Raw genomic sequence first — 55,023 nt, 5'->3', positions numbered from 1 at the left:
GGTGCGGATGGTGGGGCTGGCGGGCGCGCACCTGGTCGACCTGGACGTGATGTCCCCGGACGAGGCGCTGGCCCTGTTCACCCGGATCGTCGGCGCGGAGCGGGTGACGCCGGAGCGGGACGCCGCGCTCGACGTCGTCGCCGCCTGCGGCTTCCTGCCCCTCGCCATCCGCATCGCCGCGTCCCGCCTCGCGGCGCGACGCACCTGGACGGTCTCGGTCCTCGCCGCGAAGCTCGCCGACGAACGCCGCCGGCTGGACGAGCTCCAGGCCGGCGACCTGGCGGTCAAGGCCACCTTCGAACTCGGCTACGGCCAGCTCGACCCCACCCAGGCCCGCGCCTTCCGCCTCCTCGGCCTCGCCGACGGCCCGGACATCTCCCTGGCCGCCGCGGCCGCGGTCCTGGACCTGCCGCCGGAGTCCACGGAGGACCTCCTGGAGTCCCTGGTCGACACCTCCCTGCTGGAATCCGCCGCCCCCGGCCGCTACCGCTTCCACGACCTGGTCCGCCTCTACGCCCGCGCGTGCGCGGAACGGGACGAACAGCCGCCGAGCGAGAGGGGGGCGGCGATGTCGCGGTTGCTGGACTTCTATCTGGCGACGGCGGCACAGGTGTACGCGATGGAGCGGCCCGGGGACCGGGTGGTGGACCATCTGCGGCCGACCGTGTACCCCGGACTGCGCTTCCAGGACCGGCATCAGGCACAGGACTGGCTGTACGCCGAGGCGGTGTCACTGCTGGCGTGCGTGCGCCAGTTCGCGGGGGCGGGCACGCTGCCACGCGCCATCGACCTGCTGTGGGCCGCCGTCGACCTGACCGAGTCCGGCGCCAACTCCCGGGAGTACGACGCCGCCGCGCTTGCCCTGCGCGACGCGGCCCGGTCCAGCGGGGACGGCCCCGCGCAGGTGCGGGCGTCGGTCGTTCTGGCCAACGCTCACCAGTTGTCCGGCCGGTTCGCCGAGGCCGACGAGTCGGCTCAGGAGTCGCTGCGCCTCGGCGCCTCCTGCAGCGACCCGCTGGCGCGCTGCTGGGCGGCCAACATCCGTGGCGCGATGGCCTTTTACCAGCGCCGGTACGACGACGCCGAGGAGCATCTCAAGCAGGCGCTCACGGACTTCCGGGACTGCGGGGACCGCGCCGGCGAGGCAAGTGTCCTGTGCAACCTCTCCCGCATCCACGTGGTGACCGGCCGACCGCAGAGCGCGGTGAAACTGGCCCAACAGGGCGTCGACATGTACGAGACCCTGGGGCATGCCGTGAAGAGCGCCAACGGCCGCTACGCGCTGGGTATGGCGCTCACCCAGAACGGCCGCCATCTGGAGGCTGCCGAGCGGCTGCGGGAGGCGCTGCGGGTCTTCCGGGAGAGCCGCCAGCGGCTGTGGGAGGGCATGACGCTGTTCCGGCTGGCCGAGGTCGACCTCACGGCCGAGCGGCCCGCCCAGGCGTCGGCGAACGCGGAGGCCGCGCTGACCGTGCTGCGGGGGATCGGCGGGGAGTGGCGGCGCGGCAACGTGCTCACCGTGCTCGGCCGGGCACTTGACGGCATAGGGCAGTCGGGGCGTGCGCAGGTGTGCTGGCAGGAGGCCCTGTCCATCTACGAGTCGCTCGGTTCGCCGGAGGCCGACTCGGTGCGGACGCTGCTGGAGGGGACGAGGGTGGCCTGAGGGCAAGTCCTGCCCGTCGCCGCGCGGTTCGGGGCGTTCATCGTTCGTTTATCGCGACACGGCAGTCTTTTGTTTGTCGATCCGTCGCGTCGGGGGGCAGACGGACCGCCGGTGAGGTCGCCCGAACCACCGATCTAAGGTGGGGCGATCAGTGAGCTCGTCCGGCCGTTCATCGGGGGAACGGCCGGACGGGCCACGCAAGTCGAGTCCAGCACCACTGGGGAGGAAGCACCATGAGCGACGCCAAGAAGAACGAGAAGACGGTCGCCCCGGCCAACGTCCACATCACGGACACCACGGACACCGCGACCATGTCGCCGGCCGGCAACGTGCACATCACCGACGCCAAGGACACCGCCACCATGTCGCCGGCCGGCAACGTGCACATCACCGACGCCGAGGACAACGGCACCTTCAGCCCGGACAACGTGCACATCACCTCCGAGCCCGCCTGACCGCCCACGACGGGGATCGGCCAGGAGGGGGACACAGGGGGATCGGCCGCGGCGGCGCGGAGGGGGAGCCGTCGCGGCCGAGGTGTGTCTGGAGAAGATCCAGGTCAATCCGTGGCGGGAATCTTACGACTGCTCGAACATTCGCCCGAGGTGAAGATGGCGTCGCCCGCGTTCGGAGATCATCCTCCCCTGGCAGGAGTCGAAGTGAGCCGCACCAAGCAGATCCTCGTCACGATCAAGGTCGGCTGAGTCAGTCAGCAGGATGAGGGCCGGGCGGGTGCCCGGCCCTTGGCGTATTACCGGGGACCGGCACGCACCTCAGCCACGCCACCGCGTCCAGCACGGCCGCGCCGTTATTCCACGGCCGTGGCCTCCGGAGCGATCTTGCAGTGGTCGGGCAGGTCGGGGGAGTAGCCCGAGTCGTATTCCACCTTGGCCTTCACCGTGCCCTTGGCCGGGACGGTGACGTTCTCGTAGTTGAAGTCGATCTCCGTGTCGTCGCGGTCACGGAAGGAGACGTCGACGGTGAAGGTGACCTTGCGGTTGTTCGGGTTCGTCAACTCGACTGTCGCGTAGGGCTTCTTCGCGCTCGCGCAGCTGATCAGCCTCAGCTTGCCGTCCTTGAGCGCGCTGCCGCCGCCGGAGGACGCGGAGGGCGTGGTGCCGTGCGTGGGCCGGCGGTACGTGCCGCCCGTGGTGCTCGTGCCGCCCGTGGTGCCCGTGCCGCCGCTGCCGTAGTAGTCGCCGTCGGTTTCGTCGGTGTCGTCGTACGACCCGCCGCCCGACGACGAGGACGACGAGGACGACGAGGACGAGGTGTCGTGGTCCTGGCGGGAGTTGCTGCACCCGCCTCCCCCACCGCCTCCGTGGCTGTGGCCGTAGCTGTGGCCGTGGCTGCTGTGCCCCCCTCGGGAGAAGCCGGTGAGGCTGAGGACCACGAAGGAAAGTACGGCCGTGAACCTGAGCGCGCGCGTCCGTGTAGGCATGGGCATGCCGATAACCCTATCCAGCGGCGCTCACCGCGTGGCGGGCTTCCGGTACACCGGGTAGCGTCCGTCGGCCCTGGGACGGCCGCCGTCCGGAGCCCTCTCCGTGAACCGGTACGACGGCCGTCACGCCCACGCGCGTCAGGCCGTTCGGGCCGTCCCCGTGCCCTTCTCCGCGTCCAGCGCGTACACGCAGCGGTCCTTGCTGCACGCGTACACCACCCCGTCCCTGACCACCGGGGAGCCGGTGATCTCGCCGCCGGTGGCCAACTTCCAGCGCAGCCGGCCGTCGTCGGCCTTGAGCGTGTAGAGCAGGTGGTCGGTGGAGCCGAAGTGGATACGGCCCTCCGCGACCGCCGGGGCGCCGACCACGTCTCCGCCCGCCTGGAAGCGCCACTTGGGGGTGCCGGTGACCGCGTCCAGGGTGTACAGGCCCTTGCCGCTGCCGACATGGACGTGTCCGGCGGCCACCAGCACCGGCTCGGTGGAGGAACGGGCCTCCGTGGCGATGCGCCAGCGGTCGCGGCCGTCGGTGGCGTCGAGGGCGTAGACCGTGCCGAGGTAGTCGGCGAGGTAGACGCCGCCGCCGGTGACGGCGGGGCCCGGCGCGAAGGCGGGCGGGCCGAGGAAGACCGCCGGGGCCTCGAAGTGCCAGCGCACCATGCCGCTGACCGCTTCGACGGCGAGGACTCGGCTGCCGGCGCAGACGTACACGTAGCCGTCGGAGGCCGGGGCGAGGCGCACCGGGACGCCGCCGCAGGAGGCCGCGTCGCCGATGGGGTACGCCCAGCGTTCCTCGCCGGTACGGGCGTCCAGGGCGCGCAGCCGTGCGTCCTGCCAGACGTAGACCGTGCCGTCGTGGACGAGCGGGCCCGCCTCCGGGGTCTCGAAGTCGGTCTGGCAGCCGGTGATCTCCCAGAGCCGCTGCCCGTTCGACGCCTCCCAGGCCTGGACGCCGCCGCCGCGGGTACCGGTGACGACGGTGCCGCGGTCGGCCTTGAGCGAGTACACCCAGGCGTCCGTGGACAGCCGCCACAGATCGGTGCCCTCGCGGGCGTCCAGGGCGAACAGGGTCGGGCCGTCGGAGGCGTGCACGCGGCCGTCCGCGACCGCCATGGACCAGGCCACGTCGCGCGTCTTGAAGCGGCGGCGGCCGGTGCCCACGTCCAGGGCGTGCACCTCGAAGGAGGTGACGTAGACGAGGTCGCCGTCGACGGAGGGGGTGCCCCAGACGTCGTTCGACATGCGGAAGCGCCAGGGCCGCCAGCCGCTCGCCTGCTCCGGGGGGCCGGGCGGAGGGGTGGGTACGGCGGGGTCGGCACCGGCCACACCGGGGCGCGGGCGGGACCAGTTGGCGACCAGTCCGGCCTCCGGCGGGGGCGCCTTCACCGCGGCGGCGCGGGCGTCGGCGACGCGGGGGCCGGGGCCGATCGGGACCGGGGCGCCGGCGAGCCGGACGGGGCCGGTGTCCGGGGCGGAGGCGGGGGCCGCGAAGGAGGCCGACGGCACCGGCGGGTCGTACGCCGGGGGCGGCGGGACGGCCGGGCCGGCGGTGGGACGGGGGCCGGGGCCGGTCGCCACCGGGGCGGGCCTGGCGGCGGTGCGGCCGCCGCGGCGGGCCTCGATCAGGGCGACGGCCTTCTCGGGCAGCCAGGCGGAGGCGGTGCCGCTGTCGTCCGAGCCGGAGCCGAAGAGATGGGGCGCGAGCTGGGCCTGGAGGTCGGCGGGGCTGGGTCGGCCGGGCGCCTCCATCTGCATGCAGACCTCGATCAGCGGGCGCAGCTCGTCCGGCAGGCCGGAGAGGTCGGGGCCCTCGCGCAGCAGCATGAAGACGGTCTCGACCGGGTTGGCGCCGTGGAAGGGCGGGTGTCCGGTGGCCGCGAAGACCAGCATGGAGCCGAGCGAGAAGATGTCGCTGGCGCCGGTGACGCTGCGGGAGTCCTTGGCCTGTTCGGGCGACATGTAGGCGGGGGTGCCGACGGCGACGTTCGTCATCGTCAGACGGGTGTTCGAGACGCCGGAGGCGATGCCGAAGTCGATCACCCGGGGGCCGTCCTCGACCACGAGCACGTTCGACGGCTTGAGGTCGCGGTGCACCAGGCCGGCGCCGTGGATGGACTGGAGGGCCTCGGCGACGCCCGCGGCGAGCCAGCGCACGGCCTGCGCCGGCAGCGGCCCGCACTCGTTCACTATCTCCTCAAGGGAGGGCGCGGGGACGTAGGCGGTGGCGAGCCAGGGCACGGCGGCGCGGGGGTCGGCGTCGACCACGGCGGCCGTGTAGAAGCCGGAGACCGCGCGGGCCGCCTCCACCTCACGGGTGAAGCGGACGCGGAAGAGCTGATCCTCGGCCAGCTCGGTGCGCACCGTCTTGATCGCGACGCGCCGGCCGGACGCCGAGCGCGCGAGATAGACCAGCCCCATGCCGCCGGCGCCCAGCCGGCCCAGCACCTCGAACGGCCCGATCCGCCGCGGATCGTGCTGCGTCAGCTGATCCACTTGCCTGCCACCTCCCCGTACTGGCCGCCACCCCATTTGTACGCGGCCGAAGTGCAGCGTCTCACCACCGCACCGCCGCGGCGGCACGCACCCCGATTCTTCCTGGCCGGGCGGCCGGTGGCGAACCCGGGGACAAATCAGGATGTCCTACCGTTGCAGTAGTGCGAACGACGCCCCCTGATTGTCGGTGACGACGGCCACCCGCCCGTACGTCGCCTCGAAGGGCGGCGCCTGCACGCGTCCGCCGAGCCGTTGGACGGCGCCGAGCGCCTCGTCGAGGCCGGTGACGCGGAAGTGGGCGAGGATGTGCGGGGGCATCTCGGCGGGGAAGACGTCGGTGACGGCGGCGCGGCCGAAGTCGGGTTCGGCGCCGGGGGCGAACAGCGCGTGGTGGAACAGGCCGCCGTAGAAGGTGTTCGCGCCGGTGGTGTCGCGGGTGTACAGCTGGGCCCAGACGAACGTGCCGGGCTCGTGCCTGCGCCCGAATCCGGGGTGCCGCCTCGCCTGCCACAGCCCGAACACCGCGCCCTCGGGGTCGGCGGCGAGCGCCGCCCGGCCGAGTTCCGCCACGGGATACGGCCCGACGACGATCTGGCCGCCGGCCGCGACGATCCTCCGGCTCAGCGTCTGCACGTCCGGCGTCGCGAAATACACGGTCCAGACGGTGGGCATCCGCCCGTCCGCCTTCCGCTCCAGCTGGGCCACCGGCTGCCCGCCGAGCGTGGCCCACACGGACCCCGCCTCCCCCTCCCGGAAACTCCACCCGAAGAGCTCCCCGTAGAACCGCTTGCCCCCTTCGAGATCGGGGAGCTGCGCGTCGAGCCAGCAGGGGGTGCCCTCGGGGTAGGCGGGCGGGGCGGGGGGAGATTTCTCCGTGGGGGCCGGGTTCGCGGCGGAAACCGGCGCTGCCGTGGCCGGCTCCCCGGGGCCTGCGCCCGGCCGACCGGTGGCCGACGAGGGGGAGGCGGGCACGCCGGGTCGCGCTCCCGCGCCGGGTGCTCCACGCGAGCCCGCGTCCGGCCCGGACCCCGGCCGCGCGCCGGGCTCCCCTTGCGCCCCGCGGCCCGCGCCCGGCTCCTCGGCGGGGCCTGCGCCCGGCCGGCCGGAGCCGCCCCGCGCGTCACCGACCGACCCGGCATCCGATTCCTCCGATTTACCCGCTTCACCCCCACCCGGCCCCGCGTTCGCCGCGATGCGCCCGTCGCCGCCGGGCCCTCCGGCCGCCGGCCGCCCGTCAGGGAGTGTGCGCGCCCCTCCCCCGGCACCTCCCCGCACCCCGGAGCCCGCCCCTCCACTCACTCCGAAGCGGCCCGCACCGCGCCCCACGACGCCCCACTCGCCCCCGGCCGCCCCACCCGGCCCGCCCCCCGGCCCGCCGCTCTGACCCCCGTGTGGCTCTTCGTTCGTGGATGCCCTGTTTTCGGCCATGTCGTCAAAGTAACCGGGTGACGCGCAGCCCGCAGACCAGGCACACCAGGCTCGATAGGCCCGCGCACCCCATTTGCAGTCGGCCGAATCGCGCTCCCATCACCCCTCGGTAAGCTGACGGCATGACAGGACAAGTGCGTACCGTCGACGGCCGCGTGGCCGGCCGACGTGGGCAGGCGACCCGGCAGAAGCTGCTCGACTGCCTCAGCGAGATGCTCAGCTCCTCCCCGTACCGGGACGTCAAGGTCATCGATGTCGCCCGGAAGGCGGGCACTTCGCCCGCGACCTTCTACCAGTACTTCCCGGACGTCGAGGGTGCCGTCCTGGAGATCGCCGACCAAATGGCGGCCGACGGCGCCGGATTGACCCAGTTGCTCGAAGGACGCTCCTGGGCCGGCAAGTCCGGCTGGCAGACCTCGCAGGAACTCGTGGACGGCTTCCTGGACTTCTGGAAGAAGCACGACGCGATCCTGCGCGTGGTCGACCTCGGCGCCGCCGAAGGGGACAAACGGTTCTACAAGATCCGCATGAAGATCCTGAACTCGGTCAACAGCTCCCTCGCCGACTCGATCGCGGAACTCCAGTCCAAGGGCCGCGTCGACAAGGACGTGAACCCCTCCGCGGTGGCCGGCTCCCTCGTCGCCATGCTCGCGGCGGTCGCCTCCCACCAGAAGGGCTTCTCCTCCTGGGGCGTCAAGCAGGCCGAACTCAAGCCCAACCTGGCCCTGTTGGTGCACCTGGGCGTCACGGGGCGCAAGCCGTCGAAATAGCACCCGTACGTCTCGGTACGTCCCCTTCACGGCCAAGTCCTGTCTGCAGGCGGCGGTTCACCGACGTGAGCCGCCGCCCGCCGTGCTCTCGGGGGCGACGGCTCACGCCGGCAGCGGCCGGTCCCGTACGACGTGCTTCATCACCAGTGTCGATGTCAGCCGCTGCACCCCCGGCAGCGTCGCGAGCCGCTCGTCGTACAGCCGCTGGAACGCCGCGAGGTCGGCCGTGGCCACCCGCAGGAGATAGTCCGGCTCCCCGAACAGCCGTTGCGCGTCCAGCACATGGTCCAGCTCGCTGACCGCCCGCTCGAACTCGGCCACCGTGTCCCGGTCCTCCTGCCGCATGGACACGAAGACCAACGCCTCGAAGTTCAGCCCGAGCGCCGTCGCGTCCACCACCGCCCGGTAGCCCCGGATCGCCCCGGACCGCTCCAGCTCGCGCAGTCGCCGGTGGCACGGCGAGACGCTGAGCCGCACCCGCGCGGCCAGCTCGGTCACGGTCAGCCGCCCGTCCTGCTGGAGTTCGGCAAGGATTTTCCGGTCCACGTCGTCCATGGAGTAGATATTTGCCCAGAAGGGCCGATCGTGGGCAAACTTCGGAAACACCTTTGGGTCGAACGCGCCTAATGTCCCCTTCATGGACTCGGGACTGCTCTTCTCCTTCCTCGTCGTGGACCTGCTGCTGGTGTGCGTGCCGGGCGCCGACTGGGCGTACGTCATCGCGACCGCCCTGCGCGGCGCCCGGGTCCCACGCGCGGTGGCGGGCCTGGTCTGCGGATACGCCCTGCACACGGCGCTGGCGACGGCCGGTCTCGCGGTCCTGGTCGCGGGCTCGCCACGGCTGCTGACGGTGCTGACCGTGCTGGGCGCCGGGTATCTGCTCCGGCTGGGCTGGAGCGTCCTGCGCCGCCCGGCGACCCCGGAGGCGGGCGAGGCCGCCCCGGCGGAGGGGCGCCCCTTCCTGCGCGGGGCGACGATCAGCGGCCTGAACCCGAAGGGCCTGCTGCTCTACCTCTCCGTCCTCCCCCAGTTCCTCACCCTGCGCGGCGCCCACCTGCCCGTCCCCGCGCAGACCGCGGCCCTCGGCCTGCTCCACATGGCGTGCTGCGCGGCCGTCTACCTCACCGTGGGCGTCCTCGCCCGCGCCCTGCTCGGCGCCCGCCCCGCCGCGGCCCGCGCGGTGACCCGCACCTCGGGCGCCGCCATGCTCGGCATCGGCGCGTTCCTGCTGGTGGAGCGGCTCGCGACCCTCTAGCCGCAGGAGCCGTGGACGCGGCGGAGGGTGCGCACCCCGCGGGGACCCGGCGGCGGGCGTCACCCGACCCGCGCGGGGACCTCCTTCATGCCGTCGACGACAGCTCGCCGGAGGACGGCGTTGGTGAACAGGACGGTCCCGGGCTTGATGAGCGCATCCAGGCCGCCGGCCCTGCGCACCTGGACGGACCGCTCGCCCAGGAAGACGTGGGTGTTCTTGTCGAAGATCCATTCCTCTCGCTCGCCGCTCTGCTCGTCCAGCCGGGCGACCGCGACGCCGTGCCGGCCGACCGCGTCGACGGCGTCGTCCACAGTGACGACACCGGGGATCCTGGCCGCGGCCTTGAAGAGCGCCTTGGAGAGGGCCGGCGGGGGGTAGCTCTCAATGAGCAGGTCGCCGATCGTGGTGAACGCCTCCTGGTCCGGCGAGTTCCCGTGTCCCCTGGTCTCCTTGTAGATCCTCGTGAGGAGGGTGTCGGGGTCGGTGGGCAGCTTGGCGAGGTAGTCGTAGGAGGGGTGGTTCAGGTCGGCGACGGGGGTGTTGCCCTGTTCGTCGGGCAGGCTCAGGGTCTCCCCCTCGGGGCTGACGTTGACGGAGGGGTCGATCAGCCACCCCTTGGTTCCGTCGGGGGAGTACCACACCTGGCGCTTGTGCAGCGGGTGGCTGGCGAGGCTGCTCCTGCCGTCGACGGTCTTCAGGAACGTGTCGGCCGCCTTGGACTCGATGTACACGTACTGGCCCGCCTTGAGGACGGGATGGTCGTCGCCCTTCGCCGCCACGAGGGAGACCTGGTCGAGCAGACGGCTCACCCCGTCGGGGCTGGCGGCGCCGACCTGGGTGGTCAGGGCCGGCCCGGTGGCGAGTCGGTGGGGTCCGTCCCCGTTCCCGCCGGTCAGCGCCGTCCCGGCGATGACGGCCGCGGCCACGGCCGCGGCGAGGGCGGGCAGGGCGATCGCCGGGCTGGACAGCCGCAGCCTGCGCGGCTTCGCGGTGCCGGGGGAAGTCTCCTGTGTGCGCTGTGCCTGCTCGATTCGGGCCATCAGACGCTCCCTGTGATAGTCGTGGCGGCCCGTCGGCAGGTCGCGCGCGGTCCGGGACAGCAGCCGTGCGGCTTCCTCCCACTCACCCGGGCCTGGCCGGGACGTGTTCGCGCTCATCGGTTTCCCTCCTGTGCGGGCCGGACGGTGTCGATGCGATCACCAGGTATCTGTCGGCCGGTCACCCCGGCTTCCCGTCTGCCGCGGTTTTTTTCGGATCGTCCCGCCGGTCCGGTGCGGGCCGGGCGGGGAGCGGGGCTCTCCCGGTCGCCGGTGACGGCCACCGCCGGACCGGCGGATCGCGCCAGTTCGGCGTCTGCGAGGGAGCGCAGTCTCCGGCGGGCCCGGGACAGCCGGGAGGCGACCGTGCCCACGGGAATGCCGAGCGCTTTCGCCGCGGCCTCGTAGTCGAGCCCTTCTCCCGCGCACAGCGCGATGACCTCGCGCTCGGGTCTGCGCAAGGAGGCGAGCACCCGGAGGGTCACGGCCAGTTCGCGCCGGCCGTCGATCTGCTCGGTCACCTCGTCCGCGTGGTCGGGCACATGCAGTTCGGCGGCCGCGGCGGCGAGGGCCGCTCGCCGGTAACGCCGGTTGCCGCGGTACTGGCTGCGGGCCGTGTTGGTGGCGATGCCCAGCAACCAGGGCCTCAGCGAGCCGCCTTCGGAGTCGATCCTGTGGCGAAGCCGCCACGCCTCCATGAAGGTGGTGGCCATGATGTCCTCGGCCGTCGACCAGTCGGCGGTCAGCCGGAAGGCGTGGTTGTACACGCCGCGGGCGTAACTGTCGAACAACTCGGCGAACGCGGCCGGTTCCCCCGCCCGTAGCCGGGTACGCATGTCAATGCTCACCTCTGGGACCTGTCGGATTCCCGGCTCCACTTCCCGTGACGTGCGTCACAGTCAGGGCGAGCCCGCGCCGTACGCGTCCGAGGGCGAGGAAGACTCCGCTCGGACGGTGCCGTCCCCCGCCCACCGGCGGAAACGGGTGCGCGGATGCGCCCGCGGCCCGCATCGCTCGGGCACGTTCCGCCAGGCCGTTCCCCGTACGGAACCACTTCCGCGCGATCCCGTCGAGGACCCTGCGGTTGTGAAGACACCGCCTAGCGGCGTTCGGTCAGCCGGAAGAGCCTGATCTCCCGGCTGATCCGCTTCTGGTGGGCGGCGTACGGCGGCCAGAACGCCAGGGCCGCCTCCCACACCGCCGTCGGCTGCGGGTGCGCGGCGGCGCGCTGCCGGTGAACACGGACGGCGGCGGGCTGTCCGCCCAGCACCCGGGTATGCGCGGCCTGTTCCTGCTCGTGGAGGCCGTACGGCAGCCGCGCGGCGAGGCCGGGCAACGCCAAGTGCCCTGTCCGAACGGACAGTTGCCCCGTCTCGCGGTCGCGTCCGGCACCGGGGGCTGGTTCTGCTCGTCGGGCACGGTGGTGCTGGGCCGCTAGGCGGTCGGGAAGGACGGCGGGTGCTCCCGTGCGCCACCGGGCGGCCCGAACGGGTGAGACGGGGCGGCGGGCGGGTGCGGGTGGACTCGTCCGGGCTTGGATACTCGGGCCCATGGCACAGAACGATCTCCACGCCCTGCTCCTGACCCAGCGCGTCTGGTCGCCCGAGATCACGCGGCTGCCGCCGTTCGACCCGGAGACGGCACCGCCGACCCCGCTGCCGCTGTTCACGAGCTGGTTCGCGGAGGCCGTGGCGGCCGGGCAGCCGGAGCCCCACACCATGACGCTGGCCACGGTGGACGAGGAGGGGCGACCGGACGCCCGGATCGTGCTGCTGCACGGCGCCGACCCCGACGGCTGGTCCTTCGGCACGCACGCCACCAGCCGCAAGGGCCGGGCCCTCGGCGCCCACCCGTACGCCGCGCTGACCTTCTACTGGCCGGTGCTCGGCCGCCAGGTGCGGCTGCGCGGAGCGGTCGCGGCGGGGACGCCCGAGGAGAGCCAGGCCGATCTGCACGCCCGCTCGACCCGCGCGCTCGCGGCGGCGCTGACCGGCCGGCAGAGCGAGGAGCTGGCCTCCGCGGACGAGCTGCGCCGCGCCTCGGCGGCGGCGTGGGCCAGGGCCCGCGAGAACCCTGCCCTGCCCGCCCCCACCTGGACCCTCTACCGCCTGCGCCCCGACTCGGTCGAGTTCTTCCAGGGCGACGCCGATCGCGCGCATGTCCGGCTGGAGTACCGCAGCACGGAGTTCGGATGGAGCAGGGGGCTGCTGTGGCCGTGAACGGACGGCGCGGGGGCGCTTCGGTTCGTGCCGCGGCTCAACCCGCGAACGCCCACACCGTGAAGTCCGCGACGCCCCGGTAGCCGAGCCGCTGGTAGAGACCGTTGCTCGTGGGGTTGGCCAGGTCGGTGAAGAGGAGGACCTCGGCGGCGCCCGCGTCCCGCGCGGCCCGGCTCACCTCGGCGGTGACCGCGCCCGCGTATCCGCGCCGACGCAGGCCGGCCGGGGTGTAGACGGGGGCGACGCGCACCTGCCCGGCGATCTCCCGGGTCGCCCCGGCCATGGCGAGGGGCGTGCCGTCGGCGGCCTCCCACAGGGTGACGCCGCCGTAGGAGAGACGGGCGTCGGCCCATGCTCCCCCGTCCCGGACGGGACCTTCGCCGACGGCGTCCGCGAACTCCTCGAACCAGCGGACCAGCAGCTCGCGGTCGGCGGGTCCGGCGACCCTCGGGCGGCCGTCCGGCACCGGCGCCGGAGGGATCAACCCGTCGAGCCGGTAGAGCCGCTGACGCATCCGCACCCCCGCCCGCACGCCGGCCCGCCGCTGCCACGCCCGCGCGAACGCCGCCGCGGATTCCCGCTCGGCGCTCACCTCGGCGGGCCGGCGCCCCAGGTCGGCGAGGCGGTCGGCCAGCGCGTCCGCCTGGCGCGCGGTGACGGGGGTGAGGCAGAGGCCGTACGGCGGCGTATGGACCAGTGCCGCGGCCACCGTGCCGTCGTCCGCCGCCAGGGTGCCGAAGAGGGGTGCGTCACGGCCGTAGTAGTGGAGCCCGCGCCGGCGGAGCGTGTCGGTCACCGTCAGCGGCACGGTATGTGCCGCCGGGCGGGAGCGCAGGAAGCCGCCCGCGCGGGCGAGGAAGCCGTCGAGGTCGTCGGTGAACTGCCAGGAGTCGGGATGCATGGGCCCATGATCGGCTCGACCCTCCGGGCGGAGAACCGGTTTGCCGTCCGCGAACGCCACCCGCAGCGGCATCCCCGCCGAGATCTCCCCCTCCTCGGCGCCCACGACCCGCGTCATCGTCCTCGGCCCTTCCGCGAGCTCGACCACGGCGGCGACGTACGGGGTGCGGGAGGAGAAGGGGGCAGGTCGTTGCGATGGACGGTGGACCAGGTGTAGAGGGCGGCGCGGCCGGTGGCCTGCTCCCAGGCGACGTCGTCGCTCCAGCAGTGGGGGCAGAACTCGCGCGGGTAGGGGTGGGCCCGGCCGCGGGCGGCTCAACGGCGGGTCAGGAGACGGCCGTCGGCGACGGCGTCCCCGTAGGGACGGGTGAAGGCGTCGGTTTCGGGGACGTCGTGGCGCGGACCGCTGTTCATCGGATCCATGTATATGACGCTCCGTCAAGTAGGCTCCCCTGTCGTCCTTTTGCGCACCATTCGCGTACACGCCCCGCACATCCGTGATCAATCCGGAACCAATTCCGGTCTTGACCGAGACCCATCAAGCAGGTGGGTGATTACGCTCGCGCTCATGGCCGCGTCCCGTCCCACCCCCACGCATCCCTCGTCCGCCCCCGCCGACCACCCGGTGTACGTCATCGGCGCCGGTCCGGGCGGGCTCGCCGCCGCGTACGCGCTGCGGGCGCGCGGCATACGGGCGGTGGTGCTGGAGAAGGCCGACGCGGTCGGGGCGTCCTGGCGGCGCCACTACGACCGGCTCCATCTGCACACCACCCGGCGGCTGTCCGCGCTGCCCGGCCTGAAGATCCCGCGCCGGTTCGGCCGCTGGGTCTCGCGCGACGACGTGGTGCGCTACCTGGAGAAGTACGCCGAGCACCATGAGCTGGAGATCGTCACCGGCGTGGAGGTGCACCGCGTCGAGCGCGCCGGGGACGGCACCGGCTGGCTGCTGCACGCGTCCGGCGGCCGCGAGCTGACCGGCAGCGCGGTGGTCGTCGCCACGGGCTACAACCACACCCCGCGCGTGCCCGACTGGCCGGGGCGGGAGTCGTACGACGGCGAACTACTGCACGCCGGCGCGTACCGCAACGCGGGGCCGTACGCCGGGCGGGACGTGCTGGTCGTCGGGGCCGGGAACACCGGCGCGGAGATTGCCGTGGACCTGGTGGAGGGCGGGGCCGCGCGGGTGCGGCTCGCGGTGCGGACCGTGCCGCACATCGTGCGCCGGTCCACCCTCGGGTGGCCCGCGCAGTACTCCGGGGTGCTGGTGCGGCGGCTCCCGGTGCGTTTCGTGGACCGCCTGTCCCGCCGGCAGGCAAGGCTGTCCATGCCCGACCTGTCCGCGCACGGGCTGCCCCGCCCCGACACCGGCCTGTACAGCAGGGTGAGGCAGGGTGCGATCCCGGTGCAGGACGTGGGTCTGGTCGACGCCGTGCGCCGCGGGAAGGTGGAGGTCGTGGCGGCGGTGGAGTCCTTCGCGGCCGGGGAGGTGGTCCTGGCGGACGGCTCCCGGATTTCGCCGGACGCGGTGATCGCGGCGACGGGGTACGCGCGCGGGCTGGACGGGCTGGTGGGGCACCTCGGGGTCCTGGCCCCGGACGGAAAGCCGGTGGTGCGGGGCGGCCGGACGCCGGCCCAGGCGCCCGGCCTGTACTTCACCGGGTACACCAACCCGATCAGCGGGATGCTGCGGGAGCTGGCGCTGGACGCGGGGCGGATCGCGAAGGCGGTGGCGGGGCATCTGGGACGCCTCCGGTAGCCCGCGGCGTCCGCGCGGCGGCCATCGCGCCCCCCGGTCGCGGATCACCGGCCGCGCACGCCCCGCCCGCCCCCAGACCGGCGCCCCGACCTCCCACTCACCAGTGACTTCCCCTCCCCGCACCATTCCTGACCCGCCTCCGGTTCGTTGACCTGACACAGCATCAGTTCCTACACGTGCTGTCTCACAGGAGCGGGCGGACCGATGCTTGGATCAACCCACGGGACCCTCACCACCGACTCCCGCCGCACCCGTGCCATCGCCTGCGGTGAGCAACGACCCGGCCCCGCCGTCCACGGCAGGGTGGACGACCTCGACGTCGGCGGCCGGCCGTTGCACGCAACCGGTCGCGTCCACGCCCTCGGCACGGCCGCCACCCCGACCGCCCCTCTCCTCTTCCGCCAGGGGCGCTTCACCCGGCTCGGCCTGTGGCGGGCGCCCCGGGCGGGGCCGCTCAGCCGGCGACGGCCGGTGCCGCCGTGCCCGTCCTCCGGATCACCAGGAACATCAGGGCCGCGGCCGCGCACAGCGTTCCCGAGGCGTACCAGACCAGGTCGTAGGAGCCGAAGACGTCGCGGGCAAGGCCGCCGAGGTAGGCGACGAGGGCGGCGCCGACCTGGTGGGAGGCGAGGACCCAGCCGAAGACGATGGCGCTGTCCTCGCCGTACTGCTCGCGGCACAGGGCGAGGGTGGGCGGGACGGTGGCGACCCAGTCGAGGCCGTAGAAGACGATGAAGAACAGCATCGGGGGGTGGATCGAGGGGGCCAGCAGCATCGGGAGGAAGACGAGGGAGAGACCGCGCAGGGCGTAGTAGAGCGCCAGGAGACGGCGGGGTTCGAAGCGGTCGGTGAACCAGCCGGAGGCGATGGTGCCGACGACGTCGAACACACCGATCACCGCGAGCAGCGAGGCCGCGGTCGTCACCGGCATGCCGTGGTCGTGCTCGGCGGGCACGAAGTGGGTCTGCACCAGGCCGTTGGTGGAGGCGCCGCAGATCGCGAAGGTACCGGCGAGGAGCCAGAACGTGCCGGTGCGGACGGCGGTCGACAGGACGTCGAGGGTACGGCGGGCGGCACCCGTCGCCGGGGGCGGCTTGGGTACGAACCGCGTCGATCCATAGGGGTTCTGGCCGATGTCCGCCGGGTGGTCGTGCAGCAGGAGCCAGACGAAGGGGACCACCGCGAGCGCCGCCAGCGCGACGGTCACGGCCGCCGGGCGCCAGCCGTGGTGTTCGACCATCCAGGACAGCAGCGGCAGGAAGACCAGCTGGCCGGAGGCGGACGCGGCGGTCAGGATGCCGCTGACCAGGCCGCGCCGCGAGGTGAACCAGCGGTTGGTGACCGTCGCCGCGAAGGCCAGCGCCATCGAGCCCGTGCCGAGCCCGACCATCAGACCCCAGCACAGCCACAGCTGCCACGCCGCCGTCATCCACACCGTCATCGCGGAGCCGAGCGCGATCACGGTCAGCGCCGCCGCCACCACCCGCCGGATACCGAACCGGTCCATCAGCGCGGCGGCGAACGGCGCGGTCAGGCCGTAGAGCGCGAGGTTGAGGGAGACGGCCGCGCCGATCGTGCCGTGCGACCAGCCGAACTCCTGGTGCAGCGGGTCGATGAGCAGGCCGGGCAGGGAGCGGAAGGCGGCCGCGCCGGTGATCGTGACGAAGGTGACGGCGGCGACGAACCAGGCGCGGTGCACACGCGGGCGCGTCCGGGGTCGCGGATCGGGCGGGGCGGCCCGGTCGAGGGCGGCGGCTGGGTTTGTCTGAGTCACGTCATACAGCGTCCGTATTTCCTCTGCGCGCATCGAGTGGCCCGAAGGACAGCATTCGCTAGGATCGGGCCATGAGTGTCGCCGAGGAGTTCCGTCCGCACCGGGTCGTCGTCCTCGCCCTCGACGGGCTGCTCCCCTTCGAGCTGGGCATCCCGCACCGCGTCTTCGGCCGCCCCAAGGACGCGCGCGGACGGCATCTGTACGAGGTCCTCACCTGCTCGGTGCGGCCCCCGGGTCCGGTCGAGACGGACGCCGACTTCTGCGTCCACGTGCCGCACGGCCCCGAGGCGCTGGCCCACGCCGACACGGTGATCGTCCCGGCGTCGTACGAACTGGGCCCGGTCTTCGAGGAGGGGCGGCTGACCGAGGAACTGGCCGCCGCGCTCGCCCTGATCCGGCCCGGCACCCGGCTCGCCTCCATCTGCACGGGGGTGTACGTCCTCGCCGCCGCCGGCCACCTCGACGGCCGTCCGGCGACCACCCACTGGGCCGAGGCCGAGCACTTCCAGCGGATGTTCCCGAGGGTCGAGGTGGACGCGGACGTGCTGTTCATCGACGACGGCGACGTGCTGACCTCGGCGGGAGTGGCCGCCGGGATCGACCTGTGCCTGCACATGGTCCGCCGCGACTTCGGCGCGGCCGTCGCCAACGACGTGGCCCGGCGCATGGTCGTCCCCCCGCACCGCGACGGCGGCCAGGCCCAGTACATAGAGCGCCCGGTGCCCGACCCCCAGCTCGCCACCACCACCGCCGCGCGCGCCTGGGCGCTGGCCCGGTTGCACGAGCCGATCCAGCTGCGCGACCTGGCCGAGCAGGAGGCCATGTCGGTCCGCACCTTCACCCGGCGCTTCCGCGAGGAGGTCGGCGTCAGCCCCGGGCAGTGGCTCACCCAGCAACGCGTCGAGCGGGCAAGGCAGTTGCTGGAGTCCACCGACCTCTCCATGGACCAGGTGGCGCGGTCGGCGGGGTTCGGTACGGCCCAGTCGATGCGGCAGCACATGCAACAGGCGCTGGGGGTGACGCCGACCGCCTACCGGCGGACCTTCCGCGCGCTCGCCGTGGCCGGGTGACGCGCGTCAGAAGGTGAGTACGGCCCGCGCCACCCGGCCCGCCTCCGCGTCCGCCCGCGCCTTCTCGAAGTCCTCCACCGGGTAGACGGCCGACACCAACTCGTCCGGCATCAGCCACTCTTGGCGGTACAGGCCGGCGTACAGGGCGATGTCGCGCTGGGGGCGGGCGGAGCCGTAGCGACAGCCCAGGACGGACTTGTCGAGGTAGAGGGTGGAGACACGGAAGGACGCCTCGGCGGTGGCCGGGGGCACGCCGAGGAGGATCGCCTGGCCGTGCCGGTCGGACGTGGCGCGGGCGCGGGGCGTGGACCGGCTGGCGGGCGGCCACGCGGTCACACCGGAGGACCTGCCGAGATCGACAATCCATGGCTGCCGGTGCGCGCGCTGCACCTGGTGGAGATGGGGATGCTCCAGGACAGAACTGGAATCCCGAAGAGTTGTCCACAGCCTGTGGAGAACGCGGGCACCACGCGTTCCCGCTGTCGGCGATGCCCGAGCGTTCGTCGGCGCGACGTGGACACCGGTGGCACCGGTCGCGATCCTGTGATCAACACGCCCCCGCGGCCCGGCGGTTGGCGGCGCGACCGCTCCCTTCGCCGCTCGCCCGCGCCGCCGTCCGGTGCGACCCGCATCGGTGAGGACCCACGGCCGCCGCCCGGCCCTCGCCGTCCCCTCGCGGCGAATCCACGCACACCAGCGTGTTCAGCCGCTCACGGATCGTCAATGCCGGGGTGCCGGTGCAGGACATACGGCCGGTTCACGGCACCCGCGCACGGGGGCACCCCCCGGCGCACCGGACCGCCCCGGGGCTACACCGCCTCGAAGGCGAGATCCTCGTATGCGGACGGGCCGCCCCCGTACGCCACCGCCGCGCTCCCCTCATCGCGCGCGCCGCCGTCCACCTCGCACCAGATGCTCTTGCCGGCGCCGTCACGGCTCCAGCCCCAGCGGTCGGCGAGGCAGTCCACGAGGGCGAGGCCCCGGCCGCCGGTGGCGTCACCGCCGGCGCAGCGCGGCACGGGGGCGCGGGAGCAGGCGTCGGTCACCTCCACGCGCACCGTGGGCGAGGGGGCGGCGGCCCGGGTGCCGGGCAGGGAGAGCCGCAGGACCGCCGGACGGCCGGTGTGCACCACGGCGTTGGTGACCAGCTCGGAGACGAGGAGGACCAGGGTCTCGGCCACCGGCTCGTCGGCCGCTATGCCCAGCCCGTCGAGCCGCGAGCGGGCCCACTTCCTGGCGCGCCCCACCTCCGCGGGGTCGGGCCGGATCTCCAGCTGCACTTGAAGCACCTGCACCGCTCACACCATCCGAACCGGCGAGAACACGGCCCCGCGCCACCGCACCGCCCCGGCGCGAGCCGGGACGACGGTCACGAGGGCCACGATCGTAGCCATTTCCTGCATGGCCTGGACAACAGCCAGAGCAAAGGTCACGGAACGTGATCTCCTTGCCTCACAGCATGGTTGACGTACAGTCACCCCAACAAGCGCTTCGGGCATATTCCCTCGCGAAGGAGTACGCGTAGGGCATACTGTGCGACGCTCGTGCCGGGGAGTCGAACAGGCGGGGGCTTCCACCCGGCCCGCCCCGCGAGCAGCGGCGCGCACCGCGTATTCCGGCGCCGTCCCAGAGGCACCGCCGGCACCGCCCGCGTTCGCAGCCACTCGCATCCCACACAAGGTACCGGAGCACCGCCCGACTCCGGGCCGTGACGAGCCCTCGCGAAGGACACAACCCGGTATCAACGCTCTGTGATTCCGGTACGCCACGATCCGCGACATCTTGGGCCATGACTTCGGTCTCGGCGCAGGGCAGCACACCCAGGAGACCAATCCGGCGGCGGGCATTTCCTCACTCTCCGTGACACCGCCGGCCCGGCGCGCCCGCACCCACGCCCGCTTCAGATGCAGATGGACGTCCGCGCCTCCCAGGTGAAGCCCAGGCCGCCGTGCACCTGGAGGCAGTCGCGGGCCCCGCGCTCGGCGGCCTCGTCGGCGAGCAGCCGGGTGGCGGCGATGTCGGCCGGGTCCCCGGTGACGGCGGCCGCGTAGACGGCGGCCCGCGCGGTCTCGGCCCGCACCAGCAGGTCCGCGCACAGGTGCTGGACGGCCTGGAACGCCCCGATCGGCCGCCCGAACTGCTCCCGGGTCCGGGCGTGTTGCACCGCCGGTTCCGCCACCCGTACGGCCGTGCCCAGTTGCCCGGCGGCGGCGAGGAGGACGGCGGCGGTGTCGTACAGCTCCTGACGGGCGTGCGAGTACCGGAGCTTGAAGACCGAGCCCCCTCCGCCGGGCGGCCTCATCTGATGAACCATCAGATGACATGCCATGGCATCTGACGCCCCGCCAGCCACGGCAGGGAGCACACGTGCACGAGGCCGCGCAGTCCCTGGGTTCCGCCCGCACCCTGTGGGAGCCGGCCACCCGCCGCGCCGCCCTCACCCCCGACCGGCCGGTCTTCCTCCAGTCGTCCCTCGCCTGTGGCGGCGCCCCCGAACCGCCGGACCTCTACCACCAGGGGGTCCGCGAACTGGGCGTCCAGCTCACCCACGGCTACGGCACGACCGAGGCCCCGGTGATCACCATGGGCGACCCCTCGGACACCCCGGCGAACCTGGCCACCACCGAGGGCCGCCCACCCGAGGGCATGGAGATCCGCATCGTCGACGGCGGGATCGGAGCACATCTCCGCGCGGGAGATCGAGGACCTGCTCCACGGCCATCCCGCGATCGCGGACACGTCGGTGATCGGCCTGCCGGACGCGGAGCGGGGGGAGTTGGTGTGCGCGGTGGTGGAACAGCGCCCCGCGACGGCCTCGTTGACCCTGCCCGGGATCGTCTCCTGCCTCCGCACCCGGGGCCTGGCCCCGCACAGACTCCCGGAGCGCCTGGAGGCGGAGGCGTTGCCGCGGAACGGGGCGCTGCGGAAGGTGCTCAAGTACAGGCTGCGGGAGTGGTTCTCGCGGCCCGCCCCGTAGGCCGCGCGCCCGGCGGCATCACACGGTCGCCGCGGTCGCCGTCCCCGGTTCCGAGCCCGCCGCGCCGGATGTGTCGCTGAGACCGAGGCGCAGGTGTTCGACGTGGTAGATGGCCTGGTCGAGGAGTTCGGCGACGTGGTTGTCGTAGAGGGAGTAGACGACCGAGCGGCCCTTGCGGGTGCCGACGACGAGACCCAGGTTGCGCAGCAGGCGGAGCTGGTGGGAGCAGGCGGACTGCTCCATGCCGACCTCGGCGGCCAGCTCGGTCGCGGGCAGCGGGCCCTCACGCAGGCGGGCCAGGATGAGCAGCCGCGAGGGGGTCGCCAGCGCCTGGAGGGTGTTGGCGACCTTGGCGGCGTTCGCGGCGTCCAGCCGTGCGCGGGGGACGCTTCCGGCTGGCTGTGCGGCTCCATGACCCATGGGCCCATGCTACGGCACCACACATGAACACATGAATGTCTCTTCATTCGTTCCTGCTACGGTGGTGAGGCAGCCCGTCATGTCCCCGACCGGAGAAGGGCCCCCTCCGCCATGTCTTCCACGCTCACCCGCCCGGCCGAGGCCGGCGTCGCCCGCGACACGGTGGCGCCCCGGCGGCGCACGCGGATCTTCGCGCTGCCCGAGGCCCGGTGGGCGGCGGCCGCGCTGGTGCTGTTCCTGGTCGGGCTGCCGCTGCACCTGACCGGAGCGCCCGCGTGGGCGTGGGGGCCGGTGTTCGCGGCCGTCTACGTCACCGGCGGCTGGGAGCCCGGCTGGGCCGGGCTGCGGGCGCTGTGGGACAGGACCCTGGACGTGGACCTGCTCATGGTCGTCGCCGCGCTCGGCGCGGCCGCGATCGGACAGGTGCTGGACGGGGCGCTGCTGATCGTCATCTTCGCCACCTCCGGCGCCCTGGAGGCGATCGCCACCGCCCGCACCGCGGACTCGGTGCGCGGCCTGCTCGATCTCGCCCCGGCCACCGCCACGCTGCTGACCGACGCCGACGGGGAGTCGAGGGTGCCCACCGCCCGACTGCGCGTGGGCGACACGATCCTGGTACGGCCGGGTGAGCGGATCGGCGCCGACGGCCGGGTGCTGGACGGGGCGAGCGAGGTCGACCAGGCCACCATCACGGGCGAGCCGCTGCCCGTGGTCAAGGAGGCCGGGGCCGAGGTGTTCGCCGGCACCCTGAACGGCACCGGCGCCCTGCGGGTGAAGGTCGAACGGGACCCTTCCGACTCGGTGATCGCCCGGATCGTGGCCATGGTCGAGGAGGCCTCCGAGACCAAGGCGCCGACCCAGCTGTTCATCGAGAAGGTCGAACAGCGCTACTCCCTCGGCATGGTCGCGGCCACGGTCGCGCTGTTCGTGCTGCCGCTGCTGTTCGGCGCGGATCTGCGCACCACGCTGCTGCGCGCGATGACCTTCATGATCGTCGCCTCTCCGTGTGCCGTCGTCCTCGCCACCATGCCCCCGCTGCTGTCGGCCATCGCCAACGCCGGACGGCACGGCGTGCTGGTGAAGTCGGCCGTGGTCATGGAGCGGCTCGGCCAGGTGGACGCGGTGGCGCTGGACAAGACGGGCACGCTGACCGAGGGCACGCCCCGCGTCACCGACGTCCGCCCGCTCCCCGGGTCCGGCCTGGACGAGCGGGAGCTGCTGCGGCTGGCCGCGGCCGCCGAGCACCCCAGCGAGCATCCGCTGGCCCGCGCGATCGTGGACTCCGCCCGCGTCCGGGGCCTGGACCTTCCGCCGGCCGGGGACTTCGCCTCCACCCCGGGCGCGGGCGTGAGCGCGCGGGTCGAGGGCCGTACCGTCGCGGTGGGCAGCCCCGCCCGCCTCCTGGCGGACCGCACCGTTCACCCGGCCGTCGCCGATCTGGAGCAGGAGGGCCGTACGGCGGTGCTGGTCACCCTCGACGGCACCCCGGCGGGGGTCCTGGGCATCGCCGACCGGCTGCGCGAGGAGGGTGCCGCCACGGTGGCCGCCCTGGCCGGGCTGACCGGCACCGGCGCGGTGCTGGTGACCGGCGACAACCCGCGCGCGGCGGCCCGGCTCGCCGCCGAGGTCGGCATCACCGACGTGCGCGCGGGCCTCCTCCCCCAGGACAAGGTCGCCGTCGTCCAGGAGATGGAACGGTCGGGCCGCAAGGTCCTGGTGGTCGGCGACGGCGTCAACGACGCGCCCGCCCTGGCCGCCGCCCACACCGGCATCGCGATGGGCCGCGCCGGCTCCGACCTCGCCCTGGAGACCGCCGACGCGGTCGTGGTCCGCGACGAACTGGCCGCGATCCCCGCTGTCGTACGCCTCTCCCGCCGGGCCCGCCGCCTGGTGGTCCAGAACCTGTGCGTCGCGGCCCTGTTCATCACCGCCCTGGTCCTCTGGGACCTGGTCGGCACCCTCCCCCTCCCCCTCGGCGTCGCCGGACACGAGGGCTCCACGGTCGTCGTGGGCCTCAACGGGCTGCGGCTGCTGGCGGACGGGGCGTGGCAGCGGTCGCGCCCGGACCGGGCCCGCTGACCCCGGGCCGCCGGACCCGCCGAGCGCGCCCCGGTCGGGCGCGGTTCACATCCTGCTCAGAGACGCCGTCGCGTACAGCACATCCCTGATCGCCTCCCGGTCCCCGAGCTGGCCCGCCGCCGCCTCCTCCGGAAGGAGACGCCCCGCGGCCAGGTGGCAGAACTCGACGGAGTCCAGGGCGACGTGGGCGACCTCGTGGTCGGTGGAGGGGGTCGCGGCCGGGGAGTCGAGGGGGATCAGCCAGGTGCCGCCGGCGGGGCCCTCGATCTCCAGGCGGAGGGTGCGGCCGGGGGTGCCTGCGGGGGCCAGGTGGCGGGTGGTGCGCGGCGGGGCGGAGAGACCGGAGCGGCGGCGGGTGGCGAGGGCGCCGGGCAGGAGGCGGACGGCCAGGTCGATCATCCGGTTGAGGTGGCGCGGGGCCGGCGGGCGGTACGGGTAGTCCACCGCGTCCGCGATGTCCTCCGCGTGCACCCAGCAGCCGAAGGCGCGGTCCAGCATCGCGTCGTGCAGCGGGAGGTGGAAGTCGCCGTAGGAGACGGCGAGTCCGCCCGTGTCGCCGCCGGTGAAGGACACCGTCCGTACCAGGCCGTGGGTCTGCTCGCGCCAGGGGGCGCGGACCGCTCTGGTCTGCGGGAAGGGGGTGGACCTCCACAGGGCCTCCGTGCGGGCGGCCGGACCGGCCGTCCGGTCGGCGTCCGCCGGCGGGTCGTCCAGGCCCAGCGCCGTCGCGATCAGGCCGTCCACGGCCAGCAGATGCGCGATGACGCCCGCGACGGTCGTACGACGGCTCGTCCGGACGTCGTCCTCGAACCACCGCAGCCGCACCGGCGCATGCCACTCCGCGTCCCCGAAGTCCTGGAGCAGCGCGTCCAGTCGGGCGGTCTCGGCGTCGTAGGGCGCGGCCCACTCCGGTACCGGGATGCGCGGCGGCCGGCGGTCGAGGCAGGCCTCCAGGACGCGGGTGCGCAGGGCCGGGTCCAGGTCGAGGGTCTCGGGCTGGTGCAGCAGACCGACCGCCTCGCGCAGCCGGCGGGCCTCGTCGGCGCAGCCGCCGCAGTCGCCCAGGTGGTGCTCCACGGCCGCCGTCTCCGCCGCCGAGCACGCGGCCAGCGCCCACGCGCCGAGCAGCGACTTGAGGACGTCGTGCGGCAGGTCGAGCGGCACGGACGGGTCCTCGCCCCGGCCGGCCGGATCGGGCAGCGGGCGCCCGCCGTCCTCCACGGCGGCGCGGGGCATCGGTATCCGCCGCTCGCGAGGCTCCCCGAACTCCACCCGGAACTCCTCGGCGCCGCTCATGCCGCACCGCCGTAGCCCGGAGGCGCCCCGGCGTCGTGCGCGGTGGACAGGAGTTGGAGGCCCAGGCGGAGCCGGCGGCGGGCCTCGTCCTCGGTGACGCCCAGGTCGGCGGCCGTCTGGCGGTAGTCGCGGCGCTGGAAGTAGGCCAGTTCGAGCGCGTGGCGCAGCGGGACCGGCATGGAGTGCACGATGTAGTCGGCGCGGGCGGCCACGGAGGCGCGGCGCACCTTGCTCTCCAGGTCCTCGCCGCTCACCGGTTCCCCGGCGCCGTCCGGTTGCCCGCCCGGCAGCCCGCCGCGGTCCCGTTCCTCCCGGTCCCGCAGGCGCTGGACCGCGAGGCGGTGGGTGACGGCGGCGATCCAGGTGCGCAGCGGGCCCTGCTTCGGGTCGTACCTCTCGGGGTGCTCCCAGATGTGCGCGAAGACCTCGCGGGTGACGGCGTCGGCGGCCTTCTCCTCGCCGAGGACACGGTGGGCCAGGCTGTGCACCAGGGAGGCGAACCGGTCGTACGTCTCGCCCAGCGCGGCCGCCTCGCCGCGGGCGAGCCGCTGCTGCATCTTGCGGTCCCAGCGCGGTGGCGCGTCCTTCTTGGCCATGGGGTCCCCTCCCCTCGCCCGGCGGCCGAACTGCCGGTGTCCGTGCGACCGTTGTCCCGAATGTAGTCGGCACCACCGAAAACGCATGTCTCTTTGCGGCAAAGCACACCCCCGGAGCGCCGCAGGTGATAGTGCCCCCTTCACAGTTTCTCCATACACGGCACGCGTATATCTGATCGAAGGGGATCGACAGTGACCGAAAGCAGGCCACAAACGATCAGGTGCTGTTTGCCGCATCGCGTTTCAGGGAAACGCGGCTGGGCAGCCGCGCGGAATGAAACGTAGGAACGGCTTCCGGTTCCGGGCGGTTCCGGGAGAACCCGCGAGCGGAGGGGCTGGGCCGTGGCATTCGATGTGACCGGCGTGGAGAGAGGCGAGTGGGCCGTGCTCCAGGTGCGCGGCGAACTGGACCTCATGACCTCGCCGGTGCTGCGCCAACACGTGCACGACGTCGTGGCCGAGGGCCACCACAGTCTGGTCGTGGACCTCTCCGACGTCTTCTTCTGCGACTCCAGCGGGGTCGGCGTGCTGATCGCCGCCCGCCGGCTGATCCGCTCCTGCCAGGGCCGGCTGCGGCTGATCCTGCCCGACCGGGGCGCCGACGACGGCTCGCACGTCAACCGGGTCCTCGGCGCGCTCGGCGTCCGCCGCCTCTTCGACTGCCACCCGGACCTCGGCTCCGCCACCACCGAGGAGGCGGGTCCCCTCTCGGCCTGAGCCCCCGGACTTCGCGACAGGACCACACTCTTGTCGCGGAATTCCCCCGGTCTTGGCACAACCATCTGTTTTCCGTCACTTTGCCGTGACCCAGGCCGTACGCTCCGTGCGAGTAACGCGAGATCCGCGACGAACGCGCGATCACCCCCCACGCACACGTAAGGCGGCCCGAACAGACATGGTCAGCACCGAGTACGAGCGCAGGATCGCCGCCCGGTTCGCCACCTTCGACCAGGACGGCAACGGATTCATCGCCCGCGAGGACTTCAATTCGGTGGCCAAGGCGCTGCTCGCCGAGTTCGCCGTGGCCGCCCGCTCCGACAAGGGGCAGGCGCTCTACGCCGGTGCCGAGGCGTTCTGGCAGGGCATGGCCGGGATCGCGGACCGCGACGGCGATCAGCGCATCACCCGCCAGGAGTTCGTGGGCGGCGCGGTCAAGCGGCTGCGCGACAACCCCGAGCGGTTCGCCGAGATCGCCCGCCCCTTCCTGCACGCCGCGCTGGCCGTCGCGGACGCCGACGGGGACGGCCGGATCACCGTCGAGGACACCACCCGGCTGCTGCGGGCGTGCCAGGTGCCGCAGGAGATCGCCGGGCCCGTCGCCGCCGCGCTGGACGCGGACGGAGACGGGGCGATCGACGAGCGGGACGTCGTACCGGCGTTCGCGCGCTACTTCACCATCGCCGAGCAGTGAGCCGGCGAGCGGCCCGGTGAAGCATCAGGCGAAGACCACCGTACGCCGCCCGTTCAGCAGGATCCGGCGCTCCGCGTGCCACTTCACCGCACGCGCGAGCGCCTGGCACTCCACGTCCCGGCCGATCGCCACCAGCTGGTCCGGGGTCACGCCGTGCCCCACCCGCTCGACCTCCTGCTCGATGATCGGCCCCTCGTCGAGGTCGGCCGTCACATAGTGCGCCGTGGCACCGATCAGCTTCACGCCCCGGGCGTGCGCCTGGTGGTACGGCTTGGCGCCCTTGAAGCTCGGCAGGAAGGAGTGGTGGATGTTGATGATCCGGCCGCTGAGCTGCTTGCACAGGTCGTCCGAGAGGACCTGCATGTAGCGCGCGAGCACGACCAGCTCGACCCGCTCCTCGCGGACGATGTCGAGCAGCCGGCCCTCACCCTCCGCCTTGGTGTCCTTGGTGACCGGGATGTGGTGGAACGGAATGTTGTAGGAGCCGACCAGCTCCTCGAACTCGGTGTGGTTGGAGACCACGCCGACGATCTCCACGGGCAGCGCGCCGATCCGGGCCCGGAACAGCAGGTCGTTCAGGCAGTGCCCGAACTTGCTGACCATCAGCAGGATGCGCATCTTCGCGTCGGCCCGGTGGATCTGCCAGTCCATGCGGAACGAGTCGCCGATCGCGGCGAAGCTCGCGCGCAGCTTGTCCACGGTGACCGGCTCCTCGGCCGTGAAGTGGACGCGCATGAAGAACAGGCCCGTGTCGTGGTCGCCGAACTGCTGGCTGTCCTCGATGTTGCAGCCGGTCATGAACAGGTAGCTGGACACGGCGTGCACGATCCCCTTCTTGTCCGGGCAGGACAGGGTGAGGACGTACTGGTCGGCCGGGGCGGCGGCGGGCGCGGACTGCTCGTTCATGCAACTCAGGGTCCCACACGGACCCCGCGCGACGGGCCGGCGTCCGCTACGCGGACCGGGTAAGGATCCGCAGCACTTCCAGGCTCTTCGGCGGCGCGTCCGCGTCCTCCCCGTCGCTCGCCGCCATCCGCACATGCGCGTCGCGCGCCGCGCGTACCGCCTCCGGCCAGCCCGGATGGTCGACGTAGACGGAGACCGGTGCGTCCGGACCGACCTGGTGCATGATCCGCAGCACCCGCAGCACCGCGGTGTCGACGAGCGCCGCCTCCTGCGAGTCGCGGAAGATGGTGCCGACGTACTTCTCCGCGGACCAGTTGTCCAGCCAGGTGTCCTCCACCAGCCGGTACACGGCGTCGGTGACGTCGCCGTACCCGTCGACGCCGGCCAGCCAGACGTCCCGCTGGAAGACGGGGTCCGAGAGCATGTGCAGTGCCGAACGCACGTGTGTGCGCCAGCGCCACCACGGCATGTCGTTCAGAGGCATGCCGCCCATGGTGGAGGAGCGACGGCCGCGACGGGAAGAGTTCTCCGAACCTTGCACGGTCACCGATCGTACGTTCATCAGTCCGGAAGCCGCACCGACCCCCGCAATTCACCCGGGAGTCACCTTCTGTTGACTGTGGATCACTCGAAGGTTAGCGGTGTGAGGGAATCGTGCGGGTCATGACCGGCAGGCCACGCACCACCAGCGCAGACCCCCTTCCCTCCGCCTCCTTTCGCCCCGGCAGAGCAGCCGCCCTGTCCCTGGGTGCGATGGCCCTGTGCGCTTCGCTCACCGCCGGATGCGGGGTCCTCCCCTCCGTCACGGGCGCGCCGGACCCCGTCAAGGTCATGACCTGGGCGCCGCAGGACACCGGCGCCACCAACAAGCCGGGCATGCCGGCGATGGCCCTGGCGTACGCCAAGTGGATCAATTCCCAGGGGGGCATCAGCGGTCACAAGCTCCAGGTCCTGACCTGCAACGACCACAACAACAGCGTGGGCGCCGCCAAGTGCGCCCGGTGGGCGGCGGCCGAGAACGTGGTCGCCGTCGTCGGCTCCTACAGCCAGTTCGGCGACTCCTTCCTCGCCCCGCTGGAAAGCTCGGGCATCCCCTATATCGGGGGCTACGGCGTCACCACCGACGAGTTCACCGGGATGATGTCGTACCCGGTCAACGGCGGACAGCCCGCGCTGCTCGCCGGTCTCGGCCGCGCGCTCGCGGCAGACTGCGGTCCGGTCTCGCTGGTCCGCCCCGACAGCATCGCGGGCGACGAGCTGCCCGCCATGCTCGACTCCGGCCTGAAGGCGGGCGGGCACCCGAAGGCGCAGGACCAGCTCGCCGCGGAGGACCTCACCGAGTACAGCACCCCGTCCGACAAGGCGCTGCGGTACGCGGCCGGCGACGCGCTGCGGAAGGGGTGCGTGGTGCCCGCGCTGGGCGACCGCACCGACACCTTCATGGACTCCTTCCGGCGGGAACGCGCGGCCTACCCGGCGGTGCGGGTGGGCACGGTGCTCGGCAACGTCGACCAGACGATGATCAACGCGACGGGCGGTTCGGCGGGCCCGTACGAGGGGGCGTACGTCACCGGCTGGTACCCGCCCGCGACCGACGCCCGCTGGAAGCAGATGAGGCAGGTGATCAACAAGGAGGCCTTCGGCGACAACCGCATCGACCCCGCGGACGCCGGGGTGCAGACCACCTGGATCGCCTACACCGTGCTGAAGGCCGCGCTGGAGAAGATCGGCGACGGCGAGGTGACCGCCGACTCCGTGCGCAAGACGCTGGACGGCGGCCTGGAGGTCTCCACCGGGGGGCTCACCCCCACGCTGCGCTGGCCCTACGAGGGCAAGCTGGCCTCGGTCGGCTTCCCGCGGATGGTGAACGCCGACGTCACCCTCCAGGTGGTGCGGGACGGCGAGCTGGTCGCGGCCCGCAGGGGCATCGGCGGGATCAACGGCACCACCGACATGACCGGGACCCTGGAGAACGCGGACGTGCAGTGAGTCCTCGCCCGCGTCTCCGGCGGCCTCGAAGCGGCGGTCAGAGCTGGGTGGGCTGGCGCTGGGTCAGGCCGTACTTCGCGGCGATGACGTTCCACAGCGCCGCCGCCTTCGCCTTCTGCTGGCTCGCGGTGCCGCTCTCGCGGTTGCCGGCCTGCGCCTCGTCGGTGGCCTTGGCGTGGCCCTTGCGGCATGCCTTCTTGCCGCCGCCCTTGATCTGGTCGGCCCACGCCGCGTAGTGGCTGTCGGCCGCGGCCGAGGCCTGCCAGGCCTTGGTCAGGGCGGCCGTCAGGGCGGCGTTGTCCGGCAGCTTGTCCACGCTGAGCTTGCCGAGCCGGGTGACCAGCTGGCTGCGCTGCCCGGCCGCGCCGCGCAGGCTGGTGGCGGCGCCGTCGAGGTTCGCGCACTGCTTGACGTCGGCCACCGACTTGATCACCGAGGCCCGGCTGCTGCCGCTGTCGGCGAGCAGCTTGTCCAGCTCGACCGCCTGCGCGCGCGCCGGGTCGACGGCGGGCGCGGAGCTCTCCGGGGCCGCGGAGGTGGCGGCCACCGTCTTGTTGCCGCCGGTGTCGCCGGAGCCACCGCCGCCGCTGAGGAGCGCGCCCGCGCCGACGCCGACCACGACGATGCCGACGCCGACGGCCGCGATCATGGGCACCTTCGACGGGCGGCGCCGCGGCCGCTCGTCCTGCCCGTCGTCGTGGCGCGTGTACGGCGACGGCGACTGCGGGGCCGCGGCGCCGTACGGCGGCTGGTAGGCGCCCGGCTGCTCGACGCGCGGGAGCTGCTGGGTCGAGCCCGCCGGGGCGTCGGAGGCCGGGCCGCCCCGGAAGAGGTTGTCGAACTCGGCGGGCGGCTGCCGGTCCCCGCCCTGCCCCTGGGCCTGGGCCTGGGCCTGGGCCTGGGCCTGGTACGGCGGGATGTACTGGGTGGCCTCGGCGTCGGGCGACGCGGGCGGGGCCGGGGTCTGCCTGTTGACCCCCAGGTAGCGGGTCTCCTCGCCGGCCGACTCGGGCGGCAGCGCCCCGGCGGTCACCGGCGGTATGTACTGCGTGGCGCCCTCGTCGGCGGGGGCGGGCACCGGCGGCAGGTACTGGGTGGCGTTGTCCGCGGCCGGGGGCAGCGGGGCGGCCTGGCCGGGGACCGGGTACTGCGGCTGCTGGGGCTGGTGCGCCTGGTGGTGAGGCTGCTGGTGCGGCTGGTGGCCCTGCTGCTGGTACGGGTCCTGCGTCCCGTACCCCGGCTGCTGACCGCCGTACTGCTGGCCGCCGTACGACGGGGCCGGGGCGCCCTCCGGGGGCAGCGGGCCCGCGCCGGACGGGGGCTGGGCGCCCGGGGCGCCGTGGTCGCCCCACTGCGGGGCGGCCGCCGGAGGCCAGCCCTGGCCCTGCGCTCCCGCCTGGGGCGCCTGCTGCTCGGGCCCCCAGGAGCCGCCCCAGGCCTGTCCGCCGGCCGGTGTGGCGTTCATGCCCGGCAGCAGGGGCTCTCCTCCGTCGGAGGGCAGCACGATGCCTTCGCGCGCGGGCTGCGCCGAGAGCTCCTCGCCCTGTCCACTCTGCGTCACCGGGACTCCTACCAATGGGGGACCTTGTGAATCGTCGGGTCACGCTACCGGGTCCCCGGAGCCGGTTGCCACGCAGCCGGGCTCCCGGCCTTCCCGCCTGTGACAGCAGTAACAGAACGGCCCCGCGCGACGCTGTATATGGCACCCGCCGTGCGCACGGGTGGCGTTCGCCACATGTTCACGTGGGCGCGGGGCCGGTGTTCACGCGGCCTGCTGGAGGTCGAGGCGGGCCCCGAATTCCCGCACGACCGCCTCGTCCCGGAAGGGTTCGAGCCGTTGCTGCAGATCGTCGAGATACTCCGCGCCCCGGTCGGAACGCAGCGTCTCCAGCAGTTCCACCGCCTTCATGCCGGTCGCGCAGGCCTGTTCGACCTCGCGCTGCTGCACCTGGGCGGTGGCGAGCAGCACATAGCCGATCGCGCGCCTGCGGGCCCGGGACGCGGGATGCCCCGCGAGGGACTGCTCGGCGTAGCGCGCGGACTGCTCGGGCTGTCCGAGGTCGCGGTGGCAGTGCGCCAACTCATCGGCCAGATAGGCCATGTCGAAGTGCCGGATCCACACCGGGTCGTCGCCGGAGTCGTCGTCGCACCGCTCCATCGCGGAGATCGCCCGCGCGGTCGCGGAGCCCGCCGCGCGCGCGTCGCCGAGCAGCGCGTGCCCGCGCGCCTCGGCCGCGTGGAACATCGCCTCCACCCGGGGGGTCGCATGCCCCCGTGCGCCCTCCTGCGCGGCGCGCGCCAACTGGGCGATCTCGCGCGGGTTCCCGAGCTGTGCGGCGAGGTGGCTCATGGACGCGGCGAGGACATAGCCGCCGTAGCCGCGGTCCCCGGCGGCCTGGGCGAGGCGCAGCGACTGGATGTAGTACCGCTGGGCCAGGCCGGGTTGGCCGGTGTCCACGGCCATGTATCCGGCGAGTTCCGTCAACCGCGCGACGGCGGCGAAGAGTTCGCGTCCCGTCGACTCACGGTACGAGCCCGCGAGGAGTCCGGAGACGACGCTGTTGAGGTAGTGCACCAGGACCGGGCGCACATGCCCGCTGCCGTACTGGTGGTCGAGGTCGGTGAGGGCCTGGGTCATGGACCGCACGGCGGCCACGTCGGACTGGCCGACGCGCGGGCCCGCCTGCCGGGCCACCTGGGCGTCGGGCGCGGAGATCAGCCAGTCGCGGCTGGGCTCCACCAGCGCGGACGCGGCGACCGAGGAGCCGGAGAGGAAGTCCCGCCGGCCCACGTCGCTGCGCCACAGCTCGCAGACCTGCTCGATGGCCCCCAGCACCGTCGGCGAGAACTGGAGGCCGACCCCGGAGGCGAGGTTCTTGCCGTTGGCCATGCCGATCTCGTCGATCGTGACCGTACGGCCCAGCTTGCGGCCGAGCGCCTCCGCGATGATCGCCGGCGCCCGGCCCCGGGGCTGCTGGCCGCGCAGCCAGCGGGCCACGGACGTCTTGTCGTAGCGCAGATCGAGGCCGTGCTCGGCGCCGCACATGTTGACCCGCCGGGCCAGTCCGGCGTTGGAGCACCCCGCTTCCTGGATGAGTGCCTGCAGCCTTTCGTTCGGCTGCCTCGCGACGAGAGGCCTTGCGGCCATGTGCTACCCCCTGCGAACCCCTGGAGCGTGACCTTTCGGAAAGATCACTGCCCAGCTGACATACCGTCAATGCGTGACATGTGCGGTTTGCCGGGTACCGGCTGATGCCAACCCCACTCCTGGCTACCCAAATCGCACCCCTCCCCCTACCGCGCGCCCCCGCGGGTGCACCCATGCGCCCCGGGCGGGAGGGCGATGCTCCTCCCCCGGCCGGGCAGGGGCCGTAACTCCAGGTGGGCGCGGGAGTTGAGTGGGGCGTGGAAGAGACGATCGCGGCCGCCGAAGACAGTCAGATTGCCGGGCAGATTCCGCAGCAACGCGGGGATTCGCCACAGGAAACCGCCGTGCGCTACGCGGAGGAGCGGCACTGGGACGTGTTCCCGGGCACCTGGCTGGAACCCCTCGGCGGCATGCCGCGCTGCTCGTGCGGCGTCGCGTCCTGCCCTGCGCCGGGTGCGCACCCCGCGCGCCCCGACTGGGCGAACCAGGCGACGGGGAGCGCGACGGTGGTACGGCGGCTGTGGCAGAAGCAGCCGACGGCGTCGGTGCTGTTGCCGACGGGGCGCACGTTCGACGCGCTGTCCGTCCCGGAGAGCGCGGGGTTCCTGGCGCTGGCCCGCCTTGAGCGGATGTCGCTCACGCTCGGGCCGGTCTCCCTCTCTCCCGACCGGCGGATGCAGTTCTTCGTGCTGCCGGGGGGCGCGGCGAAGGCGCCCGAACTGGTGCGGAAGTCGGGGTGGGTGCCGGGGTCGCTCGACCTGGTGGCCCTGGGCGAGGGGGCGTACGTGGCGGCGCCGCCCACGCGGTTCGGCGCGCGGGGGGCGGTGCAGTGGGCGCGGCGGCCGACGCCGGCGAACCGTTGGCTGCCGGATGTCGAGGAGTTGATCGCGGCGCTCGCGTACGCCTGTGGCAGGGACCGGTAGCGGGCTCGTCCGCCGGGGCCTCGTGTGCCGGCGGGTGCGGGCGGGCGGTGGTCGCTCGCGGGGTTCCCCGGGCCCTTCCGGGTCGGCCCCGCCACCGTAGGCTGCACGGCATGACCAACGCCGCAGTGTGTATACGGGGGCTCTGGAAGCGGTTCGGGGAGCAGGTGGCCGTCGGGGGGATCGAGCTGGAGCTGCCCGCGGGGAAGTTCATCGGGCTGGTGGGACCGAACGGGGCCGGGAAGACCACGACCCTCTCCATGGTGACGGGGCTGCTGCGGCCGGACGCGGGCAGCGTGGAGGTCGTCGGGCACGACGTGTGGCGGGACCCGGTGGCCGTGAAGGCGCGGATCGGGGTGCTGCCCGAGGGGCTGCGGCTGTTCGAGCGGCTGTCGGGGCGCGAGCTCCTCGGCTACACGGGGCGGTTGCGCGGGCTGCCCGGCGCCGAGGTGGACAAGCGGGCCACCCAGCTCCTGGACGTGCTCGGCCTGGCCGGCTCCCAGCACAAGCTGGTCGTCGACTACTCGACCGGCATGCGCAAGAAGATCGGCCTCGCGGCGGCCCTGCTGCACAACCCCGAAGTGCTGTTCCTCGACGAGCCCTTCGAGGGTGTCGACCCGGTGTCCGCGCAGACCATCCGGGGCGTCCTGGAGCGGTACACGTCCTCCGGCGCCACCGTCGTCTTCTCCTCCCACGTCATGGAGCTGGTCGAGTCGCTGTGCGACTGGGTCGCGGTGATGGCCGCCGGCCGCATCCGCGCCGCCGGACCGCTCGCCGAGGTGCGCGGCGGACACCCCGCCTTGCAGGACGCGTTCCTGGAGCTGGTCGGCGCGAACGGCCGCGACGCCGGGTCCGACCTGGACTGGCTGGGCGGCGGGGCGGCTCGATGACGCACCTGACCGGCACCGTCGTACGTCTGAAGCTGTCCCTGCTGCGGGGCGGGCTGCGGCAGTCGCGGGGGCGGCGGGACGCGTTCATCGTCTCCAGCGTCCTCGCGCTGCTGTTCGCGCTCGCGCAGCTGCCGGGCATGATCCTGCTCAGCGGGCGGCCGGACGGCGAGGTCGTCTCCGTGACCGCAGCGGCCGTGCTCGCGCTGGGCTGGGCCTTCCTGCCGCTGTTCTTCCCGACCGGCGACGAGACGCTGGACCCGACCCGTCTGGTGATGCTGCCGCTGCGCCCCGTGCCGCTGGTGCGCGCCCTGCTCGTGGCCTCCCTGGTCGGCGTCGGCCCGCTGGTCACCCTGCTGCTGCTGGTCGGCTGTGTGCTGGTGCCGGCGCGGGGCGCGGCGGGCTGGACCACCGCGGTGGTCGCGGTGGTCCTCGCGCTGCTGGTGTGCGTGGCGCTCGCGCGGGCCGTGGCCGCCGCCAACGTACGGCTGCTCACCAGCCGCAAGGGCCGCGACCTGGCCGTGCTCAGCGGGCTGGTGATCGCCGTCGGCACACAGCTGGCCAACTTCGGCGCGCGCCGCCTGGGTTCGGGCGGGCTCGGGCAGCTGCGGCCGGTCGCCGACGTGCTGTCCTGGATACCGCCGGCGTCCGCGGTGGCGGCCGTGCGCACGGCGAGCGAGGGTTCGTACGGCATCGCGCTGGCCCAACTCGCGCTGACCGCCGTCGCGTTGGTGGCACTGGTCGTCGCGTGGGCGCGGAGCATGACCAGGCTGATGACCGCGCCGGACGGGTCCACCCTCCAGGCCGCCGACGCCGGGCGCGCGGAACGCCGGGGCACGGGCGGGCTCGCGCGGCTGCTGCCCGCCGGGCGCACGGGCGCGGTGATGGAGCGCTCGCTGCGCTACATCTGGCGCGACCCGAAGACCAAGGCCGCCTGGGTGACCTCGCTGGCGATCGGGCTGATCATCCCGGTGTTCTACGCGCTCCAGCACACCGGCTCGGTCTACTTCGCGTGCTTCGCCGCCGGGATGCTCGGCCTCCAGATGTACAACCAGTTCGGGCAGGACACCTCCGCCTTCTGGATGGTGGCCCTGACCATCTCCTCGCCCCGGGACGCGTACGAGGAGTTGCGCGGCCGGGCCCTCGCCCTGCTGCTGATCACCGTCCCCCACACGGTCCTCGTCACGGTGGTGACCGTCGCGCTGTCGGACGCCTGGCCCATGCTCCCGCGGGTGCTGGGGCTGGCCCTGGCGCTGCTCGGGGCGATGCTGGCGGCCGGGGCGTGGGCCTCGGCGCGGTTCCCGTACTCGATCCCGCAGGAGGGACTCAAGAACGTCGTTCCCGGGCAGGCGGGCCTCGCCTGGATCGGCGTCTTCGGCGGCATGCTCACCGCCACCGTCCTGTGCGCCCCCTTCATCGCCCTCACCGTCTGGCTGGCCCACGGCACGGCGGGCGTCGGGCGGACGTGGCTGCTGCTGCCCGTCGGCGCGGTGTACGGCGCCGGGATCGCGCTGCTGGGGCTGCGCCTCGCGGCCCCGCGGGCGGCGGCACGGCTGCCGGAGATCCTGGCGGCGGTCAGCAAGGGGTGAGCACCCCGGCGCTCGCCGCGGGCCCGCCGCCCCACGGCCGCGGCCGGGCTTTCACCGGGCTTCATGGGGACAGGAGTTCGAAAATACTGCCCCTGCGGGCAACACCCCTCATTCGAGTGACACTCCGCCAGGAATGATCGCCGCCTCCGAGGGGATCTTTCTGGCGGGAGGCGGACCGCTCGGGGAAAAACGGTCCGAGGGGGACTGACCCTGAGAGCTCGGGGCTCCGGGTCAGCGCAGGGGAGGACGGCCCCGGCGCCGGAAGGCGCCGGGGCCCTCTGTCTTCGAGGGGTCCGCGGGTCAGCGCTTGGCGACGAACACGTGGGAGGCCACGTCGGCCTCCAGCTCGGCCGCCTCGCCACCGCTGCCGACCAGCACCCCGCCGGGCGACTCGGTCACGCTGACCACCGAACCGGGCTGCACACCGGCCCGGCGCAGGGTGTACATCAGCTGCGCGTCCATCTGGATGGGCTCGCCGATGCGGCGTACGACGACCGTCTTGCCGTCGGTGCCCGCGTCCAGGTCGGCGAGCGAGACCATGCTCTCGTCCAGGAACGGATCGGCGCCGTCCTTCTCGCCCAGCTCCTCAAGGCCGGGGATCGGGTTGCCGTACGGCGACTCGGTCGGGTGCCGCAGCAGCTCCATGACGCGGCGCTCGACGGCCTCGCTCATGACGTGCTCCCAGCGGCAGGCCTCGGCGTGCACCTGCTCCCACTCCAGGCCGATCACGTCGACGAGCAGGCACTCGGCGAGGCGGTGCTTGCGCATGACACGGGTGGCGAGCCTGCGGCCCTCGCCGGTCAGCTCCAGGTGGCGGTCGCTGGCCACGGACACCAGGCCGTCCCGCTCCATGCGCGCGACGGTCTGGCTCACCGTCGGCCCGCTCTGGTCCAGCCGCTCCGCGATGCGGGCGCGCATGGGGACGACGCCTTCCTCCTCCAGTTCGAGGATGGTGCGGAGATACATCTCCGTGGTGTCGATCAGTCCGGACATACGTGCCCCTCGATTACCTCTGCCGGCACCCGGCGCGTGCGTCGGCCTCAACCCAATTCTGCCGGATCGGACTGACAAGCGGGCGTCAGCGGTGGGAACGGGGCGGGTTCCGGGTGGTGCGGGCAACCGGCCGGGCGCGGGCCCCTCGTGGCCGCTCGCGCCCCCGCGCCAAAGCCGCGGATCGATTCCGCTCCGCGGCTCGCGGGGCGTCCTGCCCGGGTCGCTCCACGAGAACCCGCGGCCGTATTGACACCGCACTGGTCCAGACCGCACCGTGATCCGCGACACGGACCGCTGCGAAGGGGCACCGCATGAGCGACGGCACGCCCGCCGACCTGTTCTTCGACGCCGCCATCAACCTCCTGCGACGGCTCAGAGAGGAAGAGGCCGAGGCGATCGGGTCCGCCGCCGCCCTGCTCGCCGACACCGTCGCGGCCGGCGGCCGCCTGTTCGCGTTCGGCGCCGGCCACTCCTCCCTCGCCGCCCAGGACGTCGTCTACCGGGCCGGCGGCCTCGCCCTGATGAACCTGCTCACCGTCCCCGGCGTCGTGGGCGTGGACGTCACCCCCGCCACCCTCGGCTCCGCGCTGGAACGCGTCGACGGCCTCGCGAGCGCCGTGCTCGACACCTCGCCGCTGCGCGCGGGCGACGCCCTCGTGATCATCTCCCTGTCGGGCCGCAACGCCCTCCCCGTCGAGATGGCGCAGCGCGCCCGCGCCCTCGGCATCAAGGTGATCGGCGTGACCTCGGTGGCGTACGCGACGGAGACGGCGTCCCGGCACTCCTCGGGCACGTTCCTGAGGGACCACTGCGACCTCGTCCTCGACTCGAAGATCGCGATCGGCGACGCGGAGCTGACCCTCGACACCATCCCGGCCCCCTTCGCCCCCGCCTCCACGGTGGCCACCACGGCGCTGATGCAGGCCGTCATGGCGACCACCGCCGCCACCCTCGCCGACCGCGGCATCGAGCCCCCGCTGCTGCGCTCCGGGAACGTGGACGGCGGCCACGACTGGAACACCCGGGTGATGGACGAGTACGGCGACCGCATCTTCTACCGCCGCTGAACACAGGGGCTCAGCGCTTCCGCGTCGCCCCCGCGAGGTCCAGCGCCGCCGCTATCCGCAGCGCCACGTCCTCGGCGTACGACGCGTCGGAGCGCTCGAAGGGCGTGCGCGCGGCGCCGCGCAGGAAGGTGACGACGCCGATCGTGCGGCCCCGGCTGCGCAGCACCGCGCACAGGGCGTGCACCGCGTCGCCGGGCCACTGCCGGCGCAGCGCCCACTCCCGGGCCAGCTCGGCGGGCACCGACCCGGCGTCCGCGCGCACGCACCCGGTGCGCTCCACGCAGCTCAGCGCCGGATGCCCCGGTTCGTAGCGCACGGGCAGCCCGGCGGCCCCGGTGAGCACGCTCGGCCCCGGTGCCCCGGCGGGCGTGGCGGCGAGCCGCACGAGTCGTACCGCCCCCGCCCCGGCCGGGGCCTCGGCGCGCGGCGCGTCCGCGAGCCGGTCGATCAGGGCGTGGTCGGCGAACCCGGCAAGGGCGTAGTCGAGGTGGACCGTGGCCGCTTCCAGCGGGTCCTCGCACTCGGCGGCGGCGCGGGCGGCGCGGTGCAGCTGCTTGGTGCGGAACCGCAGCAGCGCGGCCTCCTGCTCGCCCCGTTTGGCCTCGGTGACGTCCCGGAAGAGCCAACCGACCCCGAGCGGCACGGGTTCCTCGGCGAGCGGCGAGGCGAGCGGCAGGAAGGCGTTGCGCCAGCACCGGCGTTGCTCGCCCTCGGCGGGATCGCGCAGGGTCACCCAGATCTCGGCGGGCGCGGGCGGCGCGCCCTCGGCGAGGACATGGGTCAGCGCGGTCTCCAGCTCCTCCACGCCCTGCGAGAGCAGCTCGCCGAGCGGCCGCCCCAGCGCGGACGCGCGGCCGATGCCGAGGGCCCGCGCGGCATGCGCGTTGAGCACCGCGGGCCGCAGATCGGCGTCGACGAGGACGACGCCCCAGTCGGCGTCCTCGAACAGCGCCTCGCTCAGCGCGATCGAGCGCTCCAGGTCGATCTGCGCGTGCACCTCGCTGAAGGCGCAGTACACCCCGGCGGGTTCGCCGCCGGGCCCTCGCACGGCGGCGGACTGGGTGCGTACGAGGACCCGCCCGCCGTCCTTCGTCAGCAGCGCGAACTCGTGCACCTGCCGCCCGGGCGCCCGCATCGCGGACAGCAGCCGGGTCCGGACCTCCTCGGCGTCGGCGCTGCGCACGGCCCAGCCGGCGAACCCGCTCCGCCCCACGGCCTCCTCGGCGCTCCAGCCGAGAATCCGCTCGGCCTCGCGGTTCCAGTGGGTGACGACCCCGTCGGCGTCGAAGGCGCACAGTGCCGCGTCCATGCCGTCGAGCAGCGCGGCCAGCAGATCGGCGCCGCCGGACTCGCCCGGCTCGCCGGACGCACCGGGCTCGTCGGGCCCCAGTTCATCGGTGGCCCCACTCCGCCGGGAAGCACTCACCTGGACCCCCTGCACGCTGCATCGGCGCACGTAAGGCGCCCGTTCCGCTCACTGCCCCTCATTCAACTCGAACGTGACGCAGCCCACATCCTGTTCCCTCAAGACGGCCCGAATCAACCCCCTGCCCTCTCCACCCGAAGCCGCAGGTCGACCCATTCCTCCCGCTCCCCGTCCAGCACGTAGCGCTCGACCTCCACGAACCCCCGCCGAACGGCGAACCGCAGCCCGTCGCCGTTCGCCGCCAGTACGCAGGTCTCCACGACGCCCGCCCCCAGGGCGCGCGCCCGGTCCAGCGCGTTCCCGTAGATCACCGTCCCGAACCCGCGCCGCCGGAACTCCGGCAGCACCCGCGCGATCACGGTCGCCACCCGCTCCTCCCCCACCGGCGGCCGCACGGTCGAGCAGCCCACGAGGACGTCCCCGGCGTACGCGTTCTCCAGCCGGTACCGCTCCCTGCGCACCCGCGCCTGCGACGGCGACATCGCCGCGGGCGGCACCACCGTGTTGTGCACGTACCGCCACTGCTCCAGCATGTCATCGCCCTCGACCAGGGCGATCCGAAGACCAGTCACAGCGTGCAGTCCTACCACCGAATCCGCTCCCCCATTCGGACCAGCCGGAGACTCCCGGACCGTGTCCGCGAAAAAAACAGTTGAGCCCTCCCCGGCCGGTTCCTACGCTGTAGGCACACGGAAGGGAGGTGGTTCGGCAGATGTGTGAATACCGGACGCGTGAGGTGGCTGCGGGCTAGCGGCTCGTCACCACACCCAGTGCGGTGCCGGACCGGCACGTGACAGACGCGTGCAGCCGGCCCAATCCCAAGCAGTCACCCGACCCGCGGGCTGCCGGTACGTCCGGCCGGCTCCTCCGAGGAGGAACCCAGCCCGCGGGTCGTCTGCGCTCTCGGGCCCCTCGGGACACCCGGAGCGCCGGCGCCTTCAGGAGTCCCGGCGTCTTCAGGAGTCCCGGCGTCCTCAGGGGCTGAGGCGGTCGACCTGCCAGGTGCCGTCCGGGCGGGCGGTGTAGCGCAGGCGGTCGTGCAACCGGTTCTCCCGGCCCTGCCAGAACTCGATCGTCTCGGGGACGACGCGGAAGCCGCCCCAGTGCGGCGGCACCGGCACCTGTTCGCCCTCGGGATAGCGGGACTCCAACTCGGCGTACGCGGCGTCCAGTTCCGCGCGTGAGCCGACCACCGTGGACTGCGCGCTGGCCCACGCGCCCAGCTGGGAGCCGTGCGGACGGACGCGGAAGTACGCCGCGGTCTCGTCCCGGCCGGTGCGCCGCGCGGTGCCCGTGACGACGACCTGCCGGGCCAGCGGGTGCCAGGGGAAGAGCAGCGAGACATGCGGGTTCGCCGCGAGGTCCCGGCCTTTGCGGGAGTCGTAGTTCGTGTAGAAGACGAAGCCCTCGGTGTCGAACTGCTTCATCAGGACCGTGCGGGTACTGGGCCGCCCCTCGGCGTCCGCCGTGGCGACGACCATGGCGTTGGGCTCGTAGAGCGTGCCGTGCAAGGCCGCGCGGGCCGCATCCTCGAACCAGCGTGCGAACTGATCCATGGGATGCGTGGCCAGGTCCTGTTCGGCGAGTCCGTCGGCCCGGTACTGCTTGCGCATCGCGGCGGGGTCGAGGACGGGATCCGGGAGAGGTTCGCGGTCGGTCACCCGGTCATCTTGCCGTATCTACGGGCCTGGCACTCAGTGTCGTCAAGTCTCTACAACTGAGACATACGGGGTTATCGTGCTGATTCCAGGCCCGTTCAGAGCCGCGCCGCCCCAGCACGAGGAGCCGCCTGATGTCCGACTTCGTACCCGGGCTCGAAGGAGTCGTAGCGTTCGAGACGGAGATCGCCGAACCGGACAAGGAAGGCGGTGCCCTGCGCTACCGGGGCGTCGACATCGAGGATCTGGTCGGCCATGTCTCCTTCGGCAACGTCTGGGGCCTGCTGGTCGACGGCTCCTTCAACCCCGGCCTCCCGCCCGCCGAGCCCTTCCCCATCCCGGTGCACTCCGGCGACATCCGCGTGGACGTCCAGTCCGCGCTCGCCATGCTCGCTCCCGTCTGGGGGCTCAAGCCCCTCCTCGACATCGACGCGGCGCAGGCCCGCGACGACCTGGCGCGGGCCGCCGTCATGGCCCTGTCGTACGTCGCCCAGTCCGCCCGCGGACAGGGCCTGCCGATGGTGCCGCAACGGGAGATCGACAAGGCCGGGTCGGTCGTGGAACGGTTCATGATCCGCTGGCGCGGGGAGCCGGACCCCCGGCATGTCGCCGCGGTCGACGCGTACTGGACGTCCGCCGCGGAACACGGCATGAACGCGTCCACATTCACCGCGCGGGTCATCGCCTCCACCGGCGCGGATGTCGCCGCGGCGCTGTCCGGTGCCGTCGGCGCCATGTCCGGGCCGCTGCACGGCGGCGCGCCCTCCCGGGTGCTCGGGATGATCGAGGAGATCGAGCGCACCGGGGACGCGGAGGGGTACGTCAAGCGGGCCCTCGACCGGGGGGAGCGGCTCATGGGGTTCGGACACCGGGTGTACCGGGCGGAGGACCCGCGGGCGCGGGTGCTGCGGCGCACGGCGCGGGAGTTGGGGGCGCCGAGGTTCGAGGTGGCCGAGGCGCTGGAGAAGGCCGCGCTGGAGGAGCTGCACAACCGCCGGCCCGACCGGGTGCTGGCCACGAACGTGGAGTTCTGGGCGGCGATCATGCTCGACTTCGCGGAGGTGCCGGCGCACATGTTCACGTCCATGTTCACGTGCGCGCGGACCGCGGGGTGGTCGGCACACATGCTGGAACAGAAGCGGACGGGGAGGCTGGTGCGGCCGACCGCGCGGTATGTGGGGCCCGGTCCCCGCCGCCCTCAGGACATCGAGGGGTACGCGGACATCGCCCGATAGGGGGTGGCCGAGGGCGCGTGGGCGGCCGCGGACGTTTTCCGGTCCCGCCCACGCGGCGGAGCCGCACATCGGCTCCGCCCCGCGCCCCTGCGGGACGCCGCCGCCTAGGCCGGTGTCAGCAGGTTCCCGTGGTGCCGCTCCGCCACCAGCGGATGCGCCCGCAGCTTGCCCTTCAGTTCGTTGTAGCCGTACTCCGCGAACAGGGGGTTCGTCGGGTCCGTGGTGACGCCCGGGGCCCGCGTGGAGTGCGGGAAGGGGAGGGGCGCGACCTTCCCGTCCAGGCGGGGGTTGTAGAAGAACGGGATCGAGAAACGTTCCGTCGCTCCGGGCGGGCTGACCACGCGGTGGTTGGTGGCGAGGAGGTAGCCGTTGGTGGCGACCTCAAGGAGTTCGCCGAGGTTGACGACGAAGGCGTTCTCCAGCGGCGGCACGTCGTGGAAGCGGCCGTCCTCGCGCTGGACCTGGAGCCCGCCGACGGTGTCCTGGAGGAGCAGGGTGAGGAAGCCGTAGTCCTTGTGGGCGCCGACGCCCTGGTCCGCGCCGTCGCCCGCGCTGCCGGGGTAGCGGACCAGCTTGAGGTGCGGGTGGGCCCGGTCGCCGAAGATCGGGTCGTAGAAGTCGGCGGGGGCGCCGATGGCGGTCAGCAGCTCGTGCAGCAGCCGCCGGGCGACCGCGCTGAGCCGGTCGATCCAGGCGAGGGCGGCGGTGCGCAGCTCGGGCAGGGCGGCCGGCCACTGGTTGGGGCCCTGGAGCCACCAGTACGGCGGCTCACCGGGACCCGGCACGCGGGCGGGACGCTCGGCGCCGATGTCGAGCTGGTCGCGCCAGTCGCGGGCGCCGCCGGTGCGCTCGTCGCCGGTGCGCGTATAGCCGCGGAAATGCGGGGAGTTGACGTTGTCCAGCGCCAGCCGGTCGGCCTCGGGAAGGTCGAAGAAGGCGCGCATGGCGGTACGGAGCGCGTCGGTCTCGGCCACGCTCACGCCGTGCCCGACGAGCTGGAAGAAGCCGACGTCGTGCGCGGCGCTGTGCAGCCGGGCGTGGAGCAGGGCACGGTCCTCCGGGCCGCGGTCGGCGGCCGAGAGATCGATGACGGGCAGCTGGTCGTACGACGGGGTCGTCGCGATGTGCGAGGTCATGGTGTGTCCGCAGGGTGTACGGGGCACGGGCGGCCGCAAGGGGTACGCGGCCCCCAGGTGCCGGACAAGGAAGAAAGAGAGGTGCGTCGGGGGGCTGATCAGGCGGCGCGGCGCCGACAGCCCGTGCTCGTGACGCGCACGTAGTCCACGTGGCGGCGGCGAACGAGCATCGGAAGCATGGGCCCAGCGTACTGCGCGCGCCGGGATACGGATGTGGCCCGCCTCACTCCCCGGGACCGCCCGCCGAACCGCTCAGAACTTGCCCCACACCAGGGTCGTCCGGTGCCCGCCCAGCGCGTCGGCGACCAGCCCGCGGAACGCCTCCCCGAACTCCGGCCAGTTCCAGAACTCGAAGCCCAGGTAGCCGAAGGCGTAGTAGTCGTCCGCCCATGTCCACTCGGTCAGCGGGACGGTGGCGGTGCAGCCGGGGCAGGTGACAGCCGCCTCGCCCGTCTCCTGCCAGCGGCTCACCGCCCGCCCGTACGGCTCCCACGCCGCGTCGATCCAGTCGTACTCGTCGGTGAGCAGCCGGGTGGTCGCCGCACAGCGCGGGCAGCGCACCCACTCGGCGTCGCCCTGTCCGCCGTGGAAGACCGTGCGCCCGGTGTGCACGGTCAGACCGTCGGTCGGCGCCCAGTCGGTCTTTCCCGGGCCCGCCGCCTTGTGCCAGTGCGGCCCCGGCAGGTGCCCGCCGAAGGGCCGGTCGGTGCCCTCGGGCAGCACGACGCCCTCGGTCACGAGCACGCCGAGCACCCGCTCGGCCAGGCGTGGCGCGTCGGCCGCGGTCGCGTCGAGATCGACGATCGTCTGGAAGTGGTCCCCCATGCCCGCCACGTTAACGGCCCCCGCCGACAACGGCGTCGGCGCCTCAGCCGAGCGACGCCTCCACCAGGTCGGCCCACTGCGCGACGACCCGTTCCCGCCGCGCCGTGTCGTCGGTGAGGACGTTGGCGAGGCCGAGGCCGCGGGCCATGTCGAGCAGGCCCTGCACGGTCTCCCGGACGCCGGGCCGGGACTCGTCGGCGCCGAGGAGGTCCACGGCGATGCGATGGGTCTCGCGGCCGACGCGGGCCTCCAGTTCGGTGACCCGGCCGCGCAGCTGCTCCTCGTTGGAGGCGGCCACCCACAGTTGCAGGGCGGCCCGGAAGAGGGGGCCGGTGTAGAGGTCGACCAGGGCGGTGACGACGGCCCGGCGGTCGCCCTCCGCGCCCTCGGGGAAGAGTTCGCGCAGCGCGGTGGAGCGCTCTTCGGCGACGTACTCGACGGCCGCGGTGAACAGGTCCTCGCGGGTCGGGAAGTGGTGCTGGGCGGCGCCCCGGGAGACCCCGGCGCGTTCGGCGACGACGGCGACCGTGGAGCCCGCCCAGCCGTGGTCGGCGAGACAGGCGACGGCGGCCTCCAGGAGCCGCTGCCGGGTGGCGCGGCTGCGGTCCTGTTTGGGCAGCCGGTCGCGGTCCGCCCGGGGCCCGCGGGCGCGGTCGGCCGTCGTCCTCATCTGCTCACACCACCCATGCCGGGTCCCGTTTCTCCAGGAAGGCCGTCATCCCCTCCCGGGCCCGGTCGGAGGCGAACAGCCGGGCCGAGAGCGCGGTCAGGGCGGCCGCGTCCCGGTCGAATGTTTCCAGCACCCTAGCCGTGAGCAGCCGTTTCGTCTCCGCCAGGGCCTCGGGCGCGGAGCGCCGCAGCCCGTCAAGGGCGGGTGCCAGGGCCTCGTCCACGTCGTCGGCGGCGGCGGTGAGCAGGCCGGTGCGCACGGCCTCGTCGGGGCCGAAGCGCTCGCCGGTGAGGTAGTAGCGGGCCAGGGCGCGCGGGTCGGTGCGCGGCAGCAGCGGCAGGGAGATCACCGCGGGGGCCACGCCGATGCGGACCTCGGTGAAGGCGAAGGTGGCCGCCGCGGAGGCGAAGGCCATGTCGCAGGCGGCGAGCAGCCCGAGGCCGCCCGCGCGGACGTGTCCGGTGACCCGGGCGAGCACCGGCTTGGGCAGTTCGACGAGCTGCCGCAGCAGCCCGACCAGCGCGTCCGGGTGCGGTGGTTCGCGCAGGTCGGCGCCGGCCGAGAAGGTGGTGCCGGTGTGGGTGAGGACGACGGCCCGTACGTCCGGGTCCTTGCCGCACTCGGCCAGCGCGTCGGCGAGGCCGGTGACGAGCGACGCGGACAGCGCGTTGCGGGTGCCGGTGGCGTCCAGGCTGAGGGTCTCGACGCCGCGCGTGCGCGAGCGTCCGAGGGGTACGGTCATATGCGCTCCCTGAGCTGTCGCCGCAGGATCTTCCCGGAGGCGGCGCGCGGCACGCTGTCGGTGAAGGTGACCCTGCGGACGCGTTTGTACGGTGCGACGCGCTCGGCGACGTGGAGCAGCACGTCGGTCTCGGTCGGTTCGTCGCCCTCGGACCGGCGGACGACGAAGGCGTGCGGCACCTCGTTGCCGTCCTCGTCGTACGTGCCGATGACGGCCGCGTCGGCGATGCCGGGGTGGGCGAGCAGCAGGGCCTCCAGTTCGGCGGGTGCCACCTGGAAACCCTTGTACTTGATGAGTTCCTTCACCCGGTCCACCACGAACAGCCAGCCGTCGCCGTCGACCCGGCCCACGTCGCCGGTGTGCAGCCAGCCGTCCGCGTCGACCAGCGCGGCGGTGGCCTCGGGCCGCCCGAGGTACCCCTTCATCACCTGGGGTCCCCGGATCAGGATCTCCCCGGCCTCGCCCGTGCCGAGGTCCCGGCCGGGGTCGTCCAGGGAGACGATCCGCATCTCGGTGCCCGCGATCAGCTTGCCGACGGTCCCGGCGGGCGCCTCGCGCAGCCGGTCGAGGGGGACGACATGGGTGCCCGGGGACAGTTCCGTCATGCCGTAGGCCTGGCCGATCGGGGGCAGGCCCAGGCGCCGGGCGCAGGCGCGGGCGAGCCCGGCGTCCAGCGGGGCGGCGGCGCACAGGACGTACTCCAGGGAGGACAGGTCGTAGCGGGTGACCGCCGGGTGCTTGGCGAGGGCGAGGACGATCGGCGGGGCGACGTAGAGGCCGGTGATGCGGTGCTTCTCGATCGCGCCGAGGAAGGTCTCCAGGTCGAAGCGGGGCAGCACGACGACCGTGCCGCCGAGCCGCAGGGGCGCGTTCATGAGGGCGGTCAGGCCGTAGATGTGGAAGAACGGCAGTACGGCGAGGATGCGTTCGCCGGGGCCGGTCGGCGCGACCGACTCCAACTGGGCGAGATTCGTGCCGATCTGCCGGTGCGTGAGCATCACGCCCTTCGGTACGCCGGTGGTGCCGGAGGAGTACGGCAGCGCCGCGACGTCCTCGGCCGGGTCGAAGACGGTCTCCGGCTCGGGCGCCGTCGTGCCGAGCATGTCGATCAACGAACGGTGCCCGGGGGCGCTGTCGCACACGAAGATCTCCCGTACACCGCCCGCGAGTTCGGCGGCGCGGCGGGCGGTCGCCAGCAGCGGGGAGACGGTCACCAGCCAGCGGGCCGCGCTGTCCCGCAGCTGCTTGGCCAGCTCCTCGGCGGTGGCGAGCGGGTGGGCCGTGGTGACGGTGGCACCCGCGCGGGTGGCGGCGTAGAAGGCGGTCGGGAAGGCGATCGTGTTGGGGCTGTGCAGCGCGAGGACGTCGCCCTTGCGCACGCCCGCCTCGGCGAACGCGGCGGCCAGTCGCCGGTGGAACCGGTCCACCTGCTCGTACGTGAGCGTGGTCCCGTCCGTGCCGTCGACGAGGGCGGGCCGGTCACCGAACGCGGCCGCGTGACCCAGCACGGCCTCGTGGATGGGAAGGTCGACGGGCGGGACGTCTGCGTACTCGCTGTGGAACACGGTTCCTCCAGGCGGCTGCGGCTCAGTACGACTTGGGCAGACCCAGGGTCTGGTGGGAGACGTAGTTGAGGATCATTTCCCGGCTCACCGGGGCGATACGCGCCACGCGCGCGGCCGTGATCAGCGAGGCGAGCCCGAACTCGCGGGTGAGCCCGTTGCCGCCGAGCGTGTGCACGGCCTGGTCCACGGCCTTCACACAGGCCTCCCCGGCCGCGTACTTGGCCATGTTGGCGGCCTCGCCCGCGCCGATGTCGTCGCCGGCGTCGTAGAGGTGCGCCGCCTTCTGCATCATCAGCCGGGCCAGCTCCAGGTCGATGTGCGCCTGCGCCAGGGGGTGCGCGATCGCCTGGTGGGCGCCGATGGGCGTCTTCCAGACGGTACGGTCGCGGGCGTACTCGATGGCCCTGCCGAGCGCGTACCGGCCCATCCCGACCCCGAACGCGGCCGTCATGATGCGTTCCGGGTTGAGCCCCGCGAACAGCTGGAGCAGGCCGGCGTCCTCGTCACCGACGAGCGCGTCCGCGGACAGCCGTACGTCGTCGAGGACCAGCTCGAACTGCTTCTCCGCGGCCTTGAGTTCCATGTCGATCGGCCGCTTGTCGAAACCGGGCGCGTCCGTCGGCACGATGAAGAGGCAGGGCTTGAGGCGTCCGGTGCGGGCGTCCTCGGTGCGGCCGACGATCAGCACCGCGTCAGCCATGTCCACGCCCGAGATGAAGACCTTGCGGCCGGTGAGCAGCCAGTCCGTGCCGTCGCGGCGGGCGGTGGTGGTGATGCGGTGGCTGTTGGAACCGGCGTCGGGCTCGGTGATGCCGAAGGCCATGAGTTTCGTGCCGTCGGCGAGGCCGGGCAGCCACTGACGTTTCTGCGCCTCGGTGCCGAAGCGGGAGATCACGGTGCCGCAGATGGCGGGGGACACGACGAGCATGAGGAGGGGAGAGCCGGCCGCACCCAACTCCTCCAGCACGATGGACAGTTCGGTGATGCCGCCGCCTCCGCCGCCGTACTCCTCGGGGAGGTTGACGCCGAGGTAACCGAGCTTCCCGGCCTCGGACCAGAGTTCGGTGGGGGGCTTGCCCTCGGCGAGGGTGCGGGCGACGTAGTCGCGGCCGTAGCGGTTGCCGAGCGCGGATACCGCGGCTCGGAGTGCTTTGTGCTCTTCGGATTCGACGAGGGTGGTCATGCGATTCCTCCGCGTGCGGGTTGTCTGGGGTTGCTCGCGCTCGCGCGGTGGCGGCCGCACATCGGTACGGCCCCGCGCCCGTTCACGTCGGCCGCACCACCGCCAGCAGCAGGCCGGGCTCCACCTGCTGTCCCGGCTCGGCGTGCAGGGAGACGAGGGTTCCCGCGGTCGGGGCCGAGATCTGGTGCTGCATCTTCATCGCCTCCAGCCAGATCAGGGGCTGGCCGGCGGTGACCGTGGCCCCTTCCGCCAGTCCTTCGGCGACGCGTACGACCGTGCCGGGCATCGGGGCCACCAGCGAGCCGGGAGCGAGCTGGGCGGCGGGGTCGGGAAAGCGGGGCAGCGCGATCAGCCGCTCGGCGTTGACGTGGACCTCGTCGCCGTACCGCGCCACCTGGAACTTCCGCCGTACACCGTCCGCTTCGAGGACGACGGTCCGCGCGTCGGCGTGTACGACCCGTACCCCGTCCGCCGCCAGGCCCTCGCGGGTGTGCCGGTAGTGGACCTCGGCCTCCTCCCCGGCGACCTCGTACCGCTTCACCTGCGGCTGGGAGGGCACGTTGCGCCAGCCGCCGAAGCGGGAGCGGCCGTGGGCGTCGGCGAGGGCGGCGGCCAGCGGGGCGAGGGGGTCGGGGGCGGGGGCCGTGAGGGCGGCGAGGTGACGGTCGTAGAAGCCGGTGTCCATGCGGCCGGCCGTGAACTCCTCGTGGCGCAGGGAGCGGACGAGCAGGTCGCGGTTGGTGACCGGGCCGTGGACCGCCGCCGCCTCCAGGGCGCCCGCGAGCCGCCGGATCGCCTCCGCCCTGGTCGGGGCGTGGGCGACGAGCTTGGCGAGCATCGGGTCGTAGTGGACGCCGATGGGGTCGCCGTCGGTGTACCCGGTGTCGAGGCGGACACCGGACGGTACGGCGAGCCGGTGCAGGGTGCCGGTCTGCGGGGCCCAGTCGCGGGCGGGGTCCTCGGCGTAGAGGCGGGCCTCGATCGCGTGCCCGCGCGGGTCGGGCGGGTCCTTCTCCAGGGCGTGGCCCTCGGCGACGCGGATCTGCTCGGCGACGAGGTCGAGCCCGAACACCGCCTCCGTCACCGGGTGTTCGACCTGGAGGCGGGTGTTCATCTCCAGGAAGTGCGCCCGCCCTTCGGCGACCAGGAACTCCACGGTGCCCGCGCCGACGTAGGAGACGGCGCGGGCGGCGCGTACCGCCAGCGCGCGCAGCTCCCGCGCGAGCCGTTCGGGGAGACCGGGTGCCGGGGCCTCCTCGACGACCTTCTGGTGGCGGCGCTGGAGGGAGCAGTCGCGGGTGCCGAGCGGCCAGACGGTGCCGTGGGTGTCGGCGAGGATCTGCACCTCGATGTGGCGGCCGTGCTCGATGTACGGCTCCACGAAGACCTCGCCGTCCCCGAACGCGCTCGCGGCCTCGGCGCGCGCGCCCTCCAGGGCGGCCTGGAGCTCGTCCAGGCGGCGCACGATCCGCATCCCGCGCCCGCCGCCGCCCGCCGCCGCCTTCACCAGCACCGGCAGATCCCCCTGGGTGACCTCCCCCAGGGGTTCCAGGCCCATCAGCCGCTTGGCGCGCGTCTTGGAGGCCATGGCCTCGATGGCCTCGGGGGACGGCCCGATCCAGGTCAGGCCGGCGTCCAGGACCTCCCGGGCGAAGTCCGGGTTCTCGGAGAGGAAGCCGTAGCCGGGGTGCACGGCGTCGGCGCCGGCGGCGAGGGCGGCCTTCACGATCAGGTCGCCGCGCAGATAGGTGTCGGCGGGGGCCGCGCCCGGCAGCCGTACCGCCGTGTCCGCCAGGCGGGTGTGGAGGGCGTCTCCGTCGGCGTCCGAGTGCACGGCGACCGTACGGATGCCCAGGTCGGCGCAGGTACGGAAGATCCGGCAGGCGATCTCGCCCCGGTTGGCGACCAGCAGTGTCTGGATCATGGACCTCACATCCGGAAGACGCCGAAGCCGCCGCGCACGCCCTCGTAGGGGGCGGTGTGGATCGCGGAGAGGCACAGGCCGAGGACGGTGCGGGTGTCGCGCGGGTCGATGACGCCGTCGTCGTACAGCCGCCCGGACAGGAACAGGGGCAGCGACTCGGACTCGATCTGCTGCTCCACCATGGCGCGCAGGGCCGCGTCCGCGTCCTCGTCGTACGGCTGCCCCTTCGCCGCCGCCGACTGCCGCGCGACGATCGACAGCACGCCCGCCAGCTGCTGCGGGCCCATGACGGCGGACTTGGCGCTGGGCCAGGCGAACAGGAAGCGGGGGTCGTAGGCGCGGCCGCACATGCCGTAGTGCCCGGCGCCGTACGACGCGCCCATCAGCACGGACAGATGCGGGACGCGGCTGTTGCTCACCGCGTTGATCATCATCGCCCCGTGCTTGATGATCCCGCCCTGTTCGTACTCCCTGCCCACCATGTAGCCGGTGGTGTTGTGCAGGAAGAGCAGCGGGATGTTCCGCTGGTTGGCGAGCTGGATGAACTGGGCGGCCTTCTGCGACTCCTCGCTGAACAGCACGCCCTGCGCGTTGGCGAGGATGCCGACCGGGTAGCCGTGCAGGGCCGCCCAGCCGGTCACCAGGCTGGTGCCGTACAGCGGTTTGAACTCGTCGAAGTCGGAGGCGTCCACGATCCGGGCGACGACCTCGCGCGGGTCGAAGGGGATCTTGAGGTCGCCGGGGACGATGCCGAGCAGTTCCTCGGGGTCGTACCTGGGCGGCTCGGCCGGGCCCGGATCGGCGGTCGCCTTGCGGTGGTCGAGCCTGGCGACCACCCGCCGCGCCTGCCGCAGGGCGTCCCTCTCGTCCACGGCGAAGTAGTCGGCGAGTCCGGAGACGCGGGCGTGCATCTCGGCGCCGCCCAGGGACTCGTCGTCGCTCTCCTCGCCGGTGGCCATCTTCACCAGGGGCGGCCCGCCGAGGAACACCTTGGCCCGCTCCTTGACCATGATCACGTGGTCGGACATGCCGGGGACGTAGGCGCCGCCGGCGGTGGAGTTGCCGAAGACGACCGCGATGGTCGGGATACCTGCGGCCGAAAGCCTCGTGAGATCGCGGAAGATGGCGCCGCCGGGGATGAAGATCTCCTTCTGCGACGGCAGGTCGGCCCCGCCCGACTCCACCAGGCTGATGCAGGGCAGCCGGTTGGCGAGCGCGATGTCGTTGGCGCGCAGGGCCTTCTTCAGGCTCCACGGATTGCTGGCGCCGCCGCGCACGGTCGGGTCGTTCGCGGTGATCAGGCACTCCACGCCCTCGACCACCCCGATACCGGTGACGAGGGACGCGCCGACGGTGTACTCGCTGCCCCAGGCGGCCAGCGGGGACAGCTCCAGGAACGGGGTGTCCGGGTCGAGGAGCAGCTCGATGCGTTCGCGGGCGAGCAGCTTGCCGCGCTCGCGGTGCCGCCCGACGTACTTCTCGCCGCCGCCCGCGAGCGCCTTGCCGTGCTCCGCCGCCAGTTCGGCGAGCTTGGCGAGCATGGCCTCGCGGTGGGCCGTGTAGTCGGGGTGGTGGGTGTCCAGGGCCGTGTCGAGGACGGTCACAGGAGGGCCTCCGGGATGTCCAGGTGGCGGGAGCGCAGCCATTCGCCGAGGGCCTTGGCCTGCGGGTCGAAACGGTGCCGGGAGGCGACGCCGGCGCCGAGGATGCCGGTGACGACGAAGTTCAGGGCGCGCAGGCCGGGGAGGAGGTGGCGGGTGACGGGCAGGTCGCGGCACTCGGGGAGCAGCTCCCGGAACCGGTCGGTGGTCAGCTCGTGCGCGAGCCACCGCCACGCCTCGTCGGTACGGGCCCACACCCCCACGTTGGCGTTCCCGCCCTTGTCCCCGCTGCGGGCGCCGGCGACGAGGCCGAGGGGGGCGCGGCGGGTGGCACCGGGCGGGAGCGGGGCGGGGAGGTCCGCGGGGGGCGCCTCCTCCAGGGGGCGCGTATCAGGCGGCGGGGGAACCCGTACGGGGCGCCCCTCGGGGAGGACGGCCGTGTGGGCCACGCCCTCCTGGGGCACGTACGCGTCCTCGAAGATCCCGTAGGGGTCGCCCTTGCCGGGCGGGGCCAGGACATGGAACCCGGGGTAGCTGGCCAGCGCCAATTCGATGGCCGCCCCGCTCAGCGCCCGCCCCACGACCTGCTGGTCCGGGTCCCGTACGACGAGACGCAGCAGGGCGCTCGCGGTCTCCTCGGTGCCGGCGTCGGGGCGGTCGGTGCGCACGAGTTCCCACCGGACGTCGGCGGGCGGCGACGTGGCGAGCTGCTGCGCCAGCTGGTCCTTGACCAGATCCGCCTTGGCCTCGATGTCGAGCCCCGTGAGCACGAACACGACCTCGTTGCGGAAGCCGCCGAGGCGGTTGAGCCCGACCTTGAGGGTCGGCGGGGGCGCCTCCCCGCGCACCCCCTCGATCCGCACCCGGTCCGGTCCGTCCTGGCTCAGCCGGACGCTGTCCAGGCGGGCGGTCACGTCGGGCCCGGCGTACCGGGCGCCCCCGGTCTCGTAGAGCAGCTGGGCGGTGACCGTGCCGATGTCCACGAATCCGCCGGTGCCGGGGTGCTTGGTGACGACACTGCTGCCGTCGGCGTGGATCTCGGCGAGCGGGAAGCCGGGGCGCCGTACGTCGCCGTCCCGGAAGAACGCGTAGTTCCCGCCGGTCGCCTGCGTCCCGCACTCCAGCACGTGCCCGGCGACGACGGCGCCGGCGAGCTGGTCGAAGTCCCCTGGCCCCCAGCCGAAACGGGCGGCGGCGGGCCCGGTGACGAGGGCCGCGTCGGTGACCCGCCCGGTGACGACGATGTCCGCGCCGGCCCGCAGGCACTCGGCGATGCCGAACCCGCCGAGGTAGGCGTGGGCGGCGAGGGTGCCGGGGTGGGCGGCGGTGAGGTCGTCGCCCTCGACGTGCGCGACCCGGAGGGGAATGCCGAGCCGGTCGCTCAACTCGCCCACCTTCGAGGCGAGTCCGGCCGGGTTGAGCCCGCCCGCGTTGGTGACGATCCGTACCCCGTGCTCCCGGACGAGGCCGAGGCAGTCCTCCAGCTGGCGCAGGAACGTGCGGGCGTACCCGGCGCCGGGGTCCTTCAGCCGGTCGCGGGCGAGGATCAGCATGGTCAGTTCGGCGAGGTAGTCACCGGTGAGGACGTCGAGTTCGCCGCCGGTGAGCATCTCGCGCAGGGCGTCGAAACGGTCGCCGTAGAAGCCGGAGAAGTTTCCTATGCGCAGGGGGTTCACCGGTCGGACCCCTCCGACGGGCCTCCCGCTTTCCTCGGCTCCCGACCGCTTCCCGGTGGCCCCGCGAAGGCCTGGGCGATGTCCAGCCAGCGGTCCGCGTCGGGGCCCACGGCGGTCAGGGCGAGGTCGTCCCGGTGGGCGCGCTGGGTGACGAGGAGGCAGAAGTCGAGGGCCGGGCCGGTGACGCGCTGCGGGGCGTCCTCGGGGCCGTAGGCCCACACCTCGCCGCCGGGCGCGGTGAGCTGGACGTGGAACTCCTCGGCGGGCGGGGTGAGTCCGTGGACGGTGTAGGCGAAGTCCCGGGTCCGGACGCCGAGTCGGGCGACATGGCGCAGACGGTCGGTGGGGGTGGGGGTGACACCGAGCGCGTCGGCGACGTCCAGGCTGTGGGCCCAGGTCTCCATGAGGCGGGCGGTGGCCATGGAGGCGACGGCCATCGGCGGGCCGAACCAGGGGAAACGGGCGCCGGGTTCGGCCGAGCGCAGGGCCCGGTCGAGGGCGTCGCGCCCGGACCGCCAGGTCGCGAGAAGCTCGGCGGGCGGCAGACCCGCGTTCTCCTCGGCCCCCTCGTCCACGAAGGAACCGCCGCCGGCCAGCGCCTTCCGCACCAGTGCGCGGAACGCGTCCGCGTCGGTGACGGCGGCCAGCGCGGCGCGGTCGGTCCAGGCGAGGTGGGCGATCTGGTGGGCGACGGTCCAGCCGGGCGCGGGGGTGGCGAGCGCCCATCGATCGGGCGTCAACCGGTCCACCAGCCGGTCCAGTTCTTCACTCTCGGCACGCAGGTCGTCGATGACGGGCGTCGGGTCGGCCATGGGGGGAGCATGGCAGCGGGCCCGGAAACAATCAAGCGTGCTTGCATGATTTATTGAGCCGACCTTCCGGGGCCGCGGCCGGGGTGGGGGTGGGGGTAGGGGTCGGGGGCCGGGGGCCGGGGGCCGGGGGCCGGGGCCGGGGGCCGGGGGCCGGGGCCGGGGGCCGGAGGCCGGAGGCCGGGGGCCGGGGGCCGGGGGCCGGGGGCCGGGCCAGGGTTGGGGTCGGGCCAGGGTTGGGGTCGGGCCAGGGTTGGGGTCGGGCCAGGGTTGGGGTCGGGTGGCCGGAGTGCGCCGGTCGCGGAGGGCTCCGTGGCCGGCCCAGGGGTGAATCGGAGTCGGACCAGAAGACGTAAGGGGCGGCCCGGGACGGGCCGGGAAGGGACCGGGGGCGGGCCCGGAGGGGACCGGGGGCGGGCCCGGAGGGGACCGGGGGCGGGCCGGGGCGGGCCCGGAGGGGACCGGGGACGGGCCCGGAGGGGACCG

47 protein-coding genes and 8 pseudogenes (1 of these 55 cut by a window edge) are annotated in these 55,023 nt (G+C 73.5%); 20 read left to right on the top strand and 35 right to left on the bottom strand.

Going from position 1 to position 55,023, the window contains the following annotated elements:
- From ACWDD7_RS05945 to ACWDD7_RS05935, 3 genes are all read left to right on the top strand, one after another.
- On the top strand, positions 1–1,663 hold the 3' portion of the coding sequence (locus ACWDD7_RS05945) for a BTAD domain-containing putative transcriptional regulator (protein WP_450456490.1). Its footprint begins 1,304 nt before the window's first position; 1,663 of the gene's 2,967 nt are visible here — the last part of the coding sequence; the start codon falls outside the window, past its left edge; its stop codon occupies positions 1,661–1,663.
- Between the two features lie 233 nt (positions 1,664–1,896).
- Positions 1,897–2,118, top strand: a complete 222-nt coding sequence (locus ACWDD7_RS05940; RefSeq protein ID WP_351863824.1) for a hypothetical protein — start codon at positions 1,897–1,899, stop codon at positions 2,116–2,118.
- A gap of 111 nt (positions 2,119–2,229) precedes the next feature.
- Positions 2,230–2,367 carry a hypothetical protein gene (locus ACWDD7_RS05935; protein WP_450456489.1) on the top strand — a complete coding sequence of 46 codons (138 nt, stop codon included), beginning with the start codon at positions 2,230–2,232 and terminating at the stop codon, positions 2,365–2,367.
- A 104-nt stretch (positions 2,368–2,471) separates the two neighbouring features.
- Here ACWDD7_RS05935 and ACWDD7_RS05930 read toward each other — a convergent pair whose 3' ends face one another.
- From ACWDD7_RS05930 to ACWDD7_RS05920, 3 genes and pseudogenes are all read right to left on the bottom strand, one after another.
- Entirely contained in the window at positions 2,472–3,110 is a 639-nt protein-coding gene (locus tag ACWDD7_RS05930; protein WP_450456488.1) for a hypothetical protein, read from the bottom strand.
- A gap of 135 nt (positions 3,111–3,245) precedes the next feature.
- Positions 3,246–5,636, bottom strand: coding sequence for an outer membrane protein assembly factor BamB family protein (locus ACWDD7_RS05925; protein WP_450456558.1), 2,391 nt, complete (start codon positions 5,634–5,636; stop codon positions 3,246–3,248).
- A gap of 111 nt (positions 5,637–5,747) precedes the next feature.
- Positions 5,748–6,422 (bottom strand): annotated as a pseudogene (locus ACWDD7_RS05920) (VOC family protein); the annotation flags it as partial.
- 740 nt (positions 6,423–7,162) lie between these two features.
- Here ACWDD7_RS05920 and ACWDD7_RS05915 point away from each other — a divergent pair.
- Positions 7,163–7,798, top strand: a complete 636-nt coding sequence (locus tag ACWDD7_RS05915) for a TetR family transcriptional regulator (protein WP_351864002.1) — start codon at positions 7,163–7,165, stop codon at positions 7,796–7,798.
- Positions 7,799–7,900: 102 nt separating this feature from the next.
- On the opposite strand, the gene ACWDD7_RS05910 is transcribed toward ACWDD7_RS05915, so the two are convergent.
- Positions 7,901–8,353 (bottom strand): Lrp/AsnC family transcriptional regulator, encoded by a 453-nt coding sequence (locus ACWDD7_RS05910; RefSeq protein WP_351863815.1) that lies wholly within the window; start codon positions 8,351–8,353, stop codon positions 7,901–7,903.
- Positions 8,354–8,435: 82 nt separating this feature from the next.
- Here ACWDD7_RS05910 and ACWDD7_RS05905 point away from each other — a divergent pair, with 82 nt between their 5' ends.
- On the top strand, positions 8,436–9,053 hold the full coding sequence (locus ACWDD7_RS05905; protein WP_351863813.1) for a LysE family translocator: 618 nt from the start codon (positions 8,436–8,438) through the stop codon (positions 9,051–9,053).
- Between the two features lie 59 nt (positions 9,054–9,112).
- On the opposite strand, the gene ACWDD7_RS05900 is transcribed toward ACWDD7_RS05905, so the two are convergent.
- The 3 genes and pseudogenes from ACWDD7_RS05900 to ACWDD7_RS05890 all read right to left on the bottom strand — a co-directional run.
- Positions 9,113–10,210, bottom strand: a complete 1,098-nt coding sequence (locus ACWDD7_RS05900) for a CU044_5270 family protein (RefSeq protein WP_450456487.1) — start codon at positions 10,208–10,210, stop codon at positions 9,113–9,115.
- Positions 10,207–10,926: an RNA polymerase sigma factor gene (locus ACWDD7_RS05895; protein WP_450456486.1), complete on the bottom strand. Its 720-nt coding sequence runs from the start codon at positions 10,924–10,926 to the stop codon at positions 10,207–10,209. Before ACWDD7_RS05895 ends, ACWDD7_RS05900 begins: the two co-directional genes overlap by 4 nt.
- 263 nt (positions 10,927–11,189) lie before the next feature.
- Positions 11,190–11,288 (bottom strand): annotated as a pseudogene (locus tag ACWDD7_RS05890) (nitroreductase family deazaflavin-dependent oxidoreductase); the annotation flags it as partial.
- A 6-nt stretch (positions 11,289–11,294) separates the two neighbouring features.
- On the opposite strand from ACWDD7_RS05890, the pseudogene ACWDD7_RS05885 reads away from it, so the two are divergent.
- Positions 11,295–11,528 (top strand): annotated as a pseudogene (locus ACWDD7_RS05885) (thiolase C-terminal domain-containing protein); the annotation flags it as partial.
- Between the two features lie 112 nt (positions 11,529–11,640).
- Positions 11,641–12,309, top strand: a complete 669-nt coding sequence (locus ACWDD7_RS05880; protein ID WP_450456485.1) for a pyridoxine/pyridoxamine 5'-phosphate oxidase — start codon at positions 11,641–11,643, stop codon at positions 12,307–12,309.
- A 37-nt stretch (positions 12,310–12,346) separates the two neighbouring features.
- Here ACWDD7_RS05880 and ACWDD7_RS05875 read toward each other — a convergent pair whose 3' ends face one another.
- Positions 12,347–13,210, bottom strand: coding sequence for a GNAT family N-acetyltransferase (locus ACWDD7_RS05875; protein WP_450456557.1), 864 nt, complete (start codon positions 13,208–13,210; stop codon positions 12,347–12,349).
- A gap of 18 nt (positions 13,211–13,228) precedes the next feature.
- Positions 13,229–13,623: pseudogene (locus ACWDD7_RS05870) on the bottom strand (Zn-ribbon domain-containing OB-fold protein); the annotation flags it as partial.
- 154 nt (positions 13,624–13,777) lie between these two features.
- On the opposite strand from ACWDD7_RS05870, the gene ACWDD7_RS05865 reads away from it, so the two are divergent.
- Positions 13,778–14,965: a flavin-containing monooxygenase gene (locus ACWDD7_RS05865; RefSeq protein WP_450456484.1), complete on the top strand. Its 1,188-nt coding sequence runs from the start codon at positions 13,778–13,780 to the stop codon at positions 14,963–14,965.
- 454 nt (positions 14,966–15,419) lie between these two features.
- Here the strand turns inward: ACWDD7_RS05865 and ACWDD7_RS05860 are convergent, their stop codons facing one another.
- Positions 15,420–16,739 (bottom strand): MFS transporter, encoded by a 1,320-nt coding sequence (locus tag ACWDD7_RS05860; protein WP_450456483.1) that lies wholly within the window; start codon positions 16,737–16,739, stop codon positions 15,420–15,422.
- Positions 16,740–16,810: 71 nt separating this feature from the next.
- On the opposite strand from ACWDD7_RS05860, the gene ACWDD7_RS05855 reads away from it, so the two are divergent.
- On the top strand, positions 16,811–17,809 hold the full coding sequence (locus ACWDD7_RS05855; RefSeq protein WP_351863799.1) for a GlxA family transcriptional regulator: 999 nt from the start codon (positions 16,811–16,813) through the stop codon (positions 17,807–17,809).
- A 6-nt stretch (positions 17,810–17,815) separates the two neighbouring features.
- On the opposite strand, the pseudogene ACWDD7_RS05850 reads toward ACWDD7_RS05855, so the two are convergent.
- Positions 17,816–18,091: pseudogene (locus ACWDD7_RS05850) on the bottom strand (Zn-dependent alcohol dehydrogenase); the annotation flags it as partial.
- A gap of 63 nt (positions 18,092–18,154) precedes the next feature.
- Between ACWDD7_RS05850 and ACWDD7_RS05845 the strand changes: the two are divergent.
- A pseudogene (locus tag ACWDD7_RS05845) lies at positions 18,155–18,356 on the top strand (cyclase family protein); the annotation flags it as partial.
- Between the two features lie 262 nt (positions 18,357–18,618).
- Here the strand turns inward: ACWDD7_RS05845 and ACWDD7_RS05840 are convergent.
- From ACWDD7_RS05840 to ACWDD7_RS05830, 3 genes and pseudogenes are all read right to left on the bottom strand, one after another.
- Positions 18,619–19,104, bottom strand: coding sequence for an ATP-binding protein (locus ACWDD7_RS05840; protein WP_351863796.1), 486 nt, complete (start codon positions 19,102–19,104; stop codon positions 18,619–18,621).
- Positions 19,105–19,107: 3 nt separating this feature from the next.
- A complete protein-coding gene (locus ACWDD7_RS05835; RefSeq protein WP_450456565.1) occupies positions 19,108–19,242 on the bottom strand; it encodes a hypothetical protein in 135 nt (44 codons plus the stop codon).
- A 390-nt stretch (positions 19,243–19,632) separates the two neighbouring features.
- A pseudogene (locus ACWDD7_RS05830) lies at positions 19,633–20,042 on the bottom strand (acyl-CoA dehydrogenase family protein); the annotation flags it as partial.
- 89 nt (positions 20,043–20,131) lie between these two features.
- Between ACWDD7_RS05830 and ACWDD7_RS05825 the strand changes: the two are divergent.
- Positions 20,132–20,786, top strand: a pseudogene (locus ACWDD7_RS05825) (AMP-binding protein).
- A gap of 18 nt (positions 20,787–20,804) precedes the next feature.
- Here the strand turns inward: ACWDD7_RS05825 and ACWDD7_RS05820 are convergent.
- Positions 20,805–21,206: an ArsR/SmtB family transcription factor gene (locus ACWDD7_RS05820; protein ID WP_351863790.1), complete on the bottom strand. Its 402-nt coding sequence runs from the start codon at positions 21,204–21,206 to the stop codon at positions 20,805–20,807.
- A 111-nt stretch (positions 21,207–21,317) separates the two neighbouring features.
- Here ACWDD7_RS05820 and ACWDD7_RS05815 point away from each other — a divergent pair, with 111 nt between their 5' ends.
- Positions 21,318–23,285, top strand: a complete 1,968-nt coding sequence (locus ACWDD7_RS05815) for a heavy metal translocating P-type ATPase (RefSeq protein WP_450456482.1) — start codon at positions 21,318–21,320, stop codon at positions 23,283–23,285.
- A 45-nt stretch (positions 23,286–23,330) separates the two neighbouring features.
- Here the strand turns inward: ACWDD7_RS05815 and ACWDD7_RS05810 are convergent, their stop codons facing one another.
- Both ACWDD7_RS05810 and ACWDD7_RS05805 read right to left on the bottom strand, forming a co-directional pair.
- Positions 23,331–24,581: an MDMPI N domain containing protein gene (locus ACWDD7_RS05810; RefSeq protein WP_450456481.1), complete on the bottom strand. Its 1,251-nt coding sequence runs from the start codon at positions 24,579–24,581 to the stop codon at positions 23,331–23,333.
- A complete protein-coding gene (locus tag ACWDD7_RS05805) occupies positions 24,578–25,177 on the bottom strand; it encodes an RNA polymerase sigma factor (protein WP_450456480.1) in 600 nt (199 codons plus the stop codon). The genes ACWDD7_RS05810 and ACWDD7_RS05805 overlap by 4 nt, the downstream gene beginning before the upstream one ends.
- A gap of 342 nt (positions 25,178–25,519) precedes the next feature.
- Here ACWDD7_RS05805 and ACWDD7_RS05800 point away from each other — a divergent pair, with 342 nt between their 5' ends.
- Both ACWDD7_RS05800 and ACWDD7_RS05795 read left to right on the top strand, forming a co-directional pair.
- A complete protein-coding gene (locus tag ACWDD7_RS05800) occupies positions 25,520–25,894 on the top strand; it encodes an STAS domain-containing protein (protein ID WP_351863779.1) in 375 nt (124 codons plus the stop codon).
- A 178-nt stretch (positions 25,895–26,072) separates the two neighbouring features.
- Positions 26,073–26,588: an EF-hand domain-containing protein gene (locus ACWDD7_RS05795; RefSeq protein ID WP_450456479.1), complete on the top strand. Its 516-nt coding sequence runs from the start codon at positions 26,073–26,075 to the stop codon at positions 26,586–26,588.
- 24 nt (positions 26,589–26,612) lie between these two features.
- On the opposite strand, the gene purU is transcribed toward ACWDD7_RS05795, so the two are convergent.
- Positions 26,613–27,494, bottom strand: a complete 882-nt coding sequence (gene purU / locus ACWDD7_RS05790) for a formyltetrahydrofolate deformylase (protein ID WP_351863775.1) — start codon at positions 27,492–27,494, stop codon at positions 26,613–26,615.
- Positions 27,495–27,540: 46 nt separating this feature from the next.
- Positions 27,541–28,041, bottom strand: a complete 501-nt coding sequence (locus tag ACWDD7_RS05785) for an SCO4402 family protein (RefSeq protein ID WP_351863773.1) — start codon at positions 28,039–28,041, stop codon at positions 27,541–27,543.
- 116 nt (positions 28,042–28,157) lie between these two features.
- Here ACWDD7_RS05785 and ACWDD7_RS05780 point away from each other — a divergent pair, with 116 nt between their 5' ends.
- Entirely contained in the window at positions 28,158–29,483 is a 1,326-nt protein-coding gene (locus ACWDD7_RS05780) for an ABC transporter substrate-binding protein (protein ID WP_450456478.1), read from the top strand.
- A 37-nt stretch (positions 29,484–29,520) separates the two neighbouring features.
- Here the strand turns inward: ACWDD7_RS05780 and ACWDD7_RS05775 are convergent, their stop codons facing one another.
- Both ACWDD7_RS05775 and ACWDD7_RS05770 read right to left on the bottom strand, forming a co-directional pair.
- A complete protein-coding gene (locus ACWDD7_RS05775) occupies positions 29,521–31,044 on the bottom strand; it encodes a hypothetical protein (RefSeq protein ID WP_450456477.1) in 1,524 nt (507 codons plus the stop codon).
- 201 nt (positions 31,045–31,245) lie between these two features.
- Positions 31,246–32,631 (bottom strand): transcriptional regulator, encoded by a 1,386-nt coding sequence (locus ACWDD7_RS05770; RefSeq protein WP_351863766.1) that lies wholly within the window; start codon positions 32,629–32,631, stop codon positions 31,246–31,248.
- Positions 32,632–32,888: 257 nt separating this feature from the next.
- On the opposite strand from ACWDD7_RS05770, the gene ACWDD7_RS05765 reads away from it, so the two are divergent.
- From ACWDD7_RS05765 to ACWDD7_RS05755, 3 genes are all read left to right on the top strand, one after another.
- Entirely contained in the window at positions 32,889–33,554 is a 666-nt protein-coding gene (locus ACWDD7_RS05765) for a bifunctional DNA primase/polymerase (RefSeq protein ID WP_351863763.1), read from the top strand.
- Between the two features lie 110 nt (positions 33,555–33,664).
- Entirely contained in the window at positions 33,665–34,441 is a 777-nt protein-coding gene (locus ACWDD7_RS05760) for an ABC transporter ATP-binding protein (protein WP_351863761.1), read from the top strand.
- Positions 34,438–36,027: a transporter gene (locus ACWDD7_RS05755; protein ID WP_450456476.1), complete on the top strand. Its 1,590-nt coding sequence runs from the start codon at positions 34,438–34,440 to the stop codon at positions 36,025–36,027. Before ACWDD7_RS05760 ends, ACWDD7_RS05755 begins: the two co-directional genes overlap by 4 nt.
- 300 nt (positions 36,028–36,327) lie before the next feature.
- Here ACWDD7_RS05755 and ACWDD7_RS05750 read toward each other — a convergent pair whose 3' ends face one another.
- Positions 36,328–37,020 carry a metal-dependent transcriptional regulator gene (locus ACWDD7_RS05750; protein WP_351863755.1) on the bottom strand — a complete coding sequence of 231 codons (693 nt, stop codon included), beginning with the start codon at positions 37,018–37,020 and terminating at the stop codon, positions 36,328–36,330.
- A 311-nt stretch (positions 37,021–37,331) separates the two neighbouring features.
- Between ACWDD7_RS05750 and ACWDD7_RS05745 the strand changes: the two genes are divergently transcribed.
- A complete protein-coding gene (locus ACWDD7_RS05745; RefSeq protein ID WP_450456475.1) occupies positions 37,332–38,087 on the top strand; it encodes an SIS domain-containing protein in 756 nt (251 codons plus the stop codon).
- A gap of 10 nt (positions 38,088–38,097) precedes the next feature.
- Here the strand turns inward: ACWDD7_RS05745 and ACWDD7_RS05740 are convergent, their stop codons facing one another.
- The 3 genes from ACWDD7_RS05740 to pdxH form a co-directional block, all read right to left on the bottom strand.
- On the bottom strand, positions 38,098–39,513 hold the full coding sequence (locus ACWDD7_RS05740) for a PAS domain-containing protein (RefSeq protein WP_450456474.1): 1,416 nt from the start codon (positions 39,511–39,513) through the stop codon (positions 38,098–38,100).
- 113 nt (positions 39,514–39,626) lie between these two features.
- A complete protein-coding gene (locus ACWDD7_RS05735; protein WP_392217863.1) occupies positions 39,627–40,046 on the bottom strand; it encodes a GNAT family N-acetyltransferase in 420 nt (139 codons plus the stop codon).
- Between the two features lie 441 nt (positions 40,047–40,487).
- Entirely contained in the window at positions 40,488–41,174 is a 687-nt protein-coding gene (gene pdxH / locus ACWDD7_RS05730; RefSeq protein ID WP_351863746.1) for a pyridoxamine 5'-phosphate oxidase, read from the bottom strand.
- 131 nt (positions 41,175–41,305) lie between these two features.
- Here pdxH and ACWDD7_RS05725 point away from each other — a divergent pair, with 131 nt between their 5' ends.
- A complete protein-coding gene (locus ACWDD7_RS05725) occupies positions 41,306–42,406 on the top strand; it encodes a citrate synthase 2 (protein ID WP_450456473.1) in 1,101 nt (366 codons plus the stop codon).
- A gap of 104 nt (positions 42,407–42,510) precedes the next feature.
- Here ACWDD7_RS05725 and ACWDD7_RS05720 read toward each other — a convergent pair whose 3' ends face one another.
- The 10 genes from ACWDD7_RS05720 to ACWDD7_RS05675 form a co-directional block, all read right to left on the bottom strand.
- A complete protein-coding gene (locus ACWDD7_RS05720) occupies positions 42,511–43,542 on the bottom strand; it encodes an isopenicillin N synthase family dioxygenase (RefSeq protein ID WP_450456472.1) in 1,032 nt (343 codons plus the stop codon).
- A gap of 252 nt (positions 43,543–43,794) precedes the next feature.
- Positions 43,795–44,367: a hypothetical protein gene (locus ACWDD7_RS05715; protein WP_351863739.1), complete on the bottom strand. Its 573-nt coding sequence runs from the start codon at positions 44,365–44,367 to the stop codon at positions 43,795–43,797.
- Positions 44,368–44,410: 43 nt separating this feature from the next.
- Positions 44,411–45,037 (bottom strand): TetR/AcrR family transcriptional regulator, encoded by a 627-nt coding sequence (locus ACWDD7_RS05710; RefSeq protein WP_351863736.1) that lies wholly within the window; start codon positions 45,035–45,037, stop codon positions 44,411–44,413.
- Positions 45,038–45,041: 4 nt separating this feature from the next.
- Entirely contained in the window at positions 45,042–45,779 is a 738-nt protein-coding gene (locus tag ACWDD7_RS05705; RefSeq protein WP_351863733.1) for an enoyl-CoA hydratase family protein, read from the bottom strand.
- Complete coding sequence (locus ACWDD7_RS05700; protein ID WP_450456471.1) at positions 45,776–47,344, bottom strand: 4-coumarate--CoA ligase family protein; 1,569 nt, start codon at positions 47,342–47,344, stop codon at positions 45,776–45,778. Before ACWDD7_RS05700 ends, ACWDD7_RS05705 begins: the two co-directional genes overlap by 4 nt.
- Before the next feature lie 22 nt (positions 47,345–47,366).
- Positions 47,367–48,527 carry an acyl-CoA dehydrogenase family protein gene (locus ACWDD7_RS05695; RefSeq protein WP_392217854.1) on the bottom strand — a complete coding sequence of 387 codons (1,161 nt, stop codon included), beginning with the start codon at positions 48,525–48,527 and terminating at the stop codon, positions 47,367–47,369.
- An 82-nt stretch (positions 48,528–48,609) separates the two neighbouring features.
- Positions 48,610–50,451 (bottom strand): acetyl/propionyl/methylcrotonyl-CoA carboxylase subunit alpha, encoded by a 1,842-nt coding sequence (locus ACWDD7_RS05690; protein WP_450456470.1) that lies wholly within the window; start codon positions 50,449–50,451, stop codon positions 48,610–48,612.
- Between the two features lie 5 nt (positions 50,452–50,456).
- Complete coding sequence (locus ACWDD7_RS05685; protein WP_450456469.1) at positions 50,457–52,055, bottom strand: acyl-CoA carboxylase subunit beta; 1,599 nt, start codon at positions 52,053–52,055, stop codon at positions 50,457–50,459.
- On the bottom strand, positions 52,052–53,728 hold the full coding sequence (locus tag ACWDD7_RS05680) for an acyclic terpene utilization AtuA family protein (protein WP_450456468.1): 1,677 nt from the start codon (positions 53,726–53,728) through the stop codon (positions 52,052–52,054). Before ACWDD7_RS05680 ends, ACWDD7_RS05685 begins: the two co-directional genes overlap by 4 nt.
- Complete coding sequence (locus tag ACWDD7_RS05675; protein WP_450456467.1) at positions 53,725–54,540, bottom strand: TIGR03084 family metal-binding protein; 816 nt, start codon at positions 54,538–54,540, stop codon at positions 53,725–53,727. The genes ACWDD7_RS05680 and ACWDD7_RS05675 overlap by 4 nt, the downstream gene beginning before the upstream one ends.
- Between the last annotated feature and the right edge of the window lie 483 nt (positions 54,541–55,023).

This window comes from Streptomyces sp. NPDC001056 (genome assembly GCF_053598955.1).
This window is presented reverse-complemented; position numbering and strand designations above follow the sequence as displayed.

What these genes read in the sequence shown, in the direction of transcription:
- ACWDD7_RS05940 (WP_351863824.1), top strand. Translation starts at nt 1,897, where the DNA reads ATGAGCGACGCCAAGAAGAACGAGAAGACGGTCGCCCCGGCCAACGTC.
- ACWDD7_RS05930 (WP_450456488.1), bottom strand. Translation starts at nt 3,110, where the DNA reads ATGCCCATGCCTACACGGACGCGCGCGCTCAGGTTCACGGCCGTACTT.
- ACWDD7_RS05925 (WP_450456558.1), bottom strand. Translation starts at nt 5,636, where the DNA reads ATGGGGTGGCGGCCAGTACGGGGAGGTGGCAGGCAAGTGGATCAGCTG.
- ACWDD7_RS05910 (WP_351863815.1), bottom strand. Translation starts at nt 8,353, where the DNA reads ATGGACGACGTGGACCGGAAAATCCTTGCCGAACTCCAGCAGGACGGG.
- ACWDD7_RS05905 (WP_351863813.1), top strand. Translation starts at nt 8,436, where the DNA reads ATGGACTCGGGACTGCTCTTCTCCTTCCTCGTCGTGGACCTGCTGCTG.
- ACWDD7_RS05900 (WP_450456487.1), bottom strand. Translation starts at nt 10,210, where the DNA reads ATGAGCGCGAACACGTCCCGGCCAGGCCCGGGTGAGTGGGAGGAAGCC.
- ACWDD7_RS05895 (WP_450456486.1), bottom strand. Translation starts at nt 10,926, where the DNA reads ATGCGTACCCGGCTACGGGCGGGGGAACCGGCCGCGTTCGCCGAGTTG.
- ACWDD7_RS05880 (WP_450456485.1), top strand. Translation starts at nt 11,641, where the DNA reads ATGGCACAGAACGATCTCCACGCCCTGCTCCTGACCCAGCGCGTCTGG.
- ACWDD7_RS05875 (WP_450456557.1), bottom strand. Translation starts at nt 13,210, where the DNA reads ATGCATCCCGACTCCTGGCAGTTCACCGACGACCTCGACGGCTTCCTC.
- ACWDD7_RS05865 (WP_450456484.1), top strand. Translation starts at nt 13,778, where the DNA reads ATGGCCGCGTCCCGTCCCACCCCCACGCATCCCTCGTCCGCCCCCGCC.
- ACWDD7_RS05855 (WP_351863799.1), top strand. Translation starts at nt 16,811, where the DNA reads ATGAGTGTCGCCGAGGAGTTCCGTCCGCACCGGGTCGTCGTCCTCGCC.
- ACWDD7_RS05820 (WP_351863790.1), bottom strand. Translation starts at nt 21,206, where the DNA reads ATGGGTCATGGAGCCGCACAGCCAGCCGGAAGCGTCCCCCGCGCACGG.
- ACWDD7_RS05815 (WP_450456482.1), top strand. Translation starts at nt 21,318, where the DNA reads ATGTCTTCCACGCTCACCCGCCCGGCCGAGGCCGGCGTCGCCCGCGAC.
- ACWDD7_RS05810 (WP_450456481.1), bottom strand. Translation starts at nt 24,581, where the DNA reads ATGAGCGGCGCCGAGGAGTTCCGGGTGGAGTTCGGGGAGCCTCGCGAG.
- ACWDD7_RS05805 (WP_450456480.1), bottom strand. Translation starts at nt 25,177, where the DNA reads ATGGCCAAGAAGGACGCGCCACCGCGCTGGGACCGCAAGATGCAGCAG.
- ACWDD7_RS05795 (WP_450456479.1), top strand. Translation starts at nt 26,073, where the DNA reads ATGGTCAGCACCGAGTACGAGCGCAGGATCGCCGCCCGGTTCGCCACC.
- purU (WP_351863775.1), bottom strand. Translation starts at nt 27,494, where the DNA reads ATGAACGAGCAGTCCGCGCCCGCCGCCGCCCCGGCCGACCAGTACGTC.
- ACWDD7_RS05780 (WP_450456478.1), top strand. Translation starts at nt 28,158, where the DNA reads ATGACCGGCAGGCCACGCACCACCAGCGCAGACCCCCTTCCCTCCGCC.
- ACWDD7_RS05770 (WP_351863766.1), bottom strand. Translation starts at nt 32,631, where the DNA reads ATGGCCGCAAGGCCTCTCGTCGCGAGGCAGCCGAACGAAAGGCTGCAG.
- ACWDD7_RS05760 (WP_351863761.1), top strand. Translation starts at nt 33,665, where the DNA reads ATGACCAACGCCGCAGTGTGTATACGGGGGCTCTGGAAGCGGTTCGGG.
- ACWDD7_RS05755 (WP_450456476.1), top strand. Translation starts at nt 34,438, where the DNA reads ATGACGCACCTGACCGGCACCGTCGTACGTCTGAAGCTGTCCCTGCTG.
- ACWDD7_RS05750 (WP_351863755.1), bottom strand. Translation starts at nt 37,020, where the DNA reads ATGTCCGGACTGATCGACACCACGGAGATGTATCTCCGCACCATCCTC.
- ACWDD7_RS05745 (WP_450456475.1), top strand. Translation starts at nt 37,332, where the DNA reads ATGAGCGACGGCACGCCCGCCGACCTGTTCTTCGACGCCGCCATCAAC.
- ACWDD7_RS05735 (WP_392217863.1), bottom strand. Translation starts at nt 40,046, where the DNA reads ATGCTGGAGCAGTGGCGGTACGTGCACAACACGGTGGTGCCGCCCGCG.
- ACWDD7_RS05725 (WP_450456473.1), top strand. Translation starts at nt 41,306, where the DNA reads ATGTCCGACTTCGTACCCGGGCTCGAAGGAGTCGTAGCGTTCGAGACG.
- ACWDD7_RS05720 (WP_450456472.1), bottom strand. Translation starts at nt 43,542, where the DNA reads ATGACCTCGCACATCGCGACGACCCCGTCGTACGACCAGCTGCCCGTC.
- ACWDD7_RS05715 (WP_351863739.1), bottom strand. Translation starts at nt 44,367, where the DNA reads ATGGGGGACCACTTCCAGACGATCGTCGATCTCGACGCGACCGCGGCC.
- ACWDD7_RS05710 (WP_351863736.1), bottom strand. Translation starts at nt 45,037, where the DNA reads ATGAGGACGACGGCCGACCGCGCCCGCGGGCCCCGGGCGGACCGCGAC.
- ACWDD7_RS05705 (WP_351863733.1), bottom strand. Translation starts at nt 45,779, where the DNA reads ATGACCGTACCCCTCGGACGCTCGCGCACGCGCGGCGTCGAGACCCTC.
- ACWDD7_RS05695 (WP_392217854.1), bottom strand. Translation starts at nt 48,527, where the DNA reads ATGACCACCCTCGTCGAATCCGAAGAGCACAAAGCACTCCGAGCCGCG.
- ACWDD7_RS05690 (WP_450456470.1), bottom strand. Translation starts at nt 50,451, where the DNA reads ATGATCCAGACACTGCTGGTCGCCAACCGGGGCGAGATCGCCTGCCGG.
- ACWDD7_RS05675 (WP_450456467.1), bottom strand. Translation starts at nt 54,540, where the DNA reads ATGGCCGACCCGACGCCCGTCATCGACGACCTGCGTGCCGAGAGTGAA.